This window comes from Pseudonocardia ailaonensis, assembly GCF_039531635.1.
Classification (GTDB): domain Bacteria; phylum Actinomycetota; class Actinomycetes; order Mycobacteriales; family Pseudonocardiaceae; genus Pseudonocardia; species Pseudonocardia ailaonensis.
In genome coordinates this window covers 167241-221897 of the sequence record NZ_BAAAQK010000019.1, presented here as the reverse complement: position 1 = coordinate 221897, position 54657 = coordinate 167241, and the positions used below count along the sequence as shown (strand labels likewise).

At 70.6% G+C, this 54657-nt stretch carries 61 protein-coding genes and 2 tRNA genes (2 of these 63 running past the window's edge); 39 read left to right on the top strand and 24 right to left on the bottom strand.

Translation table 11 applies throughout. The annotated features are described in order from the left end of the window. The 6 genes from ABD324_RS26145 to ABD324_RS26120 all read right to left on the bottom strand — a co-directional run. Window positions 1–613: the 5' portion of a DUF4118 domain-containing protein gene (locus ABD324_RS26145; protein ID WP_344422508.1), read on the bottom strand. The gene continues 1949 nt to the left of window position 1, outside the view; 613 of the gene's 2562 nt are visible here — the first part of the coding sequence; the start codon lies at window positions 611–613; the stop codon falls past the left edge of the window. A 15-nt stretch (window positions 614–628) separates the two neighbouring features. Then, window positions 629–1216 (bottom strand): potassium-transporting ATPase subunit C, encoded by a 588-nt coding sequence (locus ABD324_RS26140; RefSeq protein ID WP_344422505.1) that lies wholly within the window; start codon window positions 1214–1216, stop codon window positions 629–631. A 3-nt stretch (window positions 1217–1219) separates the two neighbouring features. Beyond that, a complete protein-coding gene (gene kdpB / locus ABD324_RS26135) occupies window positions 1220–3286 on the bottom strand; it encodes a potassium-transporting ATPase subunit KdpB (protein WP_344422502.1) in 2067 nt (688 codons plus the stop codon). After that, window positions 3283–4926 (bottom strand): potassium-transporting ATPase subunit KdpA, encoded by a 1644-nt coding sequence (kdpA, locus tag ABD324_RS26130; protein ID WP_344422499.1) that lies wholly within the window; start codon window positions 4924–4926, stop codon window positions 3283–3285. The genes kdpB and kdpA overlap by 4 nt, the downstream gene beginning before the upstream one ends. A gap of 42 nt (window positions 4927–4968) precedes the next feature. Next, window positions 4969–5070: a K(+)-transporting ATPase subunit F gene (kdpF, locus tag ABD324_RS26125; protein WP_344422496.1), complete on the bottom strand. Its 102-nt coding sequence runs from the start codon at window positions 5068–5070 to the stop codon at window positions 4969–4971. Between the two features lie 230 nt (window positions 5071–5300). Further along, window positions 5301–6029, bottom strand: coding sequence for a DUF4118 domain-containing protein (locus ABD324_RS26120; protein WP_344422493.1), 729 nt, complete (start codon window positions 6027–6029; stop codon window positions 5301–5303). Window positions 6030–6273: 244 nt separating this feature from the next. On the opposite strand from ABD324_RS26120, the gene ABD324_RS26115 reads away from it, so the two are divergent. The 7 genes from ABD324_RS26115 to ABD324_RS26085 all read left to right on the top strand — a co-directional run bounded on the left by ABD324_RS26115 (window position 6274) and on the right by ABD324_RS26085 (window position 10023). Further along, window positions 6274–6615 (top strand): PadR family transcriptional regulator, encoded by a 342-nt coding sequence (locus ABD324_RS26115; protein ID WP_344422490.1) that lies wholly within the window; start codon window positions 6274–6276, stop codon window positions 6613–6615. Beyond that, window positions 6615–6983 carry a DUF1048 domain-containing protein gene (locus tag ABD324_RS26110; protein ID WP_344422487.1) on the top strand — a complete coding sequence of 123 codons (369 nt, stop codon included), beginning with the start codon at window positions 6615–6617 and terminating at the stop codon, window positions 6981–6983. Before ABD324_RS26115 ends, ABD324_RS26110 begins: the two co-directional genes overlap by 1 nt. Next, window positions 6980–7753 carry an ABC transporter ATP-binding protein gene (locus ABD324_RS26105; RefSeq protein ID WP_344422484.1) on the top strand — a complete coding sequence of 258 codons (774 nt, stop codon included), beginning with the start codon at window positions 6980–6982 and terminating at the stop codon, window positions 7751–7753. The genes ABD324_RS26110 and ABD324_RS26105 overlap by 4 nt, the downstream gene beginning before the upstream one ends. Then, the gene (locus tag ABD324_RS26100; protein ID WP_344422481.1) at window positions 7750–8523 is read left to right on the top strand and encodes an ABC transporter permease; all 774 of its coding nucleotides are present in this window, start codon (window positions 7750–7752) and stop codon (window positions 8521–8523) included. Before ABD324_RS26105 ends, ABD324_RS26100 begins: the two co-directional genes overlap by 4 nt. A gap of 128 nt (window positions 8524–8651) precedes the next feature. Then, window positions 8652–8963 carry an ArsR/SmtB family transcription factor gene (locus ABD324_RS26095; protein WP_344422538.1) on the top strand — a complete coding sequence of 104 codons (312 nt, stop codon included), beginning with the start codon at window positions 8652–8654 and terminating at the stop codon, window positions 8961–8963. Beyond that, a complete protein-coding gene (locus tag ABD324_RS26090) occupies window positions 8960–9406 on the top strand; it encodes an SRPBCC family protein (protein WP_344422478.1) in 447 nt (148 codons plus the stop codon). Before ABD324_RS26095 ends, ABD324_RS26090 begins: the two co-directional genes overlap by 4 nt. After that, window positions 9403–10023 (top strand): maleylpyruvate isomerase family mycothiol-dependent enzyme, encoded by a 621-nt coding sequence (locus ABD324_RS26085; RefSeq protein WP_344422475.1) that lies wholly within the window; start codon window positions 9403–9405, stop codon window positions 10021–10023. Before ABD324_RS26090 ends, ABD324_RS26085 begins: the two co-directional genes overlap by 4 nt. A 151-nt stretch (window positions 10024–10174) precedes the next feature. Here ABD324_RS26085 and ABD324_RS26080 read toward each other — a convergent pair whose 3' ends face one another. From ABD324_RS26080 to ABD324_RS26070, 3 genes are read right to left on the bottom strand one after another with little or no spacing between them, the layout of a single operon-like run. Beyond that, window positions 10175–10429: a maleylpyruvate isomerase family mycothiol-dependent enzyme gene (locus ABD324_RS26080; protein WP_344422472.1), complete on the bottom strand. Its 255-nt coding sequence runs from the start codon at window positions 10427–10429 to the stop codon at window positions 10175–10177. After that, a complete protein-coding gene (locus ABD324_RS26075; RefSeq protein WP_344422470.1) occupies window positions 10426–10902 on the bottom strand; it encodes an SRPBCC family protein in 477 nt (158 codons plus the stop codon). The genes ABD324_RS26080 and ABD324_RS26075 overlap by 4 nt, the downstream gene beginning before the upstream one ends. Then, on the bottom strand, window positions 10899–11240 hold the full coding sequence (locus ABD324_RS26070) for an ArsR/SmtB family transcription factor (RefSeq protein ID WP_344422468.1): 342 nt from the start codon (window positions 11238–11240) through the stop codon (window positions 10899–10901). Before ABD324_RS26070 ends, ABD324_RS26075 begins: the two co-directional genes overlap by 4 nt. A 116-nt stretch (window positions 11241–11356) precedes the next feature. Here ABD324_RS26070 and ABD324_RS26065 point away from each other — a divergent pair, with 116 nt between their 5' ends. After that, window positions 11357–11551: a hypothetical protein gene (locus ABD324_RS26065; RefSeq protein WP_344422466.1), complete on the top strand. Its 195-nt coding sequence runs from the start codon at window positions 11357–11359 to the stop codon at window positions 11549–11551. A gap of 92 nt (window positions 11552–11643) precedes the next feature. Here the strand turns inward: ABD324_RS26065 and ABD324_RS26060 are convergent, their stop codons facing one another. Genes ABD324_RS26060 through ABD324_RS26050 form a run of 3 tightly spaced genes read right to left on the bottom strand, consistent with a single transcriptional unit; the run spans window position 11644 to window position 14152 of the window. After that, on the bottom strand, window positions 11644–12210 hold the full coding sequence (locus tag ABD324_RS26060; RefSeq protein WP_344422463.1) for a DUF2231 domain-containing protein: 567 nt from the start codon (window positions 12208–12210) through the stop codon (window positions 11644–11646). Window positions 12211–12263: 53 nt separating this feature from the next. Further along, complete coding sequence (locus ABD324_RS26055) at window positions 12264–13481, bottom strand: sensor histidine kinase (RefSeq protein WP_344422460.1); 1218 nt, start codon at window positions 13479–13481, stop codon at window positions 12264–12266. Next, window positions 13478–14152 carry a response regulator transcription factor gene (locus ABD324_RS26050; protein ID WP_344422457.1) on the bottom strand — a complete coding sequence of 225 codons (675 nt, stop codon included), beginning with the start codon at window positions 14150–14152 and terminating at the stop codon, window positions 13478–13480. Before ABD324_RS26050 ends, ABD324_RS26055 begins: the two co-directional genes overlap by 4 nt. Before the next feature lie 334 nt (window positions 14153–14486). Between ABD324_RS26050 and ABD324_RS26045 the strand changes: the two genes are divergently transcribed. From ABD324_RS26045 to ABD324_RS26035, 3 genes are all read left to right on the top strand, one after another. After that, on the top strand, window positions 14487–14843 hold the full coding sequence (locus tag ABD324_RS26045) for an STAS domain-containing protein (protein ID WP_344422454.1): 357 nt from the start codon (window positions 14487–14489) through the stop codon (window positions 14841–14843). Between the two features lie 175 nt (window positions 14844–15018). Then, window positions 15019–15585, top strand: coding sequence for a DUF1707 SHOCT-like domain-containing protein (locus ABD324_RS26040; protein ID WP_344422451.1), 567 nt, complete (start codon window positions 15019–15021; stop codon window positions 15583–15585). A gap of 119 nt (window positions 15586–15704) precedes the next feature. Beyond that, complete coding sequence (locus tag ABD324_RS26035) at window positions 15705–16469, top strand: phosphatase PAP2 family protein (protein WP_344422448.1); 765 nt, start codon at window positions 15705–15707, stop codon at window positions 16467–16469. Between the two features lie 60 nt (window positions 16470–16529). Here ABD324_RS26035 and ABD324_RS26030 read toward each other — a convergent pair whose 3' ends face one another. Then, window positions 16530–16952 (bottom strand): SRPBCC family protein, encoded by a 423-nt coding sequence (locus tag ABD324_RS26030; protein WP_344422445.1) that lies wholly within the window; start codon window positions 16950–16952, stop codon window positions 16530–16532. A 527-nt stretch (window positions 16953–17479) separates the two neighbouring features. Between ABD324_RS26030 and ABD324_RS26025 the strand changes: the two genes are divergently transcribed. The 5 genes from ABD324_RS26025 (at window position 17480) to idi (ending at window position 21345) form a co-directional block, all read left to right on the top strand. Further along, complete coding sequence (locus ABD324_RS26025) at window positions 17480–18127, top strand: HemK2/MTQ2 family protein methyltransferase (RefSeq protein WP_344422442.1); 648 nt, start codon at window positions 17480–17482, stop codon at window positions 18125–18127. Then, window positions 18120–18323, top strand: coding sequence for a CDGSH iron-sulfur domain-containing protein (locus ABD324_RS26020; protein ID WP_425565901.1), 204 nt, complete (start codon window positions 18120–18122; stop codon window positions 18321–18323). The genes ABD324_RS26025 and ABD324_RS26020 overlap by 8 nt, the downstream gene beginning before the upstream one ends. Further along, complete coding sequence (locus tag ABD324_RS26015) at window positions 18317–19273, top strand: iron-containing redox enzyme family protein (protein WP_344422439.1); 957 nt, start codon at window positions 18317–18319, stop codon at window positions 19271–19273. The genes ABD324_RS26020 and ABD324_RS26015 overlap by 7 nt, the downstream gene beginning before the upstream one ends. Window positions 19274–19395: 122 nt before the next feature. After that, the gene (locus ABD324_RS26010; RefSeq protein ID WP_344422436.1) at window positions 19396–20361 is read left to right on the top strand and encodes a ferritin-like domain-containing protein; all 966 of its coding nucleotides are present in this window, start codon (window positions 19396–19398) and stop codon (window positions 20359–20361) included. A gap of 429 nt (window positions 20362–20790) precedes the next feature. After that, the gene (gene idi / locus ABD324_RS26005) at window positions 20791–21345 is read left to right on the top strand and encodes an isopentenyl-diphosphate Delta-isomerase (protein ID WP_344422432.1); all 555 of its coding nucleotides are present in this window, start codon (window positions 20791–20793) and stop codon (window positions 21343–21345) included. 10 nt (window positions 21346–21355) lie between these two features. On the opposite strand, the gene ABD324_RS26000 is transcribed toward idi, so the two are convergent. From ABD324_RS26000 to ABD324_RS25985, 4 genes are all read right to left on the bottom strand, one after another. After that, window positions 21356–21769 carry a sigma-70 family RNA polymerase sigma factor gene (locus ABD324_RS26000; protein ID WP_344422429.1) on the bottom strand — a complete coding sequence of 138 codons (414 nt, stop codon included), beginning with the start codon at window positions 21767–21769 and terminating at the stop codon, window positions 21356–21358. Beyond that, window positions 21766–22089, bottom strand: a complete 324-nt coding sequence (locus tag ABD324_RS25995; RefSeq protein WP_344422426.1) for a WhiB family transcriptional regulator — start codon at window positions 22087–22089, stop codon at window positions 21766–21768. Before ABD324_RS25995 ends, ABD324_RS26000 begins: the two co-directional genes overlap by 4 nt. A gap of 109 nt (window positions 22090–22198) precedes the next feature. After that, window positions 22199–23122 carry a MerR family transcriptional regulator gene (locus tag ABD324_RS25990; RefSeq protein ID WP_344422424.1) on the bottom strand — a complete coding sequence of 308 codons (924 nt, stop codon included), beginning with the start codon at window positions 23120–23122 and terminating at the stop codon, window positions 22199–22201. Between the two features lie 91 nt (window positions 23123–23213). After that, on the bottom strand, window positions 23214–23903 hold the full coding sequence (locus ABD324_RS25985; protein WP_344422421.1) for a DUF4383 domain-containing protein: 690 nt from the start codon (window positions 23901–23903) through the stop codon (window positions 23214–23216). Between the two features lie 1203 nt (window positions 23904–25106). Here ABD324_RS25985 and ABD324_RS25980 point away from each other — a divergent pair. The 9 genes from ABD324_RS25980 (at window position 25107) to ABD324_RS25945 (ending at window position 34872) form a co-directional block, all read left to right on the top strand. Further along, window positions 25107–25248, top strand: a tRNA-OTHER gene (locus tag ABD324_RS25980). A gap of 161 nt (window positions 25249–25409) precedes the next feature. Then, window positions 25410–26195 (top strand): tyrosine-type recombinase/integrase, encoded by a 786-nt coding sequence (locus ABD324_RS25975; RefSeq protein WP_425565900.1) that lies wholly within the window; start codon window positions 25410–25412, stop codon window positions 26193–26195. Window positions 26196–26321: 126 nt separating this feature from the next. After that, window positions 26322–26564: a hypothetical protein gene (locus tag ABD324_RS25970; RefSeq protein ID WP_344422415.1), complete on the top strand. Its 243-nt coding sequence runs from the start codon at window positions 26322–26324 to the stop codon at window positions 26562–26564. 188 nt (window positions 26565–26752) lie between these two features. Next, window positions 26753–27142, top strand: coding sequence for a BRO family protein (locus ABD324_RS37390; protein WP_425565903.1), 390 nt, complete (start codon window positions 26753–26755; stop codon window positions 27140–27142). 638 nt (window positions 27143–27780) lie between these two features. Continuing rightward, entirely contained in the window at window positions 27781–31377 is a 3597-nt protein-coding gene (locus ABD324_RS25965; protein ID WP_344422412.1) for a hypothetical protein, read from the top strand. 151 nt (window positions 31378–31528) lie between these two features. Beyond that, window positions 31529–31735: a helix-turn-helix domain-containing protein gene (locus ABD324_RS25960; RefSeq protein WP_344422409.1), complete on the top strand. Its 207-nt coding sequence runs from the start codon at window positions 31529–31531 to the stop codon at window positions 31733–31735. A gap of 571 nt (window positions 31736–32306) precedes the next feature. After that, window positions 32307–32654 (top strand): hypothetical protein, encoded by a 348-nt coding sequence (locus ABD324_RS25955; RefSeq protein WP_344422406.1) that lies wholly within the window; start codon window positions 32307–32309, stop codon window positions 32652–32654. Window positions 32655–32669: 15 nt separating this feature from the next. Further along, window positions 32670–33425 carry a hypothetical protein gene (locus ABD324_RS25950; protein WP_344422404.1) on the top strand — a complete coding sequence of 252 codons (756 nt, stop codon included), beginning with the start codon at window positions 32670–32672 and terminating at the stop codon, window positions 33423–33425. Between the two features lie 679 nt (window positions 33426–34104). Next, complete coding sequence (locus tag ABD324_RS25945; RefSeq protein WP_344422401.1) at window positions 34105–34872, top strand: hypothetical protein; 768 nt, start codon at window positions 34105–34107, stop codon at window positions 34870–34872. 810 nt (window positions 34873–35682) lie between these two features. On the opposite strand, the gene ABD324_RS25940 is transcribed toward ABD324_RS25945, so the two are convergent. After that, window positions 35683–35877 (bottom strand): helix-turn-helix domain-containing protein, encoded by a 195-nt coding sequence (locus tag ABD324_RS25940; protein ID WP_344422398.1) that lies wholly within the window; start codon window positions 35875–35877, stop codon window positions 35683–35685. A 119-nt stretch (window positions 35878–35996) separates the two neighbouring features. Here ABD324_RS25940 and ABD324_RS25935 point away from each other — a divergent pair, with 119 nt between their 5' ends. The 6 genes from ABD324_RS25935 to ABD324_RS25910 all read left to right on the top strand — a co-directional run bounded on the left by ABD324_RS25935 (window position 35997) and on the right by ABD324_RS25910 (window position 39887). Continuing rightward, the gene (locus tag ABD324_RS25935; protein ID WP_344422395.1) at window positions 35997–36623 is read left to right on the top strand and encodes a hypothetical protein; all 627 of its coding nucleotides are present in this window, start codon (window positions 35997–35999) and stop codon (window positions 36621–36623) included. A gap of 64 nt (window positions 36624–36687) precedes the next feature. After that, a complete protein-coding gene (locus tag ABD324_RS25930; RefSeq protein WP_344422392.1) occupies window positions 36688–37068 on the top strand; it encodes a hypothetical protein in 381 nt (126 codons plus the stop codon). Window positions 37069–37157: 89 nt separating this feature from the next. Next, complete coding sequence (locus ABD324_RS25925) at window positions 37158–37415, top strand: hypothetical protein (RefSeq protein ID WP_344422389.1); 258 nt, start codon at window positions 37158–37160, stop codon at window positions 37413–37415. A 155-nt stretch (window positions 37416–37570) separates the two neighbouring features. Next, window positions 37571–38515, top strand: coding sequence for an FtsK/SpoIIIE domain-containing protein (locus ABD324_RS25920; RefSeq protein ID WP_344422386.1), 945 nt, complete (start codon window positions 37571–37573; stop codon window positions 38513–38515). Between the two features lie 143 nt (window positions 38516–38658). After that, window positions 38659–39735 (top strand): protein rep, encoded by a 1077-nt coding sequence (locus ABD324_RS25915; protein ID WP_344422383.1) that lies wholly within the window; start codon window positions 38659–38661, stop codon window positions 39733–39735. Between the two features lie 77 nt (window positions 39736–39812). Continuing rightward, a tRNA-Ile gene (locus ABD324_RS25910) sits at window positions 39813–39887 on the top strand. A 206-nt stretch (window positions 39888–40093) separates the two neighbouring features. Here the strand turns inward: ABD324_RS25910 and ABD324_RS25905 are convergent. The 4 genes from ABD324_RS25905 to ABD324_RS25890 all read right to left on the bottom strand — a co-directional run bounded on the left by ABD324_RS25905 (window position 40094) and on the right by ABD324_RS25890 (window position 43530). After that, the gene (locus ABD324_RS25905) at window positions 40094–41392 is read right to left on the bottom strand and encodes a multidrug effflux MFS transporter (protein WP_344422380.1); all 1299 of its coding nucleotides are present in this window, start codon (window positions 41390–41392) and stop codon (window positions 40094–40096) included. Window positions 41393–41487: 95 nt separating this feature from the next. Then, the gene (locus tag ABD324_RS25900; protein ID WP_344422377.1) at window positions 41488–41928 is read right to left on the bottom strand and encodes an SRPBCC family protein; all 441 of its coding nucleotides are present in this window, start codon (window positions 41926–41928) and stop codon (window positions 41488–41490) included. A 62-nt stretch (window positions 41929–41990) separates the two neighbouring features. Beyond that, a complete protein-coding gene (locus ABD324_RS25895; protein WP_344422374.1) occupies window positions 41991–42239 on the bottom strand; it encodes a hypothetical protein in 249 nt (82 codons plus the stop codon). Window positions 42240–42306: 67 nt separating this feature from the next. Beyond that, window positions 42307–43530 carry a DoxX family protein gene (locus tag ABD324_RS25890; protein WP_344422371.1) on the bottom strand — a complete coding sequence of 408 codons (1224 nt, stop codon included), beginning with the start codon at window positions 43528–43530 and terminating at the stop codon, window positions 42307–42309. Window positions 43531–43655: 125 nt separating this feature from the next. Between ABD324_RS25890 and ABD324_RS25885 the strand changes: the two genes are divergently transcribed. Genes ABD324_RS25885 through ABD324_RS25875 form a run of 3 tightly spaced genes read left to right on the top strand, consistent with a single transcriptional unit; the run spans window position 43656 to window position 46761 of the window. Further along, a complete protein-coding gene (locus tag ABD324_RS25885; protein WP_344422369.1) occupies window positions 43656–44603 on the top strand; it encodes an ROK family protein in 948 nt (315 codons plus the stop codon). Continuing rightward, window positions 44600–46213 carry an alkaline phosphatase D family protein gene (locus ABD324_RS25880; protein ID WP_344422366.1) on the top strand — a complete coding sequence of 538 codons (1614 nt, stop codon included), beginning with the start codon at window positions 44600–44602 and terminating at the stop codon, window positions 46211–46213. Before ABD324_RS25885 ends, ABD324_RS25880 begins: the two co-directional genes overlap by 4 nt. 2 nt (window positions 46214–46215) lie before the next feature. After that, on the top strand, window positions 46216–46761 hold the full coding sequence (locus ABD324_RS25875) for a GNAT family N-acetyltransferase (RefSeq protein WP_344422364.1): 546 nt from the start codon (window positions 46216–46218) through the stop codon (window positions 46759–46761). Here the strand turns inward: ABD324_RS25875 and ABD324_RS25870 are convergent. Further along, on the bottom strand, window positions 46733–47455 hold the full coding sequence (locus ABD324_RS25870; RefSeq protein ID WP_344422533.1) for a TetR/AcrR family transcriptional regulator: 723 nt from the start codon (window positions 47453–47455) through the stop codon (window positions 46733–46735). The genes ABD324_RS25875 and ABD324_RS25870 overlap by 29 nt on opposite strands. A gap of 94 nt (window positions 47456–47549) precedes the next feature. Here ABD324_RS25870 and ABD324_RS25865 point away from each other — a divergent pair, with 94 nt between their 5' ends. Beyond that, window positions 47550–48971, top strand: a complete 1422-nt coding sequence (locus tag ABD324_RS25865; protein ID WP_344422361.1) for a DHA2 family efflux MFS transporter permease subunit — start codon at window positions 47550–47552, stop codon at window positions 48969–48971. A 33-nt stretch (window positions 48972–49004) separates the two neighbouring features. Here ABD324_RS25865 and ABD324_RS25860 read toward each other — a convergent pair whose 3' ends face one another. Next, window positions 49005–49754 (bottom strand): maleylpyruvate isomerase family mycothiol-dependent enzyme, encoded by a 750-nt coding sequence (locus ABD324_RS25860; protein WP_344422359.1) that lies wholly within the window; start codon window positions 49752–49754, stop codon window positions 49005–49007. A gap of 77 nt (window positions 49755–49831) precedes the next feature. Between ABD324_RS25860 and ABD324_RS25855 the strand changes: the two genes are divergently transcribed. The 4 genes from ABD324_RS25855 to icmF all read left to right on the top strand — a co-directional run. Next, window positions 49832–50179: a hypothetical protein gene (locus ABD324_RS25855; RefSeq protein ID WP_344422356.1), complete on the top strand. Its 348-nt coding sequence runs from the start codon at window positions 49832–49834 to the stop codon at window positions 50177–50179. A gap of 358 nt (window positions 50180–50537) precedes the next feature. Beyond that, window positions 50538–52739, top strand: a complete 2202-nt coding sequence (locus tag ABD324_RS25850) for an ATP-binding cassette domain-containing protein (protein WP_344422353.1) — start codon at window positions 50538–50540, stop codon at window positions 52737–52739. Window positions 52740–52803: 64 nt separating this feature from the next. After that, entirely contained in the window at window positions 52804–53856 is a 1053-nt protein-coding gene (locus tag ABD324_RS25845) for a serine/threonine-protein kinase (RefSeq protein ID WP_344422351.1), read from the top strand. A gap of 136 nt (window positions 53857–53992) precedes the next feature. Then, window positions 53993–54657: the beginning of a fused isobutyryl-CoA mutase/GTPase IcmF gene (icmF, locus tag ABD324_RS25840; protein WP_344422348.1), read on the top strand. It continues 2536 nt past the right edge of the window; 665 of the gene's 3201 nt are visible here — the first part of the coding sequence; its start codon is at window positions 53993–53995; its stop codon lies off the right edge, out of view.

Genomic DNA, 54657 nt, shown 5'->3' with positions numbered 1-54657 from the left:
GGGCGAGCTCGCGCAGCGCGATGAGGTTGCCGACCTGGAAGTAGTTCGCCAGGGCGGCGTCGACCTTGTCGGCGGCGTAGACGTTGCCGTGGGCGAGCCTGCGCCGCAACGCCTCCGGGGTGATGTCGACGAGCTCGATCTGCTGCGCGCGCCGCACGAACTCGTCCGGCACGGTCTCCCGCTGCCGCACCCCGGTGATCCGCTCGACGACGTCGTTGAGCGACTCCAGGTGCTGGACGTTCACGGTGGAGAGCACGTCGATCCCGGCGGCCAGGATCTCCTCGACGTCCTGCCAGCGCTTCTCGTTCCTGCTCCCGGGGGCGTTGGTGTGGGCGAGCTCGTCGACGAGGACGACCTCCGGGTGCCGGGCGAGGACGGCCGCCACGTCGAGCTCGTCCCCGACCCGGGTGTGCCGCCGCGGGAGGAGCTCCAGGCCGTCGAGCAGCTCGGCGGTCTTCTCCCGGCCGTGGGTCTCCACGACCCCGACCACGATGTCCGTGCCGCGCTCGAGGCGACGCCGGGCCTCCCCCAGCATGGCGAAGGTCTTTCCCACGCCCGGTGCGGCGCCGAGGTGGATCCTCAGCTCCCCGGCCGGAGGGGGCGGCTCGGTCATCGCGTGCTCACCTGCCTATCGTGCGGCCGCGACCGCGGCGTTGAGGCCCGGCACGTTCACCGTCGGCTCTCCGAGGAAGCCGAGTATCCGCCCCTCCGTCGCGTCCGCCACCAGCTGCTGCACCCGGGCCATCGGCAGACCGGTCACGCGGGCGACCCGCGCCGCCTGCAGCGCGGCGTAGGCGGGGCTGATGTCCGGGTCGAGGCCCGACGCGGAGGCGGCCACGGCGTCCGCCGGGACGGCCTCCGGCGCGACCCCCTCGCGCTGCGCGATCAGCGCGCGCCGCTGGGAGATCGTGTCGAGCAGGTCGGTCGAGTCCTGGGCCTTGTTCGACCCGCCGGACGTCGACGTGTCGGCCGGCCCGAGCACGTCCTCGGACGACGCGGCGGGCCGGGTGTGGAAGAAGGGATCCGCGTTCGGGTCGGCAGCGACGGGATCGACGGCGACGACGGGCGTCGAGCCGGTCCCCTCGGCCGTGGCGGAGAGCCCGGGGATCCGGGACACCCCCCACACGGCGAAGGGGTAGACGATGCCGCAGAGCACGGTGAAGACGATCAGCACGATCAGGCCGGTGCCGGCCTGCCTGCGCAGGGTGGAGAGCATCGCTCACATTCCCGGGACGAGTCGGACGAGCAGGTCGATCAGGAAGATGCCCACGAACGGCAGCACGACGCCGCCGAGCCCGTAGACCAGCAGGTTGCGCCGCAGCAGCCGGTCCGCCGTGGTGGGCCGGTAGCGGACACCGCGCAGCGCGAGCGGGATCAACGCGATGATGATCAGCGCGTTGAAGACGACGGCGGACAGGATCGCGGACCGCGGCGAGTGCAGGCCCATGATGTTCAGCGCGCCCAGCGACGGGTACAGCGCGGCGAACATGGCGGGCAGGATCGCGAAGTACTTGGCGAGGTCGTTGGCCACCGAGAACGTGGTCAGCGCGCCCCGGGTGATCAGCAGCTGCTTGCCGATCTCCACGATCTCGATCAGCTTCGTCGGGTCCGAGTCGAGGTCGACCATGTTGCCGGCCTCCTTGGCCGCGGCCGTCCCCGTGTTCATCGCGACGCCCACGTCCGCCTGGGCCAGCGCGGGCGCGTCGTTCGTGCCGTCGCCGGTCATGGCGACGAGCCGCCCACCCTCCTGCTCGGCCTTGATGTAGGCCATCTTGTCCTCGGGCGTGGCCTCGGCGATGTGGTCGTCGACGCCCGCCTGGGCGGCGATCGCACGGGCGGTCCGCGGGTTGTCGCCGGTGACCATGACGGTGCGGATACCCATGGCCCGCAGCTCCGCGAAGCGCTCGGCGATACCGGGTTTCACGACGTCGGACAGGCGGATCACGCCCAGCACCCGGTCGTTCTCGCTCACCACGAGCGGGGTGCCGCCCTCGTCGGAGATCGTGTCGACCAGCCGGGTCACCTCGCGGAGACGGAGCTCGCGGAGTCGACCATCGGCGTCGCTGTCCACACCGGTGGCCGCGAGCACCGAGGCCGCCGCCCCCTTGCGGATCCGGCGTCCCGGGAGGTCGAGGCCCGACATGCGGGTCTGCGCGGTGAACGGCACGAACTCGGCGCGGGCCTCCTCCGGGCTCGCCTCGGGGGCCAGCCCGTAGCGCTCGGCGCACAGCTCGACGACGCTGCGACCCTCCGGGGTCTGGTCCGCGAGGCTGGACAGCCGGGCCGCGACCGCGAGCTCCTGGTCCGTCGCCCCGTTCACGGGCAGCAGCTCGGTCGCGCGCCGGTTGCCGAAGGTGATCGTGCCCGTCTTGTCCAGCAGCAGCGTGTCGATGTCGCCCGCCGCTTCGACGGCCCGTCCGGACTTGGCGAGGACGTTGCGCTGCACGAGGCGGTCCATACCGGCGATGCCGATCGCGGAGAGCAGCGCGCCGATGGTCGTCGGGATGAGGCAGACGAGCAGGGCCACCAGGATGACGACGGACTGGGCCCCACCGGCGTAGGCGCTCATCGGCTGCAGGGCCACGACGGCGAGCAGGAAGATGATCGTCAAGGCGGACAACAGGATCGTCAGGGCGATCTCGTTGGGCGTCTTCTGCCGCGAGGCGCCCTCGACGAGGGCGATCATGCGGTCCACGAAGGACTCACCCGGCTTCGTCCTGATCTCCACGACGATCCGGTCCGACAGCACGGTCGTGCCCCCGGTGACGGATGACCGGTCCCCGCCCGCCTCTCGCACCACCGGGGCGGACTCGCCGGTGATGGCGGACTCGTCGACGGTCGCGATGCCCTCGACGATGTCCCCGTCCCCGGGGATCGTCTCGCCGGCGACGACGACCACGCGGTCGCCGACCGTCAGCTCGGTCGCACCCTTGGTGCTGCCGTCGAGCATGGTGGCGACGGTGTCGCGCTTGGTCTTGCGCAGCGACTCGGCCTGCGCCTTGCCGCGGCCCTCCGCGACCGCCTCGGCGAGGTTCGCGAACAGCACGGTGAACCAGAGCCAGACGGCGATCAGCCAGCCGAACAGCGTCGGCTGCCAGATCGCGTCCAGCGTCACCAGCACGGACCCGATCCACACCACGAACATGACGGGGTTGCGGAGCTGGGTGCGGGGGTCGAGCTTGCGCAGCGCGTCGGGCAGCGACGCCCAGAGCTGGGCGGGCCGGAACGCGCCGGCCTTGACCGGCGTACCCGTCGACTCGACGGGCCTTTCGAGGGTGGCGGTCATGCGAGTGCCTCCGCAAGGGGACCCAGCGCGAGCGCCGGGAAGAAGGTGAGAGCGGCGACGAGGACGATCGTGCCGCCGACGAGGACGCCGAACAGCGGCTTGTCCGTGGCGAGCGTGCCCGCGCCGGCCTCCACGCGTTTCTGCTGCGCCAGCGAGCCCGCGAGGGCCAGGACGGCGAGGATCGGCACGAACCGGCCGAGCAGCATCGCCACACCCAGCGTCGACTGGAAGAAGTCGCTGGTCACGGTGATTCCGCCGAACGCGGAACCGTTGTTGTTGGCCGCGCTCGCGTAGGCGTAGAGGACCTCGGAGAAGCCGTGGGCGCCGTCGTTGCCCAGGGCGTCGAGCGTCCCGGGGAGGGCGATGGCGAGTCCGGCGCCGACCAGCACGACGGTGGGCATGACCAGGATCGACACCGCCGCCGCGGTCACCTCGCGGCGCCCGAGCTTCTTGCCCAGGTACTCCGGGGTGCGCCCGACCATCAGGCCGGCCAGGAAGACCGCGATCACCGCGAGGACCAGGATGCCGTAGAGACCGGAGCCCACCCCGCCCGGTGAGACCTCACCGAACAGCATGTGGAGCAGCGTCACCCCACCCGCGCCTCCGGAGTAGCTGTCGTGCCACGAGTTGATCGCCCCCGTCGACGTCCCGGTCGTCGAGACACCGAACAGGATCGACGACGGGATGCCGAAGCGGGTCTCCTTGCCCTCCATCGCGCCACCGGCAATGCCGGCCGCCCCGGTGGGGTGGGTCTCGGCGAGCCAGGCCAGCACCAGCATGATCGCCCACAGCCCGCCCATCACCGAGAGCAGCACGGATCCTTGCCGGCGGTTGCCGACCATCGTGCCGAACGTCCGGGTCAGGCACACCGGGATGACCAGCAGCAGGAAGATCTGGAAGAGGTTGGACAGCGCGTTCGGGTTCTCGAAGGGGTGCGCCGAGTTGGCGTTGAAGACTCCCCCGCCGTTGGTGCCCAGCTCCTTGATCGCCTCCTGCGAGGCGGTCGGCGCGAGCGGGAAGGTGCTTCCCCCGACGTCCACACCCGAGCGGAGCGACATCGTCACACCCATGATCAGCAGCAGCACAGCGGCGACGAAGGAGAAGGGCAGCAGGATGCGCACGGTGGCGCGGGTCAGGTCGACCCAGAAGTTGCCGATCCGGTCGGTGCCGCTCCGCACGAAACCGCGGATCAGCGCCACCGCAACGGCGATGCCGACCGCGGCGGAGAGCACGTTCTGCACCGTCAGCCCGGCCATCTGGACGGTGTTGCCGAGCGTCTGCTCCGGGACGTAGGACTGCCAGTTCGTGTTGGTGACGAACGAGATCGCCGTGTTGAACGCCGTCGCGGGACTCACCGCACCGCGGCCGAACGACGCCGGCAGCACGGCCTGCAACCGCTGCAGCAGGTAGAGCAGCACCACCGAGACCAACGAGAAGGCCAGCACGCCGGCCGCGTACACCGGCCACCGCTGACCCGAGGACGGATCGACGCGCACCAGGCGGTAGAGCAGGGTCTCGGCGCGCCAGTGCCGCTCGGTGGTGAAGACCTTCGCCATGTAGTCCCCGAGCGGGGCATAGCAGGCGGCGAGCAGCACCAGCAGGAGCACGACCTGCAGCAGGCCGGCAAGGGTGTCGTTCATGTCGATGGTCCCTCCGCGGGAACGAGCACGTCGGAACGCACCTCAGAACCTCTCCGGCCGCAGCAGCGCGATCGTCAGGTAGACCAGCAGCGCCAGGGCGACGATCCCGCCCACCACGTTGGTCACCAGGTCGGCGGTACTCACAGGCGCTCCAGGCCACGCAGGCACAGCGCGAGGACGGCGAACCCGCCCACCAGCAGCAGTGCGTAGAGCACATCGGCCACCGGACAACTCCCTCGAGACGTCTCCACCGGACCATCCGGTGGAGCCGACGAGAGTGTGTGTCGCGCGCGAGGGGAAAAGGGCGATCCTCACGAGACCTTGACGCTCTCACCAGCAATACTGACGCGATCTTGACGGTCGGGAGACCCCGGTCACCGCGGCGGCACGGCGCCCGTGACACCGACCTGGTTCGCCAGGGTCACGGCGACCCGCCGCTGCTCGAGGGTCGGCCGACGGACCCGGGTCGACGCCGTCAGCAGGAACGCGCCCGCACCGTCGCGGACGGGCAGCTCGACGACGTCCATCGTCGGGAGGCCGTCGCGGTCCACGTCCACCTCCCGGCCCCGCCAGACCACGCCGCCGTCCCCGCGCAGCTGCGGACGGTCCTGCCGTGGCCGCTCGGCGCTGAAGCGGCAGTCGTCGAGGTCGAGGACCTCGCCGATCATGCGCCGCACCATGTCGATCACGTCGTCGTCGCGGGCGCCCTCACCTGCGAGCCGGGCGGCCGACGCCACCCCGTCGAGGTAGCCCTCGCGCTGACCCGCGCGGTCGAGCTCCCGGCGCGCCCACTGCGCGACCTCGGTGACCGCCACCCCGACGGCGAACAGCAGCACCGCGGCCTCGATGTCCGAGGCCGCACGGATCGCGAACGTGTAGTAGGGCGCCGCCAGGAAGAAGTCGAACGCCGCAGCGGCGACCACCGCCGCCACCAGCCCGGCCGGCCGGTCCCCGCGCACCGCGACGGCGACCACCACCAGGACCAGGACCAGCGCCGTGCTCGTGCTCGCCAGCACGTCGCGCAGCAGGATCAGCGCCGCGGCGACCGCCAGCGGCAGGAGGACGGCCCAGCCGAGCGCCAGGGGCCTGAGAGGTCGGTTCACGTCCCGAGACAAGCACCACACCCCCTGTCCGGCAACGGATCTTGACGCCGTCTTGACGCCCTCCACCCGACCGGACGAGGGCGGGCGATCTCGTCGCAGGAGTCCGAACGCGGCACTGACGACCGGCGCGGCGCCCGTCACATCCGGTGCGCCACCCTCCGTCGGTATTCAGTGTTGCCAAGTACCGGTACTCGGCGTTACTGTCTACCGGTACTCAGCATCGCCGAGTAGATCGGAGAAGGCGATGGCGAACCAGATGACGGAGATGCTCAAGGGCACCCTCGAGGGGATCGTGCTCGCGGCCCTGTCCGTCCGGCCGGCCTACGGCTACGAGATCACCGCGCAGCTGCGCGAGCAGGGCTTCACCGACCTCGTCGAGGGGACCGTGTACGCGCTGCTGCTCCGGGTCGAGCAGCGGGGTCTCGTCGACGTCGAGAAGGTCCCGTCCGAGAAGGGGCCGCCCCGCAAGGTGTACTCGCTCAACCCCGCAGGACGCGCCCAGCTCGAGGAGTTCTGGAAGACCTGGACCTTCCTCGCCGAGCGCATCGAACAGCTCCGCACCACCCCCACCGAGAGGACGACCTGATGGCCGCCAAGTGGATCGAGATCCTCACCGGCTCGCTCGAGCAGAAGAAGCAGTACCGCCAGGACAAGGCCCGCCTCGACGCCCTGCCCGGCCCCTACGGCACGGCCGCGAACGCGATGCACCGCTACCTCACGTACTACAGCGGCATCGTCGACGGCGACACGCTCACCACGATGGTCACCGATCTCGCCGACCTGTGGGAGCGCGCCGCCGCCGACGGCACGCCGGTGCGCGAGATCGTGGGCGCGGACCCGGTCGAGTTCGCCGAGACCTTCGCCGCCGCCTACGACAGCAGGAAGTGGATCGACAAGGAGCGCGCCCGGCTGACCGAGGCCGTCGAGAGCGCCGAGCGCGAGGAGCAGCGATGACGACCACCGAACCCGCGATCCGCGTCCGCGGCATTCGCAAGTCCTACAAGGACCTGGAGGTCCTGCGGGGCGTCGACCTCGACGTCGCCCGCGGGAGCATCGTCGCCCTCCTCGGCTCGAACGGCGCCGGCAAGACGACCCTCGTCCGGATCCTGTCGACGCTGCTCCAGGCCGACTCGGGCACCGCGACCGTCCACGGCTTCGACGTGGCCCGCGAGCCCGGCGACGTGCGCCGGTCGATCAGCCTGACCGGCCAGTTCGCCGCGGTCGACGAGGTGCTCACCGGCCGCGAGAACCTGGTCCTGGTGGCCCGGCTGCGGCACCTGGAGAAGCCGGGTGAGATCGCGGACGACCTGCTCCACCGCTTCTCCCTCACCGACGCCGGCGGCCGCCGGGCGGGAACGTACTCGGGCGGCATGCGCCGCCGCCTCGACATCGCCATGAGCCTGATCGGCGATCCGCCGATCGTCTACCTGGACGAGCCGACCACCGGTCTCGACCCGGAGGCCCGGATCGAGGTGTGGCAGACCGTCACGCAGCTCGCCACGGGCGGCACCACCGTGCTGCTCACGACCCAGTACCTCGACGAGGCCGAGCAGCTCGCCGACCGGATCGCGATCCTGCACCAGGGCACGATCATCCAGAACGGCACCCTCGCCGAGCTCAAGGCGCTGCTGCCACCGGCCGAGGTCGAGTACGTCCGGAAACAGCCCACGCTCGAGCAGGTGTTCCTCGCCCTCGTCGGCGCCACCGGAAGGGAATCCCGATGACCGGCCCCACCTCCTACGTCCTGGCCGACACCGGTGCGCTCACCGGCCGGTCCCTGCGCCACATCCTCCGCAGCCCCGACACCATCATCACCACCGCGGTCACCCCGATCGCGCTGATGCTGCTGTTCGTCTACGTCCTCGGCGGCGCGATCACCACCGGGACCGGGGACTCCTACGTCAACTACCTGCTGCCCGGCATCCTGCTGATCACGATCGCGTCGGGCATCGCGTACACCGCCTACCGGCTCTTCCTCGACATGCAGGGCGGGATCGTCGAACGGTTCCAGTCCATGCCGATCGCCCGGTCCAGCGTGCTGTGGGCGCACGTGCTCACCTCGCTGGTCGCGAACCTCGTCTCCGTCGCCGTCGTCGTGGGCGTCGCGGTGGCGATGGGGTTCCGCACCGGAGCATCCCTCGGCGCCTGGCTCGCGGTCGCCGGGATCCTGGTCCTGTTCACGCTCGCGTTGACCTGGCTCGCCGTGATCGCCGGTCTCTCGGCCACGACGGTCGACGGCGCCAGCGCGTTCAGCTACCCGCTCATCTTCCTGCCCTTCATCAGCTCCGCCTTCGTCCCCACCACCTCGATGCCCGGCCCGGTCGCCTGGTTCGCCGAGCACCAGCCCGTCACCTCGGTGGTGAACACGATCCGGGCGCTGTTCGCCGAGCAGCCCGTCGGCGGGGAGATCTGGGTCGCGCTCGCCTGGCTCGCCGGCATCCTGGTCGTCGCGTACGTCCTCGCCGTCGCCGCCTACCGTCGCAAGATCAGCTGAGCCGGCCCCGGCGTGCCACGAGGTACCCCGGCAGCACCTCGCCCTCCACTATTCAAGTAGACACTTTAGCAAGTAACTGCTTGAATGGTGCCGTGACGACGACCGCCGGGGACGAACGGCTCGACGCGATGTTCGCCGCCCTGGCCGACCGGACCCGACGCGACATCGTGGCGCGGCTGGCCGGCGGGGAGGCCACGGTCACGGAGCTGGCCGCGCCCTACGGCATGAGCGTGCAGGCCGTCTCCCAGCACCTGCGCGTGTTGGAGCGGTGCGGCCTGATCTCCCGAGGCCGGCACCGCCAGACCCGGCCCTGCCGACTCGAGCCGCAGGCCCTCGAGAGCGCACTGTCCTGGATCCAGGAGAGCAGGAGGGTCTGGGCCGAGCGCATGGACGGCCTCGAGGCTCACCTCGACCGGTTGCGCGAGGACCCGCAGCGATGACGGACGACCAGCTGATCCATCGCCGCATCCTGCGTGCACCGCGAGAACTGGTGTGGCGGTGCATGACCGAGCCCGACCACCTCGCGATGTTCTGGGGTCCGCGCGGTACGTCCACCCCTGTCGACGGCATCGTCGTCGAGCTCCGGGTCGGGGGCCGGTTCGAGACCCTGATGATCGGCGAGGGCGCCGGGCACCGGATGTCCGCCGTTTTCACCGAGATCATCCCGCCCGAGCAGCTGGCCTGGCGGGAACCGGCCACCGGCATGCACACCACGACCACCTTCACCGACCTCGGCGACGACCGCACCGAGATCGTCATCCACCAGCGCCACGTACCCCTGGCCGCGCGCTCCCCCGAGGCACGAGCCGGGTTCCTCACCTCCCTGGACGAGTTCGAGACCTATCTCGCACGCCTGGACCCACCTCACGGAGGCCACCGATGACCGATCTGCAGACCTGCGTCGCGCCCACCTTCCTCGGCCTCGCCGACCTCCTCGCCTCCGCGCCGCCCGCGACCTGGGACACGCCGTCGCTGTGCGCGGGATGGGGGGTCCGCCACGTCGTCGCCCACATGACGATGGCCGGGCGGCTCACCCCGGAACAGTTCGGAGCCGAGATGGCGGCAGCGGGTGGCGACTTCGACGTCCTGTCCGACACCGTCGCAGCCCGGGACGCCCGGCTCCCCCTCGACGACCTGCTCGCCGGGTTGCGTTCACCGTCGCTGCACGCATGGCAGCCACCCGGCGGCGGAGCGGCCGGCGCCCTCGGCCACGCCGTCATTCACTCCCTCGACGCGACCATTCCCCTCGACGCGGCACCCACCGCACCTCCGGACGCCCTCCACGCCATCCTCGATCACCTCACGGCCGCACACGGAACGATCTTCGGCCTCGACCTCACCGGACTCGGGCTCCGAACCCCGGACGGCCGATGGACCTGGGGCGACGGCGACCGGATCGTCGAGGCGGACGCCCACCACATGGTCGCCCTGCTCGCCGGCCGGACCCTCCCCGACGGACGCGTCCTCGGCCCGGCCCGGGAGGCCGGTCGGGTTCGCTGATGTCGAGGACCGCGCAACCAGGAGGATCCTGGCCGAACGGGGGTGGGTCGTCACACCGTGCCCCGCGGCAGTCGTGCCCTCCTCGCGCGGGGTCACGAAGCGTCGGACCACGGACAACGCCGTCACCGACTCCGTCTCGGTGGGGTGGTGGTCAGTCGCCGATGCGTTCGGCCAGGATCGCCACACCGGGCCCGGTGAGTTCGGGTGTGATGCCGGGGCGGCCGGCGATTGCCGTCTGCAACGGGCTCAGCTCGTCGTAGCTGACCATGTGCGCCACCACCTCGCGGACCCGCCACTCGTCGCACAGGGTCGGCGCATCCCACTGCTCGGGTTCGAGCGTGGCCAACAGCTCCGCCAGGTCACCGCGCTCCGCCACCGCCATCGCCATGTGGTCCGGAGCGCTCACCGGTCGGCCACGGCCTTCGCGTAGCCGTCGAGCAGCAGCGCCCACCCGCCGCCGCCGTCGATCGCGGCGTTGATGGCTTCGCCGCCGGCGAGCCGCTCGAACAGCCGGTGCTCGACCTGGACCACGCTCCCGGCCCCGTCCTCCCGGAACACGGCCTCGATCTCGCTGGCGTTCTCGGGATCCGGGTCGAACTGCCAGGACCCGTTGATCTGCCAGGTGAACAGGAGCCGGCGCGGGGGCTCCCAGGCCAGGACCCGACCCCAGTCGCACTCGGTGCCGTCCACACCGCGCTCGTACCAGCGGCCCCCGACCCGGGGTTCGAGGACGACTTCGGCGACCTCGGCGGCTCCGATGTGGAACTGGTGGGGCCACCACGAGTTGATCGAGCCGGTGAACACCTCGAAGGCCCGTTCGACGGGCACGGCGAGGGACACGGTCCCGGTGATGGGTGGGATCGGCGCGACGTCGGTCATGACGAGTCCTCCTGCGGTTCGTCCGGGACGCTCGAGGGCGCCTCGGCCAGCTTGTGAAAACCGGTCAGGGCATCACTCCACACCCCGTCCAGCCAGGCCCGCAGCGCCGTGACGCCCGCGGGATCGAGACGATGGATCCGCCGAGTCCCCTCGGCCTCGCTCACGACCAGGCCGCCTTCACGCAGCACCCGAAGGTGCTGCGACACCGCGGGCCGGCTGATCGGCAACGCGTCCGCCAGCTCCTGCACCGAGCAGGGCCGCCGCGCGAGCAGCTCGAAGATCGCGCGCCGGCTCGGGTCTCCCAGGAGCCCGAGCCCGGAGTCTCCGTAAGCAGCCACGAACGGTAAGGCTAGACGCACGGAAGGCGCCACGCCAGCCCGTCGCGACGGCGGCGGATCCGGGGTCAGGTCATCCTGAGAACCGCGGGCAGCCGGGGACGGCACAGAATCTGCGCATGCCCTTGACCGAACAGCTCGTTCGATCCTCCTTGGCGGAGCTCCGGCGGTTCCTCGAGCATGCGGAGGAGGCGGGAGTGCCGGACTCGGCCGTCGTCTACGTCCGGACGAAGGACTTCGGCTCGCGGCAACGACTCGGCAAGCCCATCAACCACATCTCGGTCGACACGGGTGGACGTACCGGCACCGGCTGACCGGTCGCTGCTCGGTCGACTCCTCGTCGGGGCCGCCGGGCAGGTCGGGGGGTGAGCCTGCCCGGCGGCGGCTCTCGTGCGGGCGGTCCGGCTCAGTCGCCGGGGCTGCCCTGCGGGCGCGGCTGGGGGGCGTAGTGGACCTCGCCCCAGGCCGCGCGGGCGCCGCTGTCGCCGATGCGCACGACCTGCACGGCGGAGACCGCGGCGAACAGCACCGTCAGCACCGCCAGGACCACCACCGCGACGCGGGCCCGGGGACCGGTCACCCGGGGCGCGGACATGGTGCCCGGCCCGGCGGCCCGCGCGGCCGCGGCCGCGTCGGCCTCCGCGCGGCGCCGCAGGTGATCGACGAGGACCAGTGCCAGGACCACGACGAGAAGAGGTGCGACGAACACCAGCAGCTGGTCGCCCAGCTCGGCGTGGGTCTCGATGGCCGCCGTGTGGGGCAGGTTGTGCTCGAGACCCTCACCGGTGCTCGTGGCCAGCGGGACCGAGATCGCCGCCAGGGCCGTCACGACGACCACCGACCATCCCCATCGGCGCCGGGCGGCGGGCCACACCGCGACGAGGACCGCCCCGACCACCGCGGCCGGCACCAGCACGACCACCGCGTGGACGACGAGCGGATGCAGCGGGAGTCCGGACAGGAACGTGGGCACCGGGGGCCTTCCGAGAGGGACGAGCGGACGACCGCAATCGTCGCCGTCGTTTCTCAGAGGTTCCTTGGAGCACCGGCCGGCAGCGTGAGGCGGAACCTCGCCCCCGCCCCGCCCGGCACCAGTTCGACCCGGCCACCGTGGGCCGCCGCGATCTCCGCGACCAGCGCGAGCCCCAGCCCGTAGCGGCGCCGGCCGGGGTCGGAGGGCCGCCCACCCGTGGCGAACCGCGCGAACAGCCGCGGTGCCAGAGCGGGATCGACGCCCTCGCCGTCGTCGTGCACCTCGAGCACGCCCGGGGCGCGCACCGCGACCGTCACGGTGGCCCGCGCGTGCCGGACGGCGTTGTCCGCCAACGCCGTCAGCGCGCGGCGCAACGCTGCGGCCGAGCCCACGACGACCACCGGTGCGGGGGCGTCGACGCGCAGGACGATCTCGTGACCGTCCGCGTCCGCCTCCGCGGCGGCCACCACCTCCGCCGCCAACGCGGCCAGGTCGACCGGCTCGCGGGGCCGGTCTGCCAGCGGGTCCGCGGCGAGCAGCAGGTCCTCCAGGATCGCGGCCAACCGTCCGCTGTCGGCGACGATCCCCTCGACCTCACCGAGCACGGTCGCGTCGGCACCCGGATCGCGGTACAGCCGGCGGCGCAGCAGCTGGGCACGGGTGCCGAGCAGCGTGAGCGGGGTCCGCAGCTCGTGGCCGGCGTCCGCGACGAAACGACGTTGCAGCGCCAGGGACGCCGACAGCGGACGCAACGCCCGGTACCCGAGCCAGGTGCCCGCGGCTCCGGCCAGCAGCAGCCCGGCCAGCCCGGTCGCGAGCATCGTGGTCAGCAGCCGGTTGCGGCCTGAGTGGTTCGCCGTGAGGTCCAGGACGGCCTGCACGGTCGTGCCGTCGGCCCGGCGTTCGGTCGCGATCTCGTACTGGACGTCGTCGACGTTGCGTTCCACGGCCGGCGGGTCCCCACCGGCCGCCGCGGCGTCGAGCGCCGCCGTGTCGGCCACGGCGCCGGGCAGCCCGGAGGTCGCGTCGGTGCGACCGGCCGGGTCCCGCGTGATCAGCCACATGCCGGCGGGTGGGTCGTCGACATCGTCCGCGCGGGCGATCGCCCCGTCCAGCTGGTCGGTGACCTGAGCCTTCTGGGCGCCGACCAGCACGACGACCGCCACCCCGGTGAGCACCACGACCAGCAGCGCGGCGACCCCCGCGGCCTGGATCCCGAAGCGCACGGCGGCCCGGCGGGCGAGCACCGCCTCCCCGGCCGGCGGGCTCACCCGGCACCGAGCCGGTAGCCGCGGCCCCGCACGGTCTCGACCACCCCGCGGCCGAGCTTGCGCCGCAGGTAGTGCACGTAGGTGTCCACGACGACCGGGTTGCCGGCCTCGGGGAACGCCAGCGCGAGCAGGTCGTCGCGGCCGAAGACCTGCCGCGGGCGGCCCGCGAGCGTGGCCAGCAGGTCGCACTCGCGCTCGGACAGGGCGACCCGGCCGGATCCGGTGACGACCTCGCGGGCGTCGAGATCCAGCCGTCCCGCCGCGAGCGGCAGGGTCCGGGCCGTGTCCAGGTGACGGCGGCGCAGCGCGCGGAGCCGGGCGAGGAGCTCCTCAACGTCGAAGGGCTTGGCCAGGTAGTCCTCGGCGCCGGCGTCGAGGCCCGCGACCCGGTCCGCCGGATTGCCGAGCGCCGAGAGGACCAGCACGGGCACGGTGATCCCGCTGCGCCGCAGCCGGGCCAGCAGGTCCAGGCCCTCCACCGCCGGCAGCCCGCGGTCGAGCACCGCGACGTCGTAGCCGCGGGTCAGGCCGTAGTGCAGACCGGTGTGCCCGTCCGCGGCCACATCGACCTCGTAACCCTCCTCGGCGAACAGACCGGCCAGCATCGCCGCCAGCTGCCCCTCGTCCTCGACGAGCAGCAGCCGCGGCCGGCCCGCGGGATCGGCGCTCACGGGGCACATCATCACCCTCACCGCCGGTTCCGCCGCGGTGAGCCCGCACCGGAGCCGGCCGGTCACGAAGGTGTAACGGAGCCGGACGGCCGGTCGATAGACCCCCGGTGACACGCTGCGCGTGACCGCGACGGTGATCGGCGGATCCCTCCCTGCTCCACAGGGCGACCGGGTGCCCGACGACACCGAACGCTCCGCACTCCACGCCTGACCGGGCACTCCGCGCAGCACGCGGGCCCCGGGGCCCCATCCTGCCCCGCCGGCCGTCTCCGGCCGCCGTCGAACGCCGGCCGGAGCACCTCGCACTCGCCACCGCGAACGGAGGGACCCATCGATGAGCTGCACGGACACCGACGACTCCGGGTCGTTGACCACGCAGGTCGAGCATCATCCCCACGCCGTCGTCGTCCGCGTCGCCGGCGAGATCGACCACGCCACGGTCGGTCGCCTGACCGCGGCGACGGACGCCGCCGGCCCCGGAACCCTGCTGGTCCTGGACCTGACCGCGGTGCGGTTCCTCGGCTCGGTCGGCCTCGCCGCGCTCATCACGGTGCGGGACCGCATGCGGGCCGGCGGCACGGACGTGCGCCTCGTGGCCGGGGACAACCGGACGGTGCTGCGCCCGCTCGAGCTGACCGGCCTGCTCCCGGAGTTCACCGTGACCCGCGAACTCGGGCAGGCGCTTCCGTAGCGGGCCATCCGCGCGTGTCGGCCGCGACCGGATCCCGACACCGTCGCTCTCGGCCTGCGCCGGCATCCGGGCGTCCGAGGGCCCTCGGAAAGCCACACCTGCAGGTTGCGCTCCTCCGCCGCCGGAGCGCACTCTGCTCACCCCGGACCTGGCGGTCGCGCGCCGAGGTGCCGGCATGCCGGCCCGGACGGAGGAGGCCCTGGTGACCCTGCTCGATCCCGCCGTCCCCCCGACCCGCGAGTCCCCGCAGGCCGGTGAGCCGATCACGCCGACCGGGGACCGACCGCCCGACGGGACACCCCCGGCCGGCCTGCGTCTGCGCTGCTCGGACACCGAGCGGGAGCGGACCGCCACGGTGCTCCAGGCCGCCGTCGGCGACGGCCGCCTCACCGTCGACGAGCTCGAGGAGCGCCTCGACCGGACCTACCGCGCCCGGTACCGCGACGAGCTGGCCGCCGAGGTCGCCGATCTCCCCACACCCGACCCGGAGCCGTCGCGCGGCTGGGCGGGGGTCGCCGAGGCGGCGTTTGCGCAGCTCCGGACCGAGGCGGCGATCCTCAGCGGGTTCGTCCCGGCCGATCCGCGCCGACGCCTGCTCGCCCTGCTGATCCTCGTCGGCCCGGTGCTGGTGCTGTGCGCCGGCGCCGCACTCGCCCTCCACGGCCTGCTCGATCCGTCCTCCCCCGGGCCCCCCTTCGGCCACGGCCGCTTCCACGGACCCGGCCCGGCCTTCCCGGGCTGAGCCCGGCACCGTCGGGGCCGGGTTCTTGCCGTCACCTCACCTCTGCCTGGGGCTCCGATCATCGACCGCGCCCTACCGTCGGCGGGGTCGCCGGCCGGCGACGGGAACGGAGTGCGCCGATGAAGTACGCCGACCTCGCGCAGTGGGTCAGCCTCGGGCTGTTCGCGGCCTGGCTCGCGGTGGCGGCCCTCGGCGTCGCCGGCCGGCGGCCACGGCTCTCCCCGTCGGTCCTGCGGGGCACCGGCCTGGTCGCGGCCCTGCTCGTGCTCCAGTCCTGGGTCGTCGACGCGGTCGCCGACCCGGACGGCCTGTCCGCGGCCGACGAGCCGTTGCTCGCCTGGTTCGTCGACCACCGCTCGCCCGGGGCAACCGCGGTCCTGCGGGTCGTCACCGATCTCGGCGGCACGCTGGGGATGGCGGCCCTCACCGCGGTGACGGCCGTCGTCCTGCTGGTGCGCCGACACCTCCGCGAGGCGGTCGTCGTGGTGGTCGCCGGCATCGGGGCCGGCGTGCTCGTCGCCGGCCTCAAGAGCCTCTACGCCCGCCCGCGCCCGCCGCTGGCCACCCGGCTCGTCGTCGAGACCAACCCGTCCCTGCCCTCCGGGCACGCCCTGAGCTCCGCCGTCGTGGTCGGCATCGTGGCCGCGGTGCTCGTCGCCCACCTGCCGCGGCTGCGGGCCGTGGTGACCGCCATCGCCGCCGCGGCGGTGCTCGCGATCGGCGTCAGCCGCCTCTACCTGGGCGTGCACTGGCTCACCGACGTCCTCGACGGCTGGCTGGTCGGGGGCGCTTGGCTGACGCTCTGTGTTCTGGCGATGCGGGCGGCGCACACCGTGCCGGAGCGTTCGGCAGCCGTGGAGGTCTCTCGGGCCTCGCTGCCGTGATCGTCGGCCGGGACAGCCACCACGACCGGCGGGCCGGCCCGCCGCGTGCGCCGTGAACGGTCACGGACCCTTTCCGAGCTCACGCTGGATGCCCTCGACGGTCTGCCGCCCGAGCTTCTCGAACTCCAGTTGCATCAGCGGTGCGGCCAGCTTCGCCGCGCCGTGCAGCTCGACCGTCGCGTCGTAGGTCACCTCCGTGCCGCCGGCGACGGCGACCACGGTGATGACGTCTGTCGCCGTGGCGGTCTTGTTCTCTCCGACCAGCCGGACGGTGGTGTCGTCGAGGTGCTCGAGGCGATAGTCGAGCTCGGTGTCCGAGCCGAGGATCTTGGAGGTGTTGTGCCAGGTAGCGCCCACCCGCACCGGACCGGCGTCGGTACGCACACAGGACACGGTCCCCGGGTCCCAGGCCTCGGCATTGGTGAAGTCGGCGAGGTAGGCGATCGCCTCGTCCGGCTGCGTGGCGACCGTGAAGGTACGCACCACGTGAACCATCAGGCGTCCCCCTCGTCGTCTCGTGGACCGTCGCCGAGACGGCCCACCGGACGCAGATCCGACTCCGGGTCGTCCTCACGATCGTCATCGGGCAGGCGGTCAGCCAAGTCGGACCGGCCAGGCGGCTCATCGCGGCGGTCCTCGGCGTGGCGCTGTTCCGGTTCAGGGTTCCGGTCGTCTGTCACACCGTGTGGTACCCCGGCGGATCGGGACCAACCGCCCTGCGGATCCTGGGCTGCGGGGTTCGAGTCGCGGACCCCGGGTAGCCCGCAGGTGATGAGGCGAGTCGGGTTCAGCAGCAGCTCGGACATCGATCCCCCGAGGCGGCCGACCCGACACCTCCGAGTCTCCTCGGCCCGCCCCGGCTCTTCCGCTCCTGAGGCCGGCGGCCCGTGGCGGACCGGCCGGCCTCGCCGCGGCAGGTGCTGTGGAGCTCGACCCACCCGCGACCACCTGGCCGTCTCGACCACGGCAGGGATCACACCACCGACCGCACCGACCACCGGAGCTCAGCCGTGATCCTCCTCTGCCCGCCCGGGGTGTACCGGGCCCAGTCCGACACCGCCGTCCTCGCCGACCACCTGGCTCGCCACGCGGCCGGCCGCGACGTGCTCGACCTCGGTACCGGCTCTGGCGCCCTCACCCTCGCCGCCTGGCGGTCGGGCGCCGCGTCCGTCACCGGCGTCGACCTCTCCCGGCGGTCGGTGCTCACCACCCGGCTGAACTGTCGGCTGCGCGGCGCGGCCGTCCGCGTCCACCGCGGCGACCTGTTCAGCCCGGTGCGGGGCGGGCGGTTCGGGCTGATCGTGGCCAACCCGCCGTACGTCCCGTCGGAGACGGCCGTGCTGCCCCGACACACCGCGGGCCGCTGCTGGGACGCAGGTCCGGACGGCCGCGCCGTGCTGGACCGGATCTGCGCGGGTGCCGCCGACCACCTCACGCCGGACGGGCGGGTCCTGCTCGTCCACTCCGCGGTGTGCGGGGCGGAGGAGACGATCGACCGGTTCGCGGCGACCGGGCTCCGGGCGGAGGTCGTCGAGCGCGCGCGGATCCCGTTCGGGCCGGTCATGCGGTCACGGGCCGCCCTGCTCGAACGCCGCGGCCTGATCCCGCCCGGCGAACGGCGGGAGGACCTCGTCGTCGTGAAGGCCCGCCGTGCGTGAACCGACCCGGATGGTCCTGACCGACGAGGGTCCCGCCCTGGTCAGCGGACCGGTGGAGATCGAGACGCCGGACGGTGGTGTGGTCCGCTCCGACCGGCCCGTCACCGCCCTGTGTCTCTGCCGCCGCAGCCGCCGCTGGCCGATCTGCGACACCAGCCACCGCACCAAGGTCCGCGAGGGGGACCGACCGTGCTGATCCCGACCGCGCGCGGCCCCGTGTCCGAGGCGGTCGTCGAGGCCCTCCGCGGTGGCCCCGTCCGGCCCGTCGACCCCGATGACCCCTATGGCGACGACCTCCAGCTCGCGCTGCACTGCTGCTACGAGCTGCACTACCGCGGCTACCCGGGTGTGTCCCCGGACCTGGAGTGGGACCCGGCGCTGCTCACGCTGCGCCGCGAGCTCGAGCGGGCGTTCGTCTCCGCGCTGCGCGCCGACGTCCCCGCGGGCGACGACGTGGACGCCGAGGTCGCGGCCCTGCTCGTCGAACCCGTGGGGCCGCAGGTCCGCGGCGTCTCCCATCACCTGCACCGCGCGGGCGAGCTGTGGCAGCTGCGCGAGTACATCGTGCACCGGTCGATCTACCACCTCAAGGAGGCGGACCCGCAGGCCTGGGTGATCCCGCGGCTGTCCGGGCCGGCCAAGGCGGCCCTGGTGACCGTCGAGCACGACGAGTACGGCGGCGGCACTCCCGATCACATGCACTCCGCGCTGTTCGCGGCGATGATGCGCGAGCTCGGCCTCGACGAGGCCTACGGCGCCCACGTCGACCGGGTTCCCGCGCCGACGCTGGCCGAGGTGAACCTGATGTCGCTGTGCGGGCTGCACCGGGAGCTGCGCGGGGCATCCGTCGGGCAGTTCGCGATGGTCGAGCTGACCTCGTCTCCCGGCTCGGAACGACTGGTGCGCGGCATGCGCCGGATGGGCTGCGGCGAGGCCGCGATCCGCTTCTACGACGAACACGTGGAGGCCGACGCCGTGCACGAGCAGGTCGTGCGGCGCGGGGTCCTCACCCCGCTGCTGGAGGCGGAACCAGAGCTCGCCGCGGACGTGGTGTTCGGGATCCGGGCGGCCCTGCACCTGGGCGACCGCCTCGGCGAGCACCTGCTCGGTTGCTGGGAGCGCGGGGAGAGCAGCCTGCGCCCGTGAGAGGTGCGTGCGCTCACATCGCGGTGTAGCCGTCCGGTCACCCGGGCACCCGGTGGACGCGGCCGGGAGACCCGAGACCGAGGTCCCGTCACCGCCCCCGACTTCGTCCGGAAGGACCACGCATGAGCACCACCGCCGTCATCGCCCAGCTCCGTGCCCTCGAGCACCTGACCCGCAGCGAGATCGCCCTCGCCCGCACCCGCACCACGCAGGCCCGCACCGACTCCGTCCGCACCGAGCTGGAGGGCAACGCCCGCAAGGCCGAGTCGCGTTCCGAGGCCATCGGGGCGGCACTGCGGGATCTCGACGCCGTCCCGGACGTCGTCGCACCGATCGTCGGCTGGGCGATCACCCTGGCCAAGAGCACCGGCGAGCAGGCGCAGCCGATCGACGAGGCACTGCTCGGCGATCTCGCGCTCGAGCACCAGATGGCCGATCGCGCCCGCTACCTGCTCGCGCTCACCCGCTCCGGCCCCACGTCCGTGCACCGGCTCGCCGAGCGCCTGGTCCGGGCGCACACCGAAACCATCGCGTGGCTGGAGACCGTGCTCGCCGAGGAGGCTGTCGGCGGCCCGACCTCGCTCCGCCCGACCCCGCTGCAGGCGGTCGCCGCCGGTGTGACGATGGTCGCGCGACTTCCCGTCCGGCTCACGGTCGGCGGCGTGAACCGCGCGGCCCACGAGGTCGCCCGCGCGGGCCGCGGCGTCCAGGACCGCCTGGGCCGCACCGGAGACCGGCTCGGCCGGGTCGCGTCCGAGAGCCGGGACGTGGTGAGCACCGGCGTCACCACCGGGTTCGACGCCGCCGCGAAACGCGCCGAAGCCGTGTCCCGCAGCGGAACCGCGAGCGACACCGCGCACGCGGTGCGCCGCGAGACCGGGTCGTTGAGCGCCGCCGAGCTGCCCGTGCGGAACTACGACGGGCTCTCCGTCGCCGACGCGAGCATCGCGGTCCGGAAGCTCACCGAGCCTGCCGACCTCCGCGCGGTCGAGGCCTACGAGCAGCGCCACAAGAACCGCACCGGGGTGCTGACCTCGGTGCACGAGCGGGCCGAGGTCCTGGCGAAGGCCGCAGCCGGGCTGCGCTGAGCCCTGGTGGCGCTGCACGTGGCGCCACGGCGGCGACGAGCTCGACCTCCGCCCCGACCGGCCGGGGCGGGGCGACGGCCCGGTCCAGGTCGACCGCGGCCTGCGTCTCCCCACCTCGACGGTGACGCCCTGGCTCGCGTTGGTCGTGCCGCCCGGGATGCGCTCGCGGATGCACCGAACGCGCGGGGCGGTTGTCGGGTGGGGGCCACCCGCCGATCCCCCACCCACGCATCGGCGCCGGCCCGCGTTGCCCGCCGCGCTCCCCGGGCCTAGCGTCACGGCGGAGCATCGCTCGCCCTACGCCCCGGACTCCCGGCGTGGTGGACCACCACCCGTCTCGAGAACCACGGCAAGGGGACCGACCATGCCCGAACGCACCCCGCCCACCCTCCGCCGGTCCGGACCGGACCGCTCTCGCGGCGGTGCCACGTGACCACCGGCGAGCAGGTCGTGCTGCTCGATGCGGACGGCCGGCCCGTCGGCACCGCCGACAAGTGGACCGTCCACGGGTCCACGACACCGCGCCATCTCGGCTTCTCCTGCTACGGCTTCGACGCCCGCGGCCGGGTGCTGGTCACCCAGCGCTCGCGCCTGAAACGGGCCTTCCCCCTGGCCTGGTCGAACACGTGCTGCGGCCATCCGGCCCCGGGTGAGTCCCCCGAGGACGCCGCCCGCCGCAGGCTGCTCCACGAGCTCGATGTCGCCCCCGTCGACCTGCGGATGGTGGTGCCGGACTTCGCCTATCGGGCGTCCTCGGGCGGCATCGAGGAGAACGAGCTCTGCCCGGTGCTGGTCTGCCGGGTCGACGGCGTGCCGCACTCCCGGCCCGACGAGGTCGAGACCTGGCAGTGGTGGTCCTGGGGACATCTGTGCGACGAGGCCGCGGCCCCCGACTCCATCCTGTCGCCCTGGGCCCGGCTGCAGGTGCCGATCCTGGCCGCGTCCGGGCAGGTGGAGCTCCTCCTGGACGTCGCGCTCCACTGAGAGCGCCCCGTCACGGCGGCGGTGCCGTCGCCCGGCGCACGGCGGCGAGCAGGAGGTCGAGCGCCCCGGCCGACCGTCCGTCGCCGGCCGCGGAGGACCAGACGTCCTGGTAGATCCGCTCGACCAGCAGGTCCGCGGTCCGCGCATCGGGTGTCGCCGCCCGGGCCAGGGCGTACGCCAGGGCGATGGTGCGGTCGTAGAGCCGGCCGAAGGCCGGCACGTCCCCGTCGGCGGCCGCCCGGAGCAGCCGGTCGAGCTCACCCGCCTCGCCCGGCCGGAAGTAGCGGGGAACCCGGTCCGCGGGACCGCGCCCGGTCCGCGGCCGGACCCGGCCCGTTCCCGGATCGCGGGCGCCCTGCGGCACCCGCCGTCCGGACGACCGGCCGTGCCGGTCGCCGAGGTCCGGGCCCTCGCGGCTAGTCACCGCACTCGGTGGAGCGAGTGGCGCGGCAGGCGCGGCCCGTCCTCGCCCGGGCCCCGGACGATCGCCGCCCGCTCGGTCTCGGTGAGGCCGCCCCAGACCCCGTACGGTTCGCGCACGCTCAGCGCGTGCGCCCGGCACTCCCGGATCACCGGGCACATCCGGCAGATGCTCTTCGCCCGGGCCTCACGGACGGTCCGGGCCGGGTCGCGCTCCCGCTCCGGGTGGAAGAAGAGATCATCGCCCAGCTCGCGGCACGACCCCTGCACCTGCCAGTCCCAGACCTCGGTGACCGGGGTGGGAAGCCTACGAATGTCTGCCATGTCGACCCTCGACTCGTCGGAGAACTCCGATCGCCGAGGGTCCGGGGCGACGACGACCACCGTACCGTGCCCGGCCGTCCGGTGGACAGGCTGTGAAGCGCTTTTCGGGTCAGGAGACGAACGGGGTCGGGACCAGCGCCGCCAGGGCCTCGGCGAGCGAGCCCACCCGGTGCGCGGTGGGCGGCAGGGTCTGTCCCTGCCATCCGGGTCCACCCAGGACGATCGGCACCGGCGGCCGCCGCGGGGGCAGTCGTGCCAGGTCCCCGGCCCTGGCGGTGGCCGCGTCGTGCGCCCAGACGAAGACCCCGCACGGGGCGAGCCGGCGGGCCGCGGCGGCGAGCGCCTCGGCCGGCACGGACGCACCCAGGATCCGGCTGGGGCAGCCGAGCTCGGCCAGCGCGGCGGCGAGCGCGAACAGGGGCAGGTCGTGCTGCTCGGTGTCCGGGCAGGCGAGCAGGACCGGCGGGGAGCCGTCGCCGGGGTCCCGACCCACCGTCACCGCCTCGAGAGCGGCCCGCACGCACACGGTGAACAGGTGCTCGACGTCGACGCAGGTTCCGTGGTGTTCGAAGCGCTCGCCGAGCTCGACCAGCACGGGCAGGATCGACCCGGTCCAGGCCGCGACGACCCCGTCCCCGGTCACCGCGCGGGCGAGCAGCGACTCGACGGCGGGCTGGTCGAGGGCCAGGGCCGCGGCGAGCAGCCGACCGGCCCGGGCGGGACGGCGCCCCGCCGGTGACGACCGGTCCGCGGGAGTTCCCCCGGGCGGGGCGGAGGCCGGATCGGCCGAGACGCGCGCCGCGTCGGCCGCGAGCATCCCGGAGAGCATCAGGCGGCGCATCCGGCCCAGCCGTTCGAGGTCGCCCGCCAGGTAGCGGCGATGGCCGCCCGGCGTGCGCCCGGAGGGACCGAGGGCGTACCGGCGCTGCCAGGTGCGCAAGGTCGCCGGGGCCACGCCGAGCCGGCGCGCGACCCACCCCGTCGAGTACCCGGGCTCGCCGGGGCTCACGGGGCCGTCCGGCTCCGGGTCCATCCGCGCATCGTCGCCGATGGGGTCAGCCGCCGCGCGTCGCGGGGCCCGGCCCGTGCTCGATGCCGCCGTCCCTGCGGGGCCGCCACGGCGGTCAGGTCGGCGGGTCCGGCCGGCCGGCGGCCCGCCATCCGGCGACCCGGTCGCCTGCGCTCCGGGATCCCGCGGCCGCGTCCACGCCGCGTTGCTGGGCCGGTGTCGCGTCCACGCGCACCGACGCCCGCTCCGCCTCGGCCAGCTCGCCGGTGGCGATCACATCCAGGGGATCCGTGACGGCCGCCGGGCCCGGATCGCCGGGACCGCCGCCTTCCGGGTGGCGTTCCTGCTGGTAGGGGTTGTCGTCCGGGAGCCGGCCGGTGAACCGTCCGTAGGCGCCCAGGATCACGAGGACGCCACCGGCGACCAGGCTGAAGATCACGTTCGACATCCGGAACGCGAGCACGTTGAGCCCGGTGTTCAGGACCAGGACGTTGCCGATCCCGGACAGCATGAACGCGATCCCCACCACCACGGTGACCGTCGAGGACGACCGGCCGCCGCGGATCGCGGCCAGGATCAGGACCGCCCCGACGACGAGCGAGATGATCGACAACAACAGGTTGGACGACAGCCCGAGCACCGACTGCCCGCGGATCGAGAAGACCCCGATCCGGTTCACGATCCCGGTGATCGCGAAGGCCCAGAGACCGAGGCCGAGCACGAGCGCGCCGACCCGGTGCAGGGCGTCGAGATGGCGGAACGAGTCGCCCCACGAGGACCGGTGGGCCTCGAGGCGGCGGCTCACCGGACCCTCCCGCGCAGGTGCCGGACCGCCGCCCGGACGGCGAGCGCCGCGGGAAGCGCCGAGGCAGCGGCGCCGAGCGCGACCAGCCACGACCGCCGGGACGGCCCGGACAGCCCCCCGGGAACGGGCGCGACCGGGCGCTGCCGGCGACGACCCGCCCCAGGCGGCTCTCGCCGGTGCCCAGCGCGGCCACGGGGCCGCGCGGGCCGTACACAGCCACGAGGATCCCGTTGGCGGCCAACAGGTCCCCGGTCCGGTTCCTGCCCGGCGCCGCCGCCAGCAGCACGGGTCGCGGGGAGTCGACCCGCAGGCTGTGTCCGCGGCCGCGGACCGTGGCGGTGGTCGACGATCCCCGCGTGGTCGTCAGCTCGACCAGGAGGTCGGCGTCGACCAGCAGCCGCCCGGGGCCGGTCACGGTCCCGGCCCGCTCAGCCACGGCCGAGGGAACCGGCATCGTCCTCGTCCGTCGTGCGGATCCTGATGGCGCCGTTGAGTTCCACGCGGCCCGCTGGGCGTCCGGGCCCGTCGTCCGGGGCACCTCGACGGACAGGTCGGCGAAGTCGTACTCGATCGTGGCGCCCTTCCCGGTGAGGGAGGACCACAGCTCCTTGCCCATCTCGGTGACGTCGGTGGTGCCTCTGCGGATCGGTACCGGTGTCGGTGGTCATGGGACGCTCCTCGGACGGGGACGGCGTAGCCGGGCATCGGGTGGCGAACGCCCCGCGTGCACGTCGAACGACGCGGTTCACGACAGGGCCGGGGCCCGCCCGGCGGCGCGACGGAGGCGATACACCGGGGATCAGGGGCGTAGGGGCGGACCCGAGCGGGTTCGCTCACCGAGTATGGAACCGGGTCAGGAACGCGGCAACTCGACCACAGGGCGGCTCCCCCGCTCCTCCGGGAGCCGGTGGACCTCCCCCCGAGGGCGGCCCGGGAGCCCGCGGGATCGGTGCCCTGACGGCTCACTCACCACTCGACAACCCGCGGGACCGTAGCCCCGGCGGTTCCGGCTCGTTGTCCTCCCAGGAACGCCGTCGTTCGGGGGTACTGCAGATGGTCCTGGTGATCCTGGTCGTGGCCGCGGTGGTGCTGGCCGCCGTCGCGGGCGGAATGGTCCCGACCTCGAGGTCGAGAACCCGCCGCACCCAGCCGACCCGCCTCCCTGCCAAATCGCGGACGCGAGCCCGATAACCTGGGCCGGCCGGGGCAGTAGCTCAGCTGGTCAGAGCAGCGGACTCATAATGCCCGGAACCACTTAGGACTCTGAAATCCGTTGTGGCACAACGGAATCACGCTTAGCGACGTACTAGCGGATTCTGGAACCGCAACGTACTTTGCCCCGCCATGGGCAAGAGACCTAAGCCTGAGCCGCTAGCTGAGGCCCCTCGCGGGGCTCTGGATCTAGTCGAGCTGGCGGACCTACTCCCGGACTGGCGGCGACACCTGATCGCCCGAAACCGATCACCCCGAACCGTGGCGTCGTACCTGGAGGCGGCTGAGCGCTTCGTGAGCGAGCACGACGGGCCGCCGGACCGTGCGGGCCTGGAGACCTACTTTGCTGCCTTCACGGGCAGGGTGAACCGTAGGACGGGCAAGCCGCTCAGCCCCGCCTACGTGGCGAGGCACTACCGCTCCCTCCAACAGCTCTACCGATGGCTGGCAGCCGAGGAGATCATCACGGAGACCCCGTTCGGGCGCATGAGCGCCCCGCACGTTCCTGAGAAACCGGTACCGGTCCTGAGCGACACGCAGCTAAGGAGACTGCTGAGCACATGCAACGGGCGGGACTTTGACGCCGTGCGGGACACGGCTCTCATCCGGTTCCTGATCGACACTGGGGTACGCGTTGCTGAGCTGTCGCACATCGAGGTAGAGGGCCTGGACTTCACGACCGACGTCGCTACCGTCCTGGGGAAGGGACGGCGGCCCCGAACCGTGCCGTTCGGAGTTAAGACGGGCGAGGCGCTAAGGCGCTACCTAAGGGCCAGAAAGCGGCACTCGATGTCCAATACGCCTTACCTCTGGATCGGCCGTAAGGGCTGGATGACCGATCAGGGCATCCGGGAAGCCTTGCTTAGGCGCGGCCATCAGGCAGGCTTAGGCCGGATCTATCCGCACCAACTACGCCACACGTTCGCTCACCGTTGGTTAGCCGCCGGGAACGGTGAGACTGACCTTATGCGCTTAACCGGATGGCGTAGCCGGGACATGCTTAGCCGCTACGCAGCGAGTGCTGCCGATGAGAGGGCCAGGGAAGCTCACCGAAGAGCAGGCTTAGGGGATCGCCTTTAGCGTTACCGGAGGTCACGTCCATCCATCGCGTATCGCGATACATGACCGCTGTTAAGCTCAGCGGATTTCATCGGGAAATTCTCGCCGGACGGCACAACCTTTCAGCCCGCTGATCGTCCTACTAGTGTGGAGAACGAATCGGGCGTGATCGCCGTTGTGGAGCTTGACGGGTACATGCTGGTTTCTGCGGTGAGGTCCCCGGAGGGACCGGCCGTGATGACGTCGCCCTACGTCGACTGGGAGGACGAGTGCATGCGCCCGGTACGTGAAGCGGTCGAGGGCCTGGAGCCCATCGAGCACGGGGAGACTGACGATCCCCGATTCATCGGCGGGTACTTTGAATACACGCTGTACGGAAAGCCTCAGTGATAGCCATTACTGGCTCTGAGAGGCCCGCTGAGCGACTTTCTGTCATTCCGTGGGTAAGGACACCAGGGAATACGTACAGTTGAAATGATGCGGTTCCACGGTTCGGGGGCCGTGGTTCCTGCTGACGGAGGACCCGGAAGGGTACGACCCGGATAGCGGCTTAACGCCGCTCTCTCGACGTCGCCAAGCTGCTCGGCTACCGGGAGACCAGTGACGCTAAGAAGCACCTCAGTGACGGACAGTATAATACGGTGGATCGCCGTATTTGGGCTGACCTGCGGGGACGCGGCAAGGCGCCGTTGATCGTGACGGAGAGTGGTCTTTACCGCCTCATCATGCGGAGTAACCGGCCCGAGGCCGTCCGTCACTACCCGCTGACTGAGCTACGAAACGTAGCTCACTCCTCAGTATCCGCAGGTCAGACGGGTTCCATAACGATTCGTTCCGGAACCTCAGGTGAAGCCCGGTACGGGCTACCAGGCTTGAGACCTAGCTCACATCTCCAGGCCCTCGGTTCACCGATCGGCCCCAGTGACACCTATGGACAGGGTAGAGACACAAAGACTCTACCTACTTAAGGCGGCCCTCAAGGCCGCCCTACTTAGTAAGAGCGCCTTGAGGGCGCTCATAATTAAGCTACTCAGGACCGCTTGACAGCGGTCTTATTCTGAAATTAAGGGCCGCCCTAGAGCGGCCTTCTTTTATTTACCCATGTTCGTCATTCGTCATACGCAGAGGAGGTACCGATGACTGACACCTTTCGGTGTGGGCATGCCCGTAACCCGGCAAGCCCTCACGTAGTCCGAGACACCTACGGCACTCTTCGGTGCCTGCTGTGTCGACGCCGGTCGAACCGTCGAACCGCCAGGGCATGGCGCGCTAAGCGCCGATACCAGGAAATCGACTAAGCAAACTCTCCTGACGGACTCGTCCGCCACCCGTCAGGTTCAGCCGGGATGACTTGTTCCAGCCGGTCATCCCCGTGTGGCTACCAACCTGCTCCGGTAGTTGAGCGCGGTTCTCCTGGGCTCGCGCTCCTCAGGTCACCCCTTAGTCCCTGAGTCACACGTCAACGTCCCCTCAACCGTTCTCTGAGGGGCGGACCGGTTTGGCGACCGGTCCTTTGGTGCCCGGTCCTGTCCTGAATGCCTTTCTCGCAGGACCGGGCGCCTCCACTTCTACCAACGGCAATCGCCAATGCCGTTAGGGATTAAGAATGAGTTCTCCAGGCGGAACAGAAGTAGGCCGCGTATCGATTAAGGTTGTTCCGGATACCTCTGGTTTTCGGCGACAGCTCCAGGCGGCCCTTACGGGCCTACCTGACGTCACCATCAATGCTGAGCTTGATGCTCAGGGCCTCCGTCAGAAGGTCCAGGCCGCCGCTGCCGCAGCAGGCGCGGGGGTCAACGCTGAGGTAGGCGTTGACGTCGACCGGGGCGCTCTCGCCCAGGTGGGCAACACGATCCGCAACGCGCTTTCGAACGTCAACATGCCGGACTTCCTGGCGGGCGGTCGATCGAGCCTCGATCAGACGATGCGAAACGTTGTCGACAACGCCAACCGTATTCGCGCCTCCCTAGAGCGCGTCGCAATCGGCTTCCGTGAGATGACGAACAGTGCCGCGAACATTCGCGGCCACTTCCAGGGTCTCCAGTCGGCCGCTGGTCGTGTCGGTTCTGCAATTCGTCGTATCGGAATGCCCACGTTCGAACGTGACGTGATGAACGGCCAGACGGCCTTTCAGCGGTTCTCTCAGGCCGTCTACACGGGCCTGACCCGACTAGGCTCCGCTCTCGGTTCGGGGCTCTCTACGGCTTTCTCCGGGGTCGGAAGGGCACTTAACGGACTGGGTGAGGCTGGTTCCGATGCGTTCGGACAGCTTTCTCGTGGAATGTCCGGAGCGTCCAGGGCTGGCGGTGCCATCCTTGGCGTAGTAATGCAGGTAGTAATGGCCCTGGTTCAGGCCGGGGCCGTGGCAACGGTGATCTCGATTGCCGGGGCTGGAATCACCGCAGCGTGGGGCGCTGCCTCCGCTGCTATCGCGGCTGTACCCGCTGCTATCGGTCTACTCGCGGCTCCGATCGCTGCCGTCATGATCGGTATGGACGGCATTAAGGAAGCCGCCCGCACTCTGGCCCCTGAGTTCGACCGTCTCCAGACGGCCGTAGAACGGGCATTCGTGCGGGGCCTAACGCCCGCATTCAACACGCTTAGGGCCGTGTTCCCCGTTCTCCAGACGGGGCTAGTAGGAACCGCTACCGCACTCGGGACCGTGGCACAGGGCGTAGCCCGTGTGGTTGCCGAAGGTCCAGGGCTCGCAAATCTACAGGCCACGTTTGCGAACGTGAACGCCGCTATCACCGGCATGGGGCCGGGGATTAACGCGATTGTCGCCGGGTTCCTCCAGATCACGGCTCAGACTAGCGCTTTCGAGGCGCTAACCAATGTGGTCAACACGCTAGGCGAGTCCTGGCAGCAGTCGGTTCAGCAGATGACTGCGGGCGCTCGGGGTGCCACCGTATTCGACCAGGCCATGAAGGGCCTTGAGGGAACCCTGATCGCAGTAGGCCAGGGGCTTATTTCCCTGGTCCAGAACGGACTTACCCTCTTTGCGAATGCCGCACCTGGCATCAATGCGGTTATCGAGTCCATTACTGGATTCTTTAATCGGTTCGATTGGGCTGGACTAGGCGCCTCTGTAGGCGGCGTGTTCCAGGGTATCGCTGACGCTATCAATGCCGTACCGACGGCAACGATCACGGGTATTGAGCAGGCGTTCGCACGCCTGAGCGCGGTATTCCAGAATCCTGCGATTCAGAATGCCATCACGGCGCTGATTAACTCGCTGCCTTACCTCATCGACATGCTAGCCCGCCTTACGCAGGGATTCATCGCGTTCGCGGCTATCGCCATGGGCGTCATTCAGATCATTGACGGTATCGCTCAGGCTGCCGTCGGCCTCATCACGATGGACTGGGGCAAGATCACCGAAGGCACGCTTACGGCAATGCAGGGGTTCGACACCCTTAAGGCCGGTATCGATGCGTGGGGCGCTGACGTTAACGCGTCACTCGGTGGATTCGGTGCTCAGTGGGGGACGTCGCTAGGAACGTCCGTCACGTCTGCTTATTCGGCGGCACAGAATGCCGCTGCTACCGGCATTCCCGGACTCGTCGGAACCCTCCAGGCAAATAGCATGACCATGGCTGAGGCCATGGGCGTTCCGGACGCTGCCGCTGGTTCTATCCCGCCTCAGTGGCGTGATCTCACCGTTCAGACCGGTACTCAGGCTGCCGAAGGCATGAACGCTGGTGTTCCGGGGCTTGTAGGAGCCGCAGGGGCGCTGGGACAGGCAACCGCTCCGGTCGGTGACCTCACCGCGCCATGGGCCGCTGGTGTAGCTCCGATCCCTGGCACCGTTCAGACGGGCCTTGCTGACGTCCCGACCGTGGTTCAGGGGACCGTTGACGGCCTGGCCCCGATCGTGTCCGGGGCCTTCACGGGCCTACAGAGCTACGTGCTGGTCGGCACCGCTCAGCTAGCTCAGGGCGTCCGCGATGGTGGAGCGGCTATCCCGCTCGCTATTCAGGAAGTCTTCGGTACGCAGGCCGGGGCCGCGATCACTACGGCTATGACCGGGCTGAGTGCCCAGATCACGGCCGGAATGGCTGGGCTCGCTGCCCAGGTGACCGCAGGAATGCCGCAGATCACTACGGCTTTCCAGACTGGGTTTGATTCTGTCTCCACGCAGATGAATTCCAGTTTCACCCTGATCCTTAACGGTCTCACCGTGCAGATGGCATCTATGGCTACCGCCGTGACTATGGGAATGGCGACCGTACAGGCCGCATTCACCAATGGATTCGCGGTAATCACCCCGGCTGTTCTGGCAGGATTCACCGGTGCGGGCCTCGCTGCCCAGACCGGAATGCTCGCGATGCAGACGGCGGTAACGGTCGGAATGGCTGCCATTCAGGCTGCCGTGATTACCGGAATGGCGGCTGTGAATGCCGCTCTCGCAACCGGGTTCGTCTCGGCTGGAGCCGCTGCTATCGCCGCGATGGCTTCCATGGTCGCCGCCGTGGTCGCGGGTATGGCTCAGATGGTCGCTGCCGTCACGAGTGGCACCGGTCAGATGCAGGCGGCATGGGTCTCCGGTTGGGCCGCTATGCAGGCCGCGACACTGGCAGCAGTAGCCGCCATGGTTGCCGCTCTGACGGGCGGTATGGCTCAGGCGCTCGCTGTAGTCCAGTCCTCGATCGCTGCGATGGTCGGGGCTCTCCAGGCCGCTGTAGGCCAGTTCAGGGCCGCAGGCGCCAACATGGGCGCTGCTCTGGCAGATGGACTCCGCTCTCAGGCGGGGAACGTCAGGGCCGCTGCCGCTGAACTCGCTAACGCCGCTGCCGCTGCTACGGCTGCCGCTGCTCAGATCAGGTCCCCATCGCGTGTGTTCCTGCGACTGGGTCGCTACATCGGTCAGGGCTTCCGCATCGGTATCGAGCGTGAGACCTCTGGTGTGGTCTCGGCTGCTCACACGCTGGTCACTCGCATCACGCGAGTGTTCGACGGCATGGGCGGGATGGAAGTACGCACCACGCTTGTCCCGGACGTGGATAACACGTCTGTGCAGTCGGTTTCCCGTGTGGCAATCGGCAGTTATGACAAGCACATCAATTCGGATGATTACGGCTTCCGGGATGATGAGCGGCTTGCACACATCCTCGCAGGGATGGAATGGGCGGTAGACCTTGACCGCAACGGCCTTACGAGGATCGTGAACAGGGGAAATATCCGCCGTGTAAGGCGCGGATAGTCAGACCCCGGGCCTAGTCGACCCGGCTACTCAGGTACGTAGAAATCGACTAGAGGAAGCGGCACGCTCAGCTTCCTTATTGGGAGTCCCCGTCTGTAGTGGAAGCAGACGGGGCCTCTCTTTTTGCCCTTCGGAACAACTAGGAGTTGTAATGTTCGACTACGTCAGGGGTCCCAACCCTGACAAGATCACCGCTGCGATTAAGGCATCGGGGCTTAAGCAGAGTGAGATTGCAAAGCGCCTGAATATCACGCAGCAGGCTGTTTCCATGTGGGTTAATCAGGTACGCAGGCCCGCTCCGGGTCACGTGGTAGCCCTGGCGGATCTATTCGGTATCGACATGTGGGATCTCATGTGACGGAGCCGACTGAGGCAGAGATCAGGGAAGACGTCCGGCGACTAGCTCAGGCTGGAGCTGATATCGCTATTGAGCGCGGATTCTATGAGGACAAGGCCGCTCAGTACATGGTGGGCCTGGTCGCCGGTCTATTCCAGGCCGTACTAAGCGGAGGTCAGGGCCTCCCTTCCCGAGACACTTACACGCCTGCTCACAAGATGGCAGACGTTCTGAACCTAGTACCGAAGATTGGAAACTAAGAAATGAAGATGCAGAACTTCCGTATTGAGGCCACGTTCGGTGGCGAGCCTGTGGTCATTGTTGGTTGGGTTGAGCGGTCCGAAGAGCTTAGCGGCCTCTGGCCTGTCGTAGTCAAGCTCAGCAAGCCGGGCGAGCCTTTCGTTGTGGCACGTGATGCCCTGAGTGGAATCGGGGTCCCTAATGACTGACCGACTGAATGAGACGGTTGCAAACTTCGGGCCTGGAGCCCGGCTAGCAGTAGCCCGGAAGCCTAAGCCTCAGGAGCTTAGGCCCGAAGGCACGCATGACTTTGAAGCAATGATCGCAGAGATTCGCCGAACGAATAGCAAGGATGACGAAGATGGCGAGTGAGCTAACCGACTACCTGACAGGAATTCTCAATGGATCGATCGTCCATGAGGACCATCGGCAGGTAAAGGACTCTACTAATGGGGAGGACCCGGCTGAGGTTTTCGGCCGTCTGCTGGTACATCAGCTTGGTTGGGCCGCTGCTGAGGGAACCGATCAGTTTGAGTCCGGAGGCGCGGTCCCGCAGCCTTCCCCGGCGTACGACCGAACTCAGGGATTCGGTTCGGACATGAATCCCGCTCAGCGCAATGAGCTAATGAGCCGAATTGATCCTGAGGGCTACGCAGCTATTGAGCTTAACCGCAAGATTAACGAAGTTCTCGACCGCTAATAGGAGTAAGTAGTAATGAGCTACACCGCAAATGCAAGTACTGTAATTAGGGCCCTATCGCGGGCCGGTATCGAGGTACCGGACGCCGTAAAGGATCAGCTTGAGCAGAACGCACTCACGGTGACCGTGCCAGACACGGAGGCTGCTGAGGCGATGGTAGCCGCCGCTACGAATCAGGATGAGCTTGACGCTGCCGTCATGGCGCTATTTCAGGCGACTTCGGTAGCGGACGTGGATTCCACCCGCGTATCCCGGAAGGTCCGTGAGGTTCGATCCCGTGCCCTGCGTGCTGCTCTGGACCCTGTGATTCCTGATCTCTATGAGGTCGTGTGCCAGCGGTACAACAGTGCCGCAGAGCCCTTCACGGAGGCTGTGAGCCTCATTCCCGACCTGACTGGGGTATCGCCTGCCGATGTCTCCCCAGAGGTATCACAGGCGCTTACAGGCGCCCGTACGGCTGCCGCTGAGCTTAATAGCCTGCTGGGCCTTTACCAGGCCCTCCAGAAGCTTGAGGCGTCCGACCAGACCGGTTGGCGCCCGGACGATGGGGTCAAGCTCACTTCCGCCGCCGCGCTGGTCGGTCAGCTCGGTGAGTTCAACTCCGATGAGGAACAGAGCAACGCTGTTCACCTGGTGAATGGGTACGCGCGAAAGCGCACCGACCTATCCCTTACGGCCCTTGCTCCACACGTCGGGGTTCTCCGTACCGGAGGGCGCCTGGACCTAGTGACTCCCAATGTAGCTAAGGCCCGTCAGCTCGCAGCCGTTTAACTCAAGGGGTGAATAGCAAGGCGTGAGCTAGCGCAGGGGTGCGGTAGCACATGTCAAGACTAGAGCTTGAGCCCTGAGGTTCTGGAGAGTTTGAATACTCGAATGGAATCTCAGGGCTTTGGTATTTGTCTTTATTGCTTTGAGCTTGAGTGAATAAGCTTAAGAAGCAAAGGCATTGAATGCCTTGCTGAACCTCAGGCTGAGGCTGAGCACACAATGGTCAGACAGGATCAGTGATTAGTGCTCGAATACCAGCCAGCCTTACCGCTCGCAGATTAAACCACCTCAAGGGGTTGACAAATCGCCGACCCCCAGGGGGAGTTGCCTCTCCCGGCGGGGGCATGACCGGCCCGTAATGCGGATGCCTGGATTTGTACGGGTTTTTGTAGTCTCTGTTAACTATTGGACACTTGCAAGGAGCACGATGCTGGCCTCGATCGGTGTGGCCTTCGGCACATGCCATGGAATCTCAGCTCCGCTACTCATTCTGGTAATGGGATTCGCGGGCTACCTAATTGGAGCACGGTACTAATGGAAAAGAAGCCGCCATCCCCGCTTGACATGCCCCGGCGCCCGAAGTGGCGCCTTGAGACCGTCCGAATGGTCGGCACTAGAAGTGTGCCCGCTCAGGGCGTGACCGAACTAAACCGTATTACCGCGAAGAACAGGACCACTACGAATGACCGACCGACTAGCTAAGCAGTCTGAGCTACGCAATCGCGTAGAACAGGAAAGGCCGGATCTCTTCGGAGATGAGCGAGCCCTTAAGTGTCTCCGGGACATCGTCAACAGTGTCAATGGCGATACCGGGCGGGTCGAGACCACGGCACGACTGCTAGCGATGGGCAATGCGGGCCTGAGCGAGCCTGAGGTCAGGGCTCTCACAGATGAGATGGTTTCGAGTGGCATTGCCTACTTCGAGGGTGGCCTCTGGATCTCGCCGGACTACTGGCCGCGTGAGGGTGTAACGGTTGGTGACACCCCTAAGGCTGCCGTCGCAGAACACGACACCAGGGGGTCTGACCAGGGTGTAGCGAATCGCGACACCCCTAAGCTTGGAGCTAAGCCTAAGCGAGCGCCGATGACCGGCGTTGAGACCAGGGTTCCGCTGGACCAGAACGATCACATGTGGTCGATCATCAACCCGGACGCTCTTAGCGGTTCTGCTCAGCACGTCGCGATGGTCGCCAACATGGAGCTAGGGGCCGCCGCCGGTAGGCGTGGTGTGCCGTTCGGCCAGGTCGAACGGGAGCTGACTGACGCTTACCTCGCCATGAAGGCGGGACTAGGCGAGTCCACGGTCTACCGGGCGATGAAGGCCGTAGTGAAGGCTGGGTATCTCGTCCGGACCGACAACGGGAAGGGCGGCCGGAACAACACGAACAGGGCCACGTACCGCGCCGTGATCCCGGCGTGGGTGAATCCCTACGGGAAGCCGACACCCTAAACTATGTCAATTTAACATAGTTGATTTGACCTACACTCTCTAAGAAGACTCTCTCAGAAGGAAGAACAGGGAACGGTCTCCTTCTCAGGTCGGAGACCTTATCCTCACACTATCCGCAGAGCGAAGGAACGGAGCGACTTGAAGAGGGGATACTATGTCATTTTGACATAGTTTAGGACTGGCCTGGAAACCATGTCGATTTGACCTAGTTTGCCTCTGGAAACCAGGCTCTGGACTCCCGCTCTACGATGCTCTGGTGAGCGACTTGCTGAGGCTCAGATGCCAGGACCCCGCCACCCTGTCGGAGGCGGAGCTCCGGAGGGCCGTAGCCCGCGTGGTGGACGACCGTGCCGCTCTGGGGCCTGAGCGCATGTCCCGCCTGCTCCGTGCTGGCAGAGACCGGCTGGGCCTCGACTGGAAGGCCCTGAGTGACCTCAGCGGCTACCCGCTGCCTACTACGTTCAGCTTGACCAGGGCTGCCCGGAATCCTCGCTGAGCTTCCCCGTCGCTTTCGGCGACGTCAGTCCTGCACGGGCGCGGCAGGGTCCGCGACTTACCAGCGGACCCGCGCCCGACATGCCAGGCTCGCGGACCCTGGTGTGTCCGTGCTGCCCTTGTGGGCCGGAAGTGTCGGGGGAGCGGAACCCCCCGTTGCAGAGGTATCGGTTAAGCCTTAGAGGTGTCCGGAAACGAGACACCCTGCCTATATCAGGCGTCGCGAATCGCGACACGTGGACTGACCTGCGGAAACAGGTTAATTCCGTCGCGCTACACGACGGAAATCCCAATCCAACAGAACGAATCGTTCTGTCAGCCCTGTCCGCTCTCGGTTAGCTGGCGGACCTGTTCTTGTAGGTCTTCGAGGTCCCATCGGTCCTGGCCGCCGATCGTCTTAGCTTTCGGCTTGACCTTCCCGGCTCTGGACCAGCGCCGCAGCGTCTCCCCGGACACGCCAAGGGCCGCCGCTGCCTCAGCGGTCCTGACGAGGGGGCGATCACCGGTCACTCCGGCATGTTTGCACACCGGGCCTCCGACCAGCCGGAACGTGGGACTTGTGGGAGTTGTGGGAGTTCGTGCTAGCGTGTGGGTGTTGTGGGAGTTTGACCCGAGACCCTGGAGCCCCGATGCAGCACCACGAGACCCCTACCGCCCGCGCTCTCAAGCTCACCGTTCACATGGTGGCCGTCCTGTTCGGCTCGCACACCTTCGTGAACCGGGCTTCCCGTAAGGCCCTCGTGTCCCGTGGCCTGGCCGTGGTCGCCGGTAAGGGCATCACGCTCACCGACTCCGGTCGGCAGGCCGTGGACAAGATCGATGGTGAGGTGATGGATGAGCAGGCGCGTCGTGCTGCGGTGCTGAGTGAGTCCCATGCTGGGGCTGACTGCCCGATCCTCGCTCAGGGTGGTTGCCCGAAGTGCACGACCGTCACGCCTGAGATCACCGTCGAGCTTCCCTCCGGTGAGTCCCTGGCGATCCCGTCTGTGGTCCTGGACCAGGACGACGAGAGCCCGGTCCCGGTTCCTCGCACCACCCGTGCCCGTGACGTGAAGCCGGGCATGACGATCGGCCTGGTCGAGCACGACGCACCCATGCGTGAGGTCATCGTGACCGATGTCCGCTGGATCGGCTCTGAGGTCACCATCTCCGCCGGTTCGACCGTGGTCACCACGGAGGCCCTGACCCTGTTCCGCCTGCTCAACGATGGCTCCCTCTTTGAGTGTGAGGAGGTCCCGATACCGGTCGCTGTCTGATCCGTCCTGGACCTTCTACGCGCCCTCGCGCCAACCACACACCATCGAGAGGAACCGATCACTCATGAAGCTCTACCTGGACACCAATCGAACCAACCTGATCTTTTCGGGGAAGGTCATCCCGAAGGCTGAGTACGTCGAGCTGACCAACGGTGAGCGTCGCCGATCCGGCAACCAGGCTCACGACACCGCGCCCGACGGCGGGAAGGGCGCGCCCCTCTGGACTGTCGACGTCTTCCCGGACGACGACGAGACGATGCGTGCTGAGGCCCTGGGGGTCACCGTGGCTTCCTGGGATGAGCCGCAGGGCAAGAAGTGGCAGCCGATCAAGTTCGTGAACCTCAGGGCGAACGTGTACGTGGACCAGCGCTCCGGGCGCGCCGCCGTGTCCCTCCGTGCTGACGGGATCGAGGGCCAGGCTCAGCCTGCTCAGAAGGCAGCGTAACCGCCTCAGATCGATTCTGAGCCACTTTCTCGAATGCCCCGCCCTACTTCCCTGGGGCGGGGCGTTCTGTGCTTACCGGAGGAATGAGCGTGGATTTCATCTTGTGGTTGTTGTCCCTGGAGCCGTTCACCATGTCACTACTGTTCTGCTTCCTGATTCTTGTTCCCGTAATGGCGCTGGTCCTCCGTGACGAAGGTGAGCACCATCAACGCGGATTCATTTCCGGACTGCCAAAGCCGATTCCTTCCTCCCGGCACAGTCTGGAGCCGCTTACACCGACTGCCGAGCCGCTGGACCTTTCCAGGCATGACAACGTGGTCCCGCTGTTCGGTCGGCGGGCATCGTGAAGTGGCTCCGTCGAGAGCCGACCGCCGTAGACCTGGACTCCGCTGAGGCTCAGGCCCTCCGTGACGCATGGGACCGGGCCTGCCGTGGCGCCGGTCTGGTCCGGAAGGTGGACACCGTGTCAGGGGGTACGGAGATCGTCCCTGCACTGGCACTCGTGGATCTCGCAGAGCGAGCCCTACACGTCCGTTTAGAGCCGGGAATGACCGTGGGGGACGTCCGGGGCCTGGCACCGCGTATCGCGCCGTACCTGGGCGCATGGGGCCTCCGAGTGGAGCCGATCGGCAACGGCGCCTCAGTCGTGGTCACGCTCCTGCAGGCGGACCCTCTGGGTACCGGCCCGCTGCCGTGTCCGGACGCTGGTCCGGTCCTGATCGGGGTAGACGAGTCGGGTAGCCGGCTCATTGTTGATGATCCTTCGTCCATTGGTCACGCCGTGATCGTGGGCCAGAGCGGTTCAGGGAAGTCAGGCTTCCTGTACGCACTGCTCAGCGCCTACGCGCGGTACAAGCGTGCTGGATATCCGATCCGAGTGGACGGCATCGACCCGTCCGGAATCCTGCTGAGACCCTTCCCCGGTTCCGTGCTGGGATTCGCAGACCCCGGCGCCGTAGAGGAATACCTCACTCGGGCCGTAGCAGAAATGGACGACCGGATATCCCGCATTCCTGCGAATGCTGACGAACTACCGCAAGGTTATGACTATCCTCTGAGAGTTGTAACCGTCGAGGAATACCCGGCTGTCCTCCGCTACCTGGATGCGATAGACCCGAAGATGGGTAAGCGTATCCGCGCTCTCGTGGCACGTCTGCTCTCCGAGAGCAGGAAGGCCGGAATGCGGGTGATCCTGGTAGCTCAACGGGCAGATGCCTCACTCATCGGCGGATTCGAACGGGCACAGTGCTCGTTCCGACTGTCCTACCGGTCAGACCCCGATGCCGTGAAGATGCTCCACGATGCGGACCCGTCCGTGATCGCTGAGCACTCCCGCGCTCTGCCCGGAATCGGTCTGCTCTCCGTGCCCGGAAGGTCCCTGATCAGAGTGCGTACCCCGTGGCTCGCTGGTGAGTACGCGGAGTATGTCCGGAGGGTCAACAAGTGAAGGGCCATGGCCTGGCCGCCGCCCGGAGGCCGGAGGCCGGAGGGGCGAGCGGCCCGGGGCCGAAGGCCCCGCTTGGTAAGCATCTACGGGTAGTCCTTCCGCCGGACCAGGAACGCCGGGGGAGGCGCCGGGACGCTCACCAGATGAGGCGGACCCTCCAGGGCTTCACGAGTCTGGACCGGTTGAAGGCGTGTGGTCGGGTACCGGTCAACCCGGTCGGCGGGACCGTGCTCCGAGTGTCTGAGACCTCTCAGGGCCGTCGAGCTGGGATCGCTGGACTCATGGCGTGTGGTAGCCCGTGGGCGTGCCCTGTGTGTGCCCGCAGGATCGCGGCTAAGCGCGCTACCGACGTCGGGAGGGTCCTGCACGCGGTCAACGATTCCAAGGGCTCTGCGGGCCTACTGACGCTCACGATCAGACACAGCAAGCGGGACACCCTGAGGGACATGTGGGCGGCTCTGTCGGCCGCCTGGGGCTCCGTGACGTCCGGGCGCGGCTGGGTAACGGATCAGGGCGCCTTCGGAGTCCGTGGCTGGATCAGGACCGTCGAGTACTCGCACTCTCCGGAGACTGGGCACCACCTGCACGTTCACGCCGTGATCGTGTTCGACTCCGTGATCTCGCGTGACCTCATGGACGAGATGGCAGCCCGCGCCTTCGTGCGCTGGGAACGCTCGCTGGTCCGGAAGGGGTTCTCTGCTGTGGCCGACAAGGGTGGGTTGGACATGCGCCCGATCGTCCTGACGGCCGACTCGATCGAGGCCGTAGCGGAGTACGTCAGCAAGGCGGCTTTCGAGGTGACCTCTCAGCACACGAAGAAGGGCCGGGGCACGTCCCGTAGCGCCTTCGAGATCCTGGCCGATGCCTGCCAGGGAGAGGCTGACTCCATCGAACTGTGGTGGCTCTGGGAGCAGACGTCACTAGGCAGGAAGCAGGTCACGTACTCGCGTGGCCTTCGGGACTGGGCGCGCTTGGAGCGCGAGGAATCCGACGAAGAGGCGGCGAACGAGGACATGGGCGGCGAGGATCAGTTAGCTCTTCCTGCGGAGACCTGGGAGGCGATCAGGGATGAGGTCCCTGATCTCCTGGACGCCGTCGAGCTGGGCGGCGTGGAAGCCGCTGAGCGGTGGCTCAAGTCGAGGGGCCTGGCCTACACGCGGGTGGTACCTCGTCCGGCCGATACGATCGCTGAGCCGGGCCTCAGTGGGCCGTTGGAGTGATCTTCGGAGGGCTCTCACGACCGCAACGGATTCGGCATGATCGGCAGGGACGGGAATGCCCGTTTCCGCTGGTCAACGGGGCAGTAGCTCAGTTGGTCAGAGCAGCGGACTCATAATCCGTCAGGTCGTGGGTTCGAGCCCCACCTGCCCCACAGCGCCGAGCGTTGTCGTAGCTCAAGGGCTCGGTCGACGCGCGAGCCGTGGTCGATACCCACGGAGACGGCACGGAGATCCGGAGCGGCACGACCTGAGAAAGCCCTGGGCCCGCCGGCCCAGCCGCTCCGCCCGTCGGACACCGTGGCGCGGGCGGCGACGATGTGCCGGGCCCGCGCTCGACGCCCGGTGGCCGGGCCGTCGGTCACAACGGGCTCGTCGGCACGGTCCCCCGCGCTGCCGGAACGGGCTCCGCGACCGGCCCCGCCCACCTCGCTGCCGACACCCGGGCCGGGCGCAGGAGGGCGAAGTGGACGAGTGCGCCGAGCACGATGCAGGACACCGTCACCACGGCCATCGACGGGACGCCGGCCACCCTCGGGACGATCCCGACGAGCGGTGCACTGGCCGCCGCGAAGCCGAACTGGGCCAGGCCGAGCACCGCGGACGCCCGCCCCGCCGCCGTCCGCTCCACGGTCATCCCGAAGGCCATCGCGTTGGGGTTGAGGAACCCCCAGCAGGCCATCAGCGCGCAGAACCCGGGCAGCACCAGGAAGAGCGGTGCCCGGGCCTGCATCGCGAGCGCGAACAGCACCGCGACCGTGAGCATCACCGGGACCGCGACGGTCAGGAGCCGCTGGGGCAGGATCCGGCGCTGCAGCAGCCGGCTGAGGTTGCTGCCGCTGATCAGGCAGAGGGCCCCGACGGTGAAGGCACCCGCGTACACGAGCGGCCCCAACCCGCGTTCCTCCTGCAGGTAGAAGGGCAGGCCGGCCAGGTTGGCGATCATCGCCGCGCCGCAGAGCCCCAGCACGCCGGCGGCGGCCAGCACGTGCGGGCGGCGGAGCAGGTGCGCCGGGACCCGCGCCTGCCGGGGCACGGTGCGCGCCCGCCCGCCGATCAGCGCCGGATGGGTCTCCGGCAGGACGGCCACGCTGAGCACCAGCCCGACGACGCCCAGCACCACCGTCAGGCCGAAGATCCAACGCCAGACGAGCCCCGCCTGCACCATCGCCGCCCCGGTGACCGGCCCGATCATCGGGGCGAGCGCGGTGGCGGCCGCGACCAGCGAGTAGAAGCGGGCGAGCGCGGGCCCGGAGTGGACGTCCCGGCCGATCGCCCGGGCGATCACGATGCCGGTCGCCGCGGTGAGCCCCTGGGCCAGCCGCGCCAGGACCAGCATCTCGACCGACGAGGCGAACGCGCAGAGCAGCGACGCCACGACGTACCCACAGAGCCCGACGACGAGCGGCCGGCGCCGCCCGAACCGGTCGCTGAGCGGCCCCGCCACCAGCTGCCCGAGCGCGAGCCCGACCAGCGTGGTGCCCAGCGTCAGCTGGACCATCGTCGCGCTCGTCCCGAAGTACTCCTGGATCTGCGGGAACGCCGGGGTGTAGGCGTCCATCGAGAACGGCCCGAACCAGGTCAGGACGATCGCGATGGGCAGGATCCGGCGGACCTGCCGGTCGCTCAGCGGTCCCGTGACCTCGGCGGACGTCGACAAGCGCGCACTCCGATCGCCGGCCCCCGGCCGGCGGGGACGCTCACGTTAGCTTTCGCAAGCATCGTGGCATCCCTACCGTTACCCGGCGGCCCGCGTCACACGCCGAGCGTGCTCCGCAGCCCGGCGATGCCCCCGGCGTAGACGTCGTCGGCGAAGGTCCGGTCGAGGGCCTCCTCCTGGTCGCCGTCCGCGTCGTACTCCGACCACCACTCGACGAACGACTCGCCGGTGTCCGTGATCGGGGCGACCCGGACCGTCGAGACGTACCGCCGGACGTTGAACGGGTTCGCGCCGGTGAAGGCGTAGGTGAGGGTGTGGTCGGCGTCGTCGAGGTGGATCAGCTTCTCCTCGAACGGGTCACCACCGCCGGCCAGGGTGAGCAGTCGGATCGCCCCCACCTGACCGTCCACCCCTTCGATGATCGTGCTCTCGGAGATCGCGGCCAGGAAGGCCGGGAGGCCGTTGAAGTCGCGGATCAGGGCCCAGACCTTGTCGGCGGGCGCGGCGACGACTCCACTGGCGTACGGACGCGGCATGGTCACTCCTTCGTGAGGGCCTCTCGACGGGCAGCGCCCGCACCGTGAGTCCTACCGGAGGATCACTCCTCGCGCAGCCGGTACTCCCCACCATGACCTGCCACTTCGTACAGGTCGTAGTGGTGGACGATCTTCGGTCCGCCGTGCAGATGGACGTGCCGGACCACGGCGGGGGCGTCCTGCTCCGCGGGCCGGGTGCGCACGCGCCCGTCGAGCGGCCCGCCGACGAACCAGTAGGTGTCGACGCCGGTGCTGGGGGGCCGCTGGGAGGCGACCCAGTCGTCCCAGTCCTCCTCGGTGGCTCCGGACATCGGACCACCGTAGACGAGAGCGGCCCCGCCACCGGGCACGTGGTGGCGGGGCCGGTCGGGTGTGTTGCTAGGCGAGCGCCTTGGCGCGCTTGCGCGCGTCCTTCGCGATGCCCTCGACGGCCTGCTGGCCCGCCGTGCCGACCGTGGCGGCACGAGAGGCGACGTCGCCCCCGAGCTTCACGGCCTGCTCCCCCGCCTGGGCGGCGAGCGCGGTCAGCTGGTCGACGTAGCCGGGCGCCTTCTTCTTCGCCCGCTTCGCCGCCCGGTTCGCGGCCTTCTCCCACTCGGCGCGCTTGCGCTCGGCGGCCTTCTCCCACTGGGCGCGGCGCTTCTCGGCGGCCTTCGACCATTCGCCGCCCTTGCGGTCGGCGACCTTCTCCCAGGCCTTGCCTCGCTTGTCGAGCTCCTTCGCCCACGCCGCGCTGCGCTTGTCGACATCCTTGCGGAGCGCCGCACCGTGCTTCTCGGCCTGCTTGCGGGCCTTGGCCGCGCGCTTGGAGAGATCCTCGACGCGGTCCGCGGCCTGCGCGGAGGCGTCCGAGGCGACGTCGGACGCGGCGGCGCCCCAGCGGGAGGCCTGGTCGGACACGGTCGCGCCGAGCTCCGCGGCCCGGGCCTTCACGACGGGGGCCTGCTCGGCGACCGCGGCGGACAACGCGGCCGCCTTCTCGCCCGCCTTGGCGGTCAGGTCGGAGGCCTTGCCAGCCAGGTCCGAGCCCGTCGACGCGCCCGAGGAGCCGAGCCCGGAGACCAGGCCGGCCACCGAGTCCGTCGCCGAGGCGACGGAGCCCGAGACCGCGGAGGCCCGCTTCTCCAGCGCCGCGGTGGCCACCTCGGCCGCCTTGCGGCTGCGCCAGGCGACGGACGGCTTCCCGTGGGTGTCCGCGGCGGCGATCATCAGCCCGCCGAGGAGCGCGGTGTTCTTGAGGAAGTGGATCTGCTGGGCCTGCTTGGCCGCCGGATCGGTCTCCTCCCAGAACCGGTGGCCCGCCAGCGTGGTGGGGATCAGGGTCGCGGCGAGCGCGGCCGACGAGAGGCGGGGCAACTTGCCGATGGCCAGGAGCGTCCCCGCCGCGACCTTCACCGCCCCGTCGATCTTGACGAGGGTCTCGTTGTCCGGCCGGGACTCCAGGGGTGACGCCTCGACGGCCTTGTCGAGCACCGGCGCGGCGTAGTCGAGGACGGGCTTGGCGGCGTCCGCGTGCGCAGCGGGGTTGCGCAGCGAGTTGATACCGCCGTAGATGAACAGACCGGCCAGCATGGGCCGGGCCACGCGACGCAACAGAGGCATGGAAGGGCGTTCCCCGGTCACCCGCGCGGCAAACACACGCAGGCGGGGCGCGCGGAGCCGGCCGTCCGCACACCGGGAACGGGGTCGCTCTGGCGGCCCCACCCGCCGTCGACAATCATGCTCGCGTGGCAGGACACGCGATCGGCCTGGACATCGGCGGCACCAAGGTGGCGGGGGCCGTCGTGGCGCCCGACGGGACGGTCGTCGACGAGCTGACCGAGCCGACCCCCGAGACCTCCGACGCCGACACCATGACCCGGCTGCTCCTGGGCATGGTCGACACCCTGCGCGACCGGCAGCCCGACGTCGTCGCGGTCGGCGTGGGGGCCGCGGGCACGGTGGAGTGGCCGAGCGGGCGGATCCTGTGGGCGCCCAACAACGAGTACCGCGACTGGGCGATCCGCGACGAGCTGGAGAAGGCCACCGGGCTGCCCGCCGTGGTCGACAACGACGCGAACGTGGCCGGGCTGGCCGAGGCGCGCCTCGGCGAGGTCCTCTACAAGGAGATGGTGCTGATCACCGTCGGCACCGGCGTCGGCTCCGGGATCGTGCTCGACGGCCAGATCTACCGCGGCCCGCGCGGACTCGGCGCCGAGCTGGGGCACATCATCGTGGACCCGAACGGCCCGTTGTGCGGCTGCGGGAACCACGGCTGCCTGGAGTCGCTGGCCTCGGGCACGGCGCTGACCCGCACCGGACGCGAGGCCGCGGCGGCGGACCCGGACGGGGCGATCGCGCGGCTGGCGCGGGACAAGGGCGTCGAGGTCACGGGGCAGACGGTCACCGAGGCGGCAGTGGCGGGCGATCCGACCGCCCGCGCATTGTTCGCCGACCTGGCGCGCTGGCTGGGGGTCGGGATCGCCTCCGTCACCACGATCTTCGAGCTCGACGCGGTGGTGATCGGCGGCGGGCTCGTGGACACCGGGGAGCTGCTGCTCGGCCCGGCCCGGGAGGCGGCCGCGGAGTTCGCCTACGCCACGCAGGTGCGCCCGCTCGTCCCGGTGCTCCCGGGCACGTTCGGCAGCGCGGCGGGCAAGATCGGTGCGGCGCTGCTCGCCATGGAGTGCGCGTGACGCTCCTCCTCGGACCCGTCCTGCGGCACGTCGGCGAGACGACCGCCACGATCTGGGTCCAGACGGCCGCCCCCGCGCAGGTCGAGGTGCTCGGCTGCACCACCGGCACCTTCGAGGTCGCGGGCCACCACTACGCGCTGGTCGCGGTCACCGGGCTGGAACCGGACTCACGGATCCCCTACACCGTGCGGGTCGACGGCGAGCAGGTCTGGCCGCTGCCGCACAGCCCCTTCCCCGAGAGCGTGATCCCGACCCGGGGCCCGCGCACCGCCGGGCAGGCGCGGATCCTCTTCGGCTCCTGCCGGTACGTGAAGCCGTCGGACCGCCGGCAGGCCGCGCTCTACGGCCTCGACGCCCTCGACGCGTACGCGGCGCGGATGCCGTCCGTCCCGACGGCCACGTGGCCCACGGCGTTGCTGCTGCTCGGGGACCAGGTCTACGCCGACGAGCTCACCCCGCAGACCCGCCGCCGGATCGCCGGCCGGCGCGACGCGCACCCGGGCTGGCCGGACGACGAGATCGTCGGCTACGAGGAGTACGTCGGCCTCTACCGGGACGCGTGGCTCGATCCGGAGATCCGCTGGGTGCTCTCGACCGTCCCGACCGCGATGATCTTCGACGACCACGACGTGCGGGACGACTGGAACACCTCCGCCGCCTGGCGCGCCGAGGTGTCCGAGCTGCCCTGGTGGCGCGAGCGGATCCGCTCCGCGCTGGCCTCGTACTGGGTCCACCAGCACCTGGGCAACCTCTCCCCCGCCGAGCTCGACGCGGATCCGGACTGGCAGCGCGTCCGGACCCACGAGGGCGACACCTGGCCGCTGCTCTCCGAGCTCGCCGACCGCGCGGACGCCGAGGTCGACGGCAGCAAGGGCCTGCGGTTCAGCTTCCGCTGGGACATCGGCCGCAGCCGGCTGGTGATGATCGACTCCCGCAACTCCCGGATCCTCGACGGCGGCGAGCACCTGATGCTCGGCGACCGCGAGTTCGGCTGGGTGGAGGAGCAGGCGACCGCCCCCGGCGAGGTCGACCACCTGCTGCTGGGCACCTCCGTGCCCTGGCTGATGGCGCCGGCGCTGGGCGACCTGGAGAGCTGGAACGAGGCCACGGCCGCCCGGCCCGGATGGCGCGGACGGCTGGGCGAGAAGCTCCGGCAGGCCGCGGACCTGGAGCACTGGCCGGCCTTCCGGGCGTCGTTCGACCGGCTCGGGATGCTGGTCGCGAAGGCGGCGTCCGGGTCGGGGCTCGCGTCGGTCAGCGTACTGTCCGGTGACGTGCACCACAGCTATGCCGCGCGGGCCGCGCTCCCCGGCCTGCCCGCCGGCGCCGCGCGCGTCCACCAGCTGGTGTGCTCGCCGGTGCACAACCACGTCCCGCCGGCGATCCGGGTCGTGTTCCGCCTGGCCTGGTCGCGCGCCGCCACGGCGCTCACCCGGCAGCTGACCTCGTCGCCGCCGGACCTGCGCTGGTCCCGGCTCGGCCCGGTCCTGTTCGGCAACCACATCGCGACCCTGCTGGTCGACGGGCGGCGGGCGGAGGTCGTCTTCGAGAAGCCCCGGTCGGCCGCCGTGCTCGACGAGCAGGCGCGCTTCACCCTGAGCGAGGGATGATCATGAGTTCGCTGGGCCACCCGCCCGTCCACACCGACAGCGAGCCCGAGGGCACGGACGCCCTGGCCGGGCAGACCGTCGTCCTGCGCCCGACCGAGGCCCGGCACGTCCCCGAGTTCCTGGAGATCCTCCAGCACCCGGAGGTCTCGCGCTGGTGGGCGGGCTACGACCTGGAGCGCGTGCGGCGCGAGCTGCTCGGCCCGCAGTGCTACGCGATCGAGGTGTACCGCGAGACCGTCGGGCTGATCATCTTCCACGAGGAGGAGGACCCGGACTACCGGCACGCGGGCGTCGACATCGCGCTGCACCCGAAGGCCCACGGGCAGGGCCTGGGGGCCGACGCCGTGCGCACGCTGGCGCGGCACCTGTTCGACGTGCGGGGGCACCACCGGATCGTCATCGACCCGGCGGCGACCAACACGAAGGCGATCCGCAGCTACGAACGGGTCGGGTTCAAACCGGTCGGCGTGATGCGGGACTACGAGCGGGCCGCCGACGGCACCTGGCACGACGGGCTGCTCATGGACCTGCTGGCGAAGGACCTGTAGGGGGTTCGCCGGCCAGCGCGGCCAGGCCGCCGACCAGCAGCTCCAGGCCGAACCGGAAGCGCTCGGCGTCCGTCCCCGTCGTCATCATCGGGATGAGGGAGACGAACACCGGGAACCGGTCCGGCGGGAGCGCGCTGAAGTACTGCCGCAGGGACTGCTGGTAGTAGGTGTCCAGGTCCTCGCCCTGCTCGCGGCGCCGCGCGTCGATGCTGCCCTCGACCGCGCTGGCCGCCACGTACAGCCCCACGACGTCCACGGACCACGCCACGGCCTGGTCCGGCACCCGCCCGAGGCGCAGCAGGGCCATGGTGCGCTCGGCGAGCCGCATCGAGTTGGGCCCCAGCGGGATGCCGCCGAGGCAGAACCGGGCGATGTCCCGGTAGCGCAGCATCGTCTCCCGGGAGTCGAGCCAGAGCTGGGTGACCTGCTCCCGCCACCGCGCCGGATCGGGCTCGGGCAGCGGGATCTCGCCCGCGACCTCGTCGAACAGCAGCTCGACGAGCTCCTCCTTGTTGGCGACGTGCGCGTAGAGCGACGCCGCGCCGGTGGACAGCTCCGTGGCCACCCGCCGCATGCTCACGCCGTCGATGCCCTCCTTGCGCAGCACCCCCATGGCGGCCTCGACGATCGCCTCCCGGGACAGGGATCGCCTGCTCACCTCCTTGCGGGGGGTGCGCCAGGGCGGCTCGGGCATGTCGGTCACAGGACTCATCGTAGTTGACGCGAACGTCGTTCGTGAGTAGAACACTGTTCGTCAACGAACACCGTTCGTCCTTTGGGGGACCGCCGTGGAGACGCTCTACCGATGGCGCTGGCTGGTGCTGGTCGCCGTGCTCGCCGCCGAGATCATGGACCTGCTCGACGCGACGGTCGTCGGGGTCGCCGCGCCGTCCATCCAGCGCGACCTGGGCGGGGGCTCGACGACGATCCAGTGGGTCGCCGCCGGCTACACGCTCGCCTACGCGATCGGCCTGGTCACGGGCGCGCGGCTCGGGGACCTGCTCGGCCGGCGCCGGGTCTTCCTGGTCGGGCTGGCGGGCTTCGTGGTGATGTCCGCCCTCTGCGGGATGGCGACGACGCCAGGGATGCTGATCGGGTTCCGCGTCCTGCAGGGGCTGTTCGGGGCGGTCCTGATCCCGCAGGGCTTCGGCATCATCCGCACCACCTTCCCGCCCGCCGAGCTGGGCAGGGCCTTCGGGGCATTCGGCCCCGCGATCGGTCTCGCGGCGGTGGCCGGTCCGATCGTGGCCGGCGCCCTCATCGGCGGCGACCTGGTCGGGCTGGGCTGGCGGGCGATCTTCCTGATCAACGTGCCGATCGGGATCGCGGCGTTCGTGCTGGCGTTCGGCGTGATGCAGGAGTCGCGCTCGGAGCAGATCCGCGGCGGGGTCCGGGCGCTCGACCTGGTGGGGACGGTGCTGGCGGGCGTCGGGCTGGCGATCGCGGTGTTCCCGCTGGTCCAGGGCCGTGAGCTCGGGTGGCCGGCGTGGGCGGTCGTGCTGCCGTTCGGGGCGCTCCCGGTGCTCGCGCTGTTCGGGTGGCACCAGGTCCGGCGGGCGCGGGCGGGCCGGCCGCCGCTGGTCGAGCCCGCGCTGTTCCGGATCCGGGCGTTCAGCGGCGGGATGGTCGTGGCGCTGGTGTTCTTCGCCGGGATGAGCGGGCTGCTGCTGGTCCTCGGCCTCTACCTGCAGCTCGACCTGGGCTACACGCCGCTGCAGGCCGGGCTCACGCAGGCGCCGTGGGCACTCGGCGTGGCGGTCGGGTCGGTGCTGGGCGCGGGCGTGCTCGCCCCGCGGCTGGGGCGGACGACGATCCGGATCGGCGCGGTGGTCATGGCGGCCGGGATCGTCGGGGTGATCGGCACGCTCGCCCTCGGCGCGGTCACCGGGCTCACCCTGGCTCCCGCCCTGGTCGTCTGCGGGATCGGGATGGGCCTGCTGCTCGCCCCGCTGTTCGACATCGTCCTGTCCGGGATCGACGGCCCGCTGGTCGGGTCGGCCTCGGGGGTGCTCAACGCGACCCAGCAGCTCGGCGCGGCCCTCGGCGTCGCCGCGCTCGGGACGGTGTTCTTCCAGGTCGGGGCCACGGAGTCGGGGCTGCGGGTGGTGCTGTGGATCGTCGCGGCCCTCGTGCTCGCCGCCGGTGTGCTCACGGTCCTGCTCCCCCGCAGGACCCGCGAGGCAGAGCCGGAGCCCGTCGCCGCGGGCTGACGCTCCGGACAGCGCGGGGCTCGAGCGGCTGGCTCAGAAGGGCGTCGCCGCGAGCCAGCCCCTCCACACGTCCGCCTCGCCGAGGACCTCGAGCCGGGCGTCGTCGGCGGGGATCCGGCGCAGCATCGCCAGGAACAGCGCGGTGACGGGGCCCCGCACCGCGACCGTCGCCTTCTCGTGGCCGGGCTCCCAGGTGACCGGGTCGCCCGAGCGCACGATCCACTCCCCCGGGAAGTCCGTGGCGTGCAGATGCAGGCTCGCGCCGTCGGGCAGCAGCTCCGCGCCGGGCCGCGCGGCCACCAGGTCCAGCCACTCGGAGAGCCCGTCGGCCGCCAGCTCCGGCGCGAGGTCGACGTCGAGGCCGAGGGCGAGCTGGGCGTCCGCGAGGTGCGCCGTCTCCTCGTGCAGCCGCCGGCGGATCCACCAGGCCGCGGGCTTCGGGCCCGTGAACGTCCACACCGGCGCGTCCGGCCCGGCCGCGTCCACGGCGTCGAGCACGGCGCGGGCACTCGCCTGCAGCCACGCGACCGTCCCGTCGAGGCCCTCCGGCGGTTTCCCCTCCGGCACCTGCCGCGGGTCCAGCCCCTCGGTCGCACCGTCGGTGATCATCACCGCGGCCCACCGGTGCCCGCGGCCGACGTGGCGCAGCAGCTGGGTGAGTGTCCATCCAGGACAGGTCGGGATCTCGGTGGTGTGCTCGGCCTCGCGGACGAGCGCGGCCAGCCGGGCGTTCTCGGCCACCAGGGCCGCCCGGGGGTCGGGGGTGGGAGCGGCGTCGGTCATGGCCGGAACCTAACCCTTTCGGTCGGCTCGCGGGGAACCGAAGCATGATCCGTCGACCGAGGGGGTACGCGGCCTCCATGGCGCCCACGCATCACGACTGGACGCGCCACGGACCGGGCCGGTGCCTGCTCTGGTGGCCGCTCTCCTCCTTCGTGCTCATGGCCGCCTTCCCCGACGCCGGAATCCTGCCGATCGTCCTGTCCGGAGCCGGCCTGGCCGTGCTCGGCGTGGCGGGCGGCATCGGCGCCGCGATGCTGCGCCGCAGGATCAGGGCCCTGCGGGCGGCCCGCCGGCCGGCCGCGCTGATCGCCGGCGAAGGCGTGGCGCAGGCCGCCGGACACGTCGTCGAGCAGGTGGTGGAGACCGTCGAGGGCGTGGTCGAGAGCGTCACCGAGATCCCCGAGCCCCGCCGAACCGCGGCGTGATCGCTTTCACAGCACACCGGGACCGGAATCCCGGAACGACTCGTGACACTTTCGAGTGGTGCGCCGGAATCCGCGCACCCGTTCGTCGTCTCGGTCATTAGTCGATTACGTGACGGGCCACGGTCCGGCACCACAACAGCGAAGTGCACGATCTCGAGCACTGCTTCAGCCACGACGGCAGCCGCTCTGTGCACCGCACCGGGAATTCCGGTGAACGGGCGCCCAGCACGCCCGTGAGCGGAATTCCGGTGCCCCGGACGGCGGTCCCTCCCGCGCTGCGGCGGGAGGGGCCGCTCCGGCTCCCCTCTCGGACGCCCCCGCATCCACCGTCCCCATCCGGACCCCGGAGGCCCCAGCGATGTCGACGCCGACCGCACGCCACCGCGCCCCCCGCCGACCGTCGCGACTGCCCGACGGCCCGGACGAGCAGTCCGCTGCTCCGCCGGAGGGCCGCGCCGCTGCCGCGGACAGCCCTGCTCTTGCGGGCAGCCCTGTTCTTGCAGACAGCCCTCTTCTTGCGGGCACCCCTGTTCTTGCGGGCAGCCCTGTTCTTGCGGACAGCCCTGCCTACGCCGAGAGCACCGCATCCGCCGACGACACTGCACGCGCCGGCGACCCTGCGTTCACGGGCGGCCCTGCCCTGACGGACGGCCCGGTCTTCGCGGACAGCCCTGCCTTCGCGGACGGCCCTGCGCCCGCGCACGAGGACGCACCGGGCGACACCGACCGTCCCGGGCCCACTCCCGCCCGGGACGCGCCCGCGACCGCTCCGGCCGCGCGCCGCGACACCGTCCGCCGCTTCCGGCCGTACTCGTCCGGGCTCGGCGGCAGCCGCACCCTCGGCCTGCTGCTGCCGGCCCTGGCGCCGCTCCCCCTCGCCGCCGGCCTCTGGGCGTTCGCGCGGCTGGTCGACGACGTCCTGGTCCCCGGGTCCTGGTCGCGCCTCGCCCCGCTCACGGGTGCGGTCGTGGCCGGCCTGCTCCTCGGCCTGGCGCTCGACGCGGCGGGCACCCGGCTCACCGCGCGGGCGCACGCTCGCTTCGCCCGCACCCTCGACGCCGTACTGGTCGCCCACCTGCAGCGGCTGCCGCTGCGGCGGCGCGACAGCCGGCGCGCCGACCGCACACGACAGGACGTGCCGGCGGTGTGCGATCTCGTGGTCACCCGGCGGGCCCGCGCCGTCCGGACCGTGACCCGGCTGCTGGTGCTCGCGGCGCTCGCGCTGGTGCTGAGCCTGCCGCTGGGCGCCGTCACCGTGGCGGCGACCGTGCTCGTCGCCGTCGCCGCCCGGATCGTGGCCCGGCGGGCGGGCCCGCGCACCGGCCTGCCCGAGGCGATCGGCACCCTCACGCTCGTCGGCACCGGGTCCGTCCTGCTGACGTCCGGGGCCGTCACCCTCGGCGTCCTGCTCACCGAGGTCACCGCCCTGATCCTGCTGCTGGTCGGCACCCGTCCCGAGTACGGGCCGGTCGACCTCCCCGCCGCCCACCGCGTGCTCACCCTGCTCGACGAGCCGCCTGCCGTCGCGGAGCGCGCCGAGGTCGTCCGGATCGGCCGGGCCCGCGGCGAGCTCCGGATCGACGGCGTGACCTTCACCCCGCCCGAGGCGGGCTCGCCGGCCCTGGCCGAGGTGTCGCTGACGCTGCCGCCCGGCGCGACCGTCGCCGTCGTCGGGTCCCGGGGGTCGGGGCGGACCACGCTCGCCTCGCTGCCGCTGCGGCTTGCCGACCCCGGGCTCGGCCGCGTCCTCCTCGACGGTCACGACCTGCGCGATCTCGCCCTGGAGGACCTGCACCGCAACGTCGTCGCCGTCCGGATGGGCGGGGACCCGGCCGGCACCGTGCGCGAGGCCATCGTGCGGGCCGACCCCGGCGCCACCGGCTTCGAGATCGAGGAGGCGGCCCGGGAGGCCGGCGTCCACGACATCGTCTCCGCGCTCCCGCAGGGCTACGACACCCCCGTCGCGGTCCTCGCCGACGAGGTGCTGCGGCGCGGGATCGTCCTCGCCGAGGCCTTCCTGCGCGACGCGCCGGTGGTCGTCCTCGACGAGCCCACCGCCGGCCTCGACCCGGCCGGGACCGAGCTCCTGAGGGCTCCGCTGCAGCGGCTCCTCGCGGGCCGCACGGCCCTTCTGGTCAGCGAGGACGAGGCGCTGCTCGCCGGGGCGGACCGGATCGTCCACCTCGACGGCGGCCGGATCACGGCCACCTGGCCCACCCGGCCCGCCGGCGCCGACCGGTTCGGCAGCACCGCTCGGGTCGGGAGCGCCGACCGCTCCGAGAGCCCGGTCGCGCCGGACCAGGCCGAGACGACCGAGCTCCCGCAGGTCGAGCCGGACTCCTGGACCGTCCAGATGCAGCGGCCCCTCACGGGGCCCACGGAGGAGCCGGCCCTGTCCCGCTACGCGCTCCCCGTCCGCCACGATCCGGTGGCCGCCGCGCCCACGGTCGTGTTCGGCGCCGTCGCGATCGGCACCCCCGGCGCGCCCACCGACCAGCCGCAGGCCAGGATCGACACCATGGACGTCAGGGGGGCCGGTCCCGCAGGGACCGCGCAATGAACGGGGCGGCGCCGCGTGCGGTGCCCGGTGGTGGAGTTCCGGATCCGCGACGCGGGGCCGGACGATGAGCGCCGCACCGGCGGCGGATCCGGTGAGCGCCGGTTCCGCGGCCGGCGGAGCGGGAGCGAGCGCCGGCGGCGGCGGCGCAGAAGTCGGAGCAGGGGTCGGAGCAGGGGGCGGAGCGGACGTCAGCGCGGACGTCACCGCGTCCGAGCCGCCGGGGCCGGGTACCCCCGAGGGGCCGCGGCCGCTGGCGGCGGGCGCGGTGGTGGCGCCCGGCTACACGGTCGTCGCGCACCTGCGTCGCGGCGAGGACTTCGACACCTACGACGCGTGGAGCGGGGTGCACCACTGCCACGTCGTGGCGAAGGTGCTGCGTCCCGACCTGCTCGGGGACCCGCGGAGCAAGCGCGGCCTGCTGCGCGAGGCGCGGCTGCTGCGCTCGCTGCGCCATCCCTACATCGTGCGGCTGCTCGACCTGGTCGACGAGCGCGGCCCGGCGCCGGTGATGATCCTCGAGTCCCTGCCCGGCGGCACGCTCGCCGACGCGATCGACAGCCACGGCCGCTTCCCCGAGGAGGCGCTCGCGCACCTGGGCCAGCAGCTGGCCTCCGCGCTGCGCTACCTCCACGAGCGCGGCCGCGTGCACTGCGACGTGAAGCCCAGCAACGTCGTGGTCAGCGCCGGGGTGACCCGGGTGATCGACCTCGCGCTCGCCCGCACGCCCGGACCGGCGCCCGCCGAGGTGGGCAGCGCCCGGTACATGGCACCCGAGCAGTGCACCGGCGGCCTGGTCACGCCCGCCACGGACGTCTGGGCCGTGGGGGTGGTGCTCCACGAGGCCGCCACCGGCACCCGCCCCTTCCCGGACGGCATCGACCCGCACGGCGACCGGGACCGCACCGGCTCGCACAGCATCTCCCGCACGGACACCTCGTTGGTGCGCGCGGACCTCGGCCGCATCTACCCGCAGCTGCTCAAGGCCGCCCCGCGGCTGCGCAGCCGCCGCCGGCTCCCGGTCCGCGTGGCCAGCGTGCTCGACGGCTGCCTGCTCACCGATCCCGGCGCCCGCCCCTCCCTCGCAGAGGTCCACGCCGCCCTCGACACCCTCCTGTGAGTGGCGATGGTCGCCGGAGCGACCATCGCCACTCACGACCCCTGACCTGCGACAACGCACGTCACACCGCCAACGCTTGCACGTCCGATACTAGGAAGTCAAACTAAATGGGTCCGTCGATGTGCAGGAGGACCCCGTGGCCGAGCTTGACGAGCCGAAGAACCCCATCCGTTTCGTGACGGCGGCGAGCCTGTTCGACGGGCACGACGCCGCGATCAACATCATGCGGCGGATCCTGCAGCGTCAGGGCGCCGAGGTGATCCACCTGGGCCACAACCGGTCCGTGGACGAGGTCGTCACCGCCGCCATCCAGGAGGACGTGCAGGGCATCGCGCTGTCCTCCTACCAGGGCGGGCACGTCGAGTACTTCTCCTACCTGGTCGAGCTGCTGCGCGAGCGCGGCGCCGGGCACGTGAAGGTCTACGGCGGCGGGGGCGGCGTGATCGTGCAGGAGGAGATCGACCTCCTGCACAGCCGCGGCGTGGCGCACATCTTCTCCCCCGAGGAGGGCCAGGCCCTGGGGCTTCCCGGGATGATCAACACGATGATCCGGGACACGGACGTCGACCTGGCGGCCGAGTCGCCGAGCTCCTACGACGGCCTCTTCACCGGGGAGACCGCCACCCTCGCGCGGGCCATCACGCAGGCCGAGGCGGGCCGGCTCCCCGCCGACGTGCTGGCGAAGGCCCCCGACCGACGCGTCCCCGTCCTCGGCATCACCGGCACCGGTGGCTCCGGCAAGTCCTCGCTGACGGACGAGCTGGTCCGCCGCTTCCGTCTCGACCAGGAGGACAAGCTCCG

Excerpts from the sequence above, each read along its gene's own strand:
- ABD324_RS25990 (WP_344422424.1), bottom strand. The coding sequence starts at position 23,122 with ATGGACCCGGAGCCGGACGGCCCCGTGAGCCCCGGCGAGCCCGGGTAC.
- ABD324_RS26100 (WP_344422481.1), top strand. The coding sequence starts at position 7,750 with ATGACCGGCCCCACCTCCTACGTCCTGGCCGACACCGGTGCGCTCACC.
- ABD324_RS25965 (WP_344422412.1), top strand. The coding sequence starts at position 27,781 with ATGAGTTCTCCAGGCGGAACAGAAGTAGGCCGCGTATCGATTAAGGTT.
- ABD324_RS25845 (WP_344422351.1), top strand. The coding sequence starts at position 52,804 with ATGAGCGCCGCACCGGCGGCGGATCCGGTGAGCGCCGGTTCCGCGGCC.
- ABD324_RS25930 (WP_344422392.1), top strand. The coding sequence starts at position 36,688 with ATGAAGCTCTACCTGGACACCAATCGAACCAACCTGATCTTTTCGGGG.
- ABD324_RS26110 (WP_344422487.1), top strand. The coding sequence starts at position 6,615 with ATGGCCGCCAAGTGGATCGAGATCCTCACCGGCTCGCTCGAGCAGAAG.
- ABD324_RS25955 (WP_344422406.1), top strand. The coding sequence starts at position 32,307 with ATGACGAAGATGGCGAGTGAGCTAACCGACTACCTGACAGGAATTCTC.
- ABD324_RS26095 (WP_344422538.1), top strand. The coding sequence starts at position 8,652 with ATGTTCGCCGCCCTGGCCGACCGGACCCGACGCGACATCGTGGCGCGG.
- ABD324_RS26035 (WP_344422448.1), top strand. The coding sequence starts at position 15,705 with ATGAAGTACGCCGACCTCGCGCAGTGGGTCAGCCTCGGGCTGTTCGCG.
- ABD324_RS26090 (WP_344422478.1), top strand. The coding sequence starts at position 8,960 with ATGACGGACGACCAGCTGATCCATCGCCGCATCCTGCGTGCACCGCGA.
- ABD324_RS26140 (WP_344422505.1), bottom strand. The coding sequence starts at position 1,216 with ATGCTCTCCACCCTGCGCAGGCAGGCCGGCACCGGCCTGATCGTGCTG.
- ABD324_RS25945 (WP_344422401.1), top strand. The coding sequence starts at position 34,105 with ATGACCGACCGACTAGCTAAGCAGTCTGAGCTACGCAATCGCGTAGAA.
- ABD324_RS25870 (WP_344422533.1), bottom strand. The coding sequence starts at position 47,455 with ATGCCCGAGCCGCCCTGGCGCACCCCCCGCAAGGAGGTGAGCAGGCGA.
- ABD324_RS26115 (WP_344422490.1), top strand. The coding sequence starts at position 6,274 with ATGGCGAACCAGATGACGGAGATGCTCAAGGGCACCCTCGAGGGGATC.
- ABD324_RS25915 (WP_344422383.1), top strand. The coding sequence starts at position 38,659 with ATGAGGCGGACCCTCCAGGGCTTCACGAGTCTGGACCGGTTGAAGGCG.
- ABD324_RS25860 (WP_344422359.1), bottom strand. The coding sequence starts at position 49,754 with ATGACCGACGCCGCTCCCACCCCCGACCCCCGGGCGGCCCTGGTGGCC.
- kdpA (WP_344422499.1), bottom strand. The coding sequence starts at position 4,926 with ATGAACGACACCCTTGCCGGCCTGCTGCAGGTCGTGCTCCTGCTGGTG.
- ABD324_RS25995 (WP_344422426.1), bottom strand. The coding sequence starts at position 22,089 with ATGGCAGACATTCGTAGGCTTCCCACCCCGGTCACCGAGGTCTGGGAC.
- ABD324_RS25875 (WP_344422364.1), top strand. The coding sequence starts at position 46,216 with ATGAGTTCGCTGGGCCACCCGCCCGTCCACACCGACAGCGAGCCCGAG.
- ABD324_RS25935 (WP_344422395.1), top strand. The coding sequence starts at position 35,997 with ATGCAGCACCACGAGACCCCTACCGCCCGCGCTCTCAAGCTCACCGTT.
- ABD324_RS26045 (WP_344422454.1), top strand. The coding sequence starts at position 14,487 with ATGAGCTGCACGGACACCGACGACTCCGGGTCGTTGACCACGCAGGTC.
- ABD324_RS25895 (WP_344422374.1), bottom strand. The coding sequence starts at position 42,239 with ATGTCCGGAGCCACCGAGGAGGACTGGGACGACTGGGTCGCCTCCCAG.
- ABD324_RS26105 (WP_344422484.1), top strand. The coding sequence starts at position 6,980 with ATGACGACCACCGAACCCGCGATCCGCGTCCGCGGCATTCGCAAGTCC.
- ABD324_RS26010 (WP_344422436.1), top strand. The coding sequence starts at position 19,396 with ATGAGCACCACCGCCGTCATCGCCCAGCTCCGTGCCCTCGAGCACCTG.
- kdpB (WP_344422502.1), bottom strand. The coding sequence starts at position 3,286 with ATGACCGCCACCCTCGAAAGGCCCGTCGAGTCGACGGGTACGCCGGTC.
- ABD324_RS25890 (WP_344422371.1), bottom strand. The coding sequence starts at position 43,530 with ATGCCTCTGTTGCGTCGCGTGGCCCGGCCCATGCTGGCCGGTCTGTTC.
- ABD324_RS26040 (WP_344422451.1), top strand. The coding sequence starts at position 15,019 with ATGCCGGCCCGGACGGAGGAGGCCCTGGTGACCCTGCTCGATCCCGCC.
- ABD324_RS26085 (WP_344422475.1), top strand. The coding sequence starts at position 9,403 with ATGACCGATCTGCAGACCTGCGTCGCGCCCACCTTCCTCGGCCTCGCC.
- ABD324_RS25855 (WP_344422356.1), top strand. The coding sequence starts at position 49,832 with ATGGCGCCCACGCATCACGACTGGACGCGCCACGGACCGGGCCGGTGC.
- ABD324_RS25950 (WP_344422404.1), top strand. The coding sequence starts at position 32,670 with ATGAGCTACACCGCAAATGCAAGTACTGTAATTAGGGCCCTATCGCGG.
- ABD324_RS26075 (WP_344422470.1), bottom strand. The coding sequence starts at position 10,902 with ATGACCGACGTCGCGCCGATCCCACCCATCACCGGGACCGTGTCCCTC.
- ABD324_RS25960 (WP_344422409.1), top strand. The coding sequence starts at position 31,529 with ATGTTCGACTACGTCAGGGGTCCCAACCCTGACAAGATCACCGCTGCG.
- ABD324_RS26065 (WP_344422466.1), top strand. The coding sequence starts at position 11,357 with ATGCCCTTGACCGAACAGCTCGTTCGATCCTCCTTGGCGGAGCTCCGG.
- ABD324_RS25900 (WP_344422377.1), bottom strand. The coding sequence starts at position 41,928 with ATGCCGCGTCCGTACGCCAGTGGAGTCGTCGCCGCGCCCGCCGACAAG.
- ABD324_RS25850 (WP_344422353.1), top strand. The coding sequence starts at position 50,538 with ATGTCGACGCCGACCGCACGCCACCGCGCCCCCCGCCGACCGTCGCGA.